Here is a 55,605-nt window from a genome sequence, read left to right on the forward strand (position 1 = left end):
ATCTCCGTGGGAGAAGGAGCGGCGTTCGGTGCGTGCGATCGGCGTGCGGGGTGGCGGGCGTCGCGACGCCGCGGAGATCCATCAGAAGGGCCCTGATCGTCAGTGGCGTTCTGACCATTGGCGGCGACGCCACCCGCCGCCCTGACCATGCATGGCGACGCGTCGACGAGGTCATCGCGATCACGGACACGCATCCGTAGGCGCGGTCGGTCGGACATCGCACCAACGATCCAAGGCCGGCGTGTTAGATGTGTTCATGTCTCATGATCCGAGTGTCGGCGTGGTAGGGGTGGACCCGGAGTTCCTGGTGCACGCCGATCCGGGTGCGGTGGTGGACGCTCTGGAGGCGGGCGCGGCGTCGAGCCCGGCGGCGCGGCTGGTGCGGGCGTTGTATCAGGAGTCGGATCATCTGCACCGGGCGGTGACGCCGGGTGTGCGGCGGCAGTTGCTCGCGCTGGATGCCGCTCGCTTCGGTGACCGGAAGCTGGCGGCGCGGATCAGTTCCGTGGCGGTGGAGGGCGAAGCCGACGCGCTGTGGACGGTGGAGTGGGCGACCAGCAGCATGATCGTCCTCACCTACCGGGACACCCTTCCCGGCCACACTGACACCGTGCACTCGGTGTCGTTGGGGACGGTGGACGGCCGGGACGTCGTGGTCACCGCCGGCTGGGACAAGACGGTGTGCGTGTGGGATCTGGCTGACGGCCGGCCGTTCGGCGAACCGAGCCTGCCCGTCGTCACCGTCGACGGCGGCCACCTGGCCGCCGATCAGTCCGTCGACGAGTCTCTCGCCGGTCCCATCGAGTCGGCGTGGACGGTGGCGAGGGGGGTGGTGGACGGCCGCCCGGTGGTGGCCGTCGCCGACGGTGAGGGGCCGGTACGGGTGTGGGACCCGGCCACGGGCAGTCCGGTCGGAGAGCCCTTCGTCGGGCACACCGCGCCGGTTCGTGTGGTGGCGACGGGAGTGGTGGACGGTCGCCCAGTCGCCGTGACCGGCAGCCTGGACAGGTCGGCGCGCGTGTGGGACCTGGCCTCGGGCCGCCCCGTCCGCGAACCGCTCATCGGCCACACCGATTCGGTGTGGACGGTGGCCACGGGCGTGGTGGACGGCCTCCCTGTCGCCGTCACCGGCAGCTCCGACAGAACGGTGCGGGTCTGGGACCTGGCGAGCGGCCGACAGGTCGGACCGGAGCTTGTGTTCCCCTCCGAGGTGGGCGCTGTGGCGGTCACCCCGGATGGCCGGCTGGTCGTGGGCTTCGGCTGGGAAATAGCCGTGCTGGCCCGCCGCTGACCGACGTGGTCAGGGCACCGGCGGTTTCGGCCCGTCGGCCCGGAGACCCGGCGCGCGCGAGCACGCGGCGATCGGCGTGCGGCGCGCAGCGGTGGCGATCGGCGTGCGCGGCGAGCGGCGTGTGGCGTGGGCGGTCGGTGCGGCCGCTGGGCTCACCCCCTCGCGCACGACGCAGGGCGGCGGTCGTCAGGACGGTTTGCGCGGTGAGGTGGGCGAGGCGCTGTCCGGATCGGGGGGCGTGGCCCACGGCATGGCGGTGGCGGGCCGGTACCGGCGCCCCTGCCGCGTCGTGGTGTCGCCGAGGCCGGTCTGCGGTCTTGGCGTTCGTTGATCGGGCTCATCTCCCGGGCTCTTCACGGGGCCCGCCCGTCCTCACCGGTCGTCGCGGCGCAGCAGTTCCGCCACGATGGCGTCCCAGTCCAGGTACGAGCCTTCCGTTCCCGCGGGCACCGCCTGGAACGTCTCGGTCAGCCAGTCTTCGAACGGGCCGGCCGGTATGTACAGCACGGCGGCCGCGCCCATGCCGCGCAGCAGGACGCGCACCGTGGTGGGTCCGTGGCAGGGGCACGGCGGCCAGACCCGCACGCTGCCCTCGCCGACCGGCGCGCCAAGGCCCGTGTACAGCAGTTCCCGGGAGAACAGCCAGGGCGCGGCGGTCTCGGGACCGCCGGGCAGGTCCAGGCGTACGGCGAACGGGTCGGCAGTGTCGTAGCTGAACCGGACCTCGAGCCCGAGTGCTTCCGCGTCGCTGATGACCAGCTCGATGGTCAGGTCGGTGTGCAGACGCCTGCTCCGGCCGGTGGAGTGCATGGCGCCTCCCGGTTGAGGTGGGTCGTGGGCTTCGCCCTGCGTGAAGCCCCGCATACCCGCTTCCGGGCGGGGGCGGCCGGTGGATGCGGCCGGCCGGCGTGTGTCGTGGGGCGCGGGAGAGTCCGCGGGCCGGTGGGGGACAGTGGGGGCCCGTGGGGTGCATCCGAGGCGCGGGCGCCGCCGGAAGAGACGGTGAGACGGGCGGGCGGATGATTTGCGCCCGCCCGGCACTGGGGGGCCTGGCACGCATCGGAAGGGATGTGTCATGAGGCTTCGCGACGAATGGCCGGTGGATCACAGGCTGGCCACGGTCTACCGGTACGGCGCCGGGCTGTGCGGCGCCGTTCTGCTGCTGTTCGGCTGTCTCGGCTTCGCCGACGAACTCAGCCCCTTCGGCACGGACGGCGCCCGTATCGCCGGCATGTCGACGAACGGACTGCTCAGTCTGATCTCCGTCCTCTTCGGGCTGCTGCTGGTGGGCGGCGCCGTGGTCGGCGGGAACTTCGCCTCCACACTGAACATGGCCGTCGGGACACTGTTCCTGCTGAGCGGGCTCGGCCACCTCTTCGTCCTGGACCGGAGCGCCAACATCCTCGACTTCGGCATGACCAACGTCCTCTTCACGTTCGTCATGGGACTGCTCATCCTCACCTTCGGGATGTACGGCCGGGTCACGGGCGGGCTCGCGCACGACAACCCGTACTGGCGGCGCCGCCACCCGCGGCAGGCGGCGCGGGAGTCCCTGGTCGCCCGGCGCCGGGAGCGGGCCCGGGCGGCCCTGACCCCGGTGCGGGACGCTGCCGGCGGGCTCCCGGCCGGCCCTCCGCGGCCGGGCGGCTGAACCCGGCCACGGAGCCGTCGCGGAGCCGTCGCGGAGCCGTCGCGGAGCCGTCGCGGAGCCGTCGCGGAGCCGTCGCGGAGCCGTCGTGAAGAGCCGCCGGAGTCCTTCGGCACCGGGACGGCGTCCTACGCCAGGGCCGCTGCCCGGCGCAGGACGCCGAGGCGGCCCCGGCTCGGGACGGTCCACAGTTCGTGGCCGCGCAGGCCCCAACGGCCCAGCAGTTCGTTGGCCGCGAGGAAGCCGCTGGTGGCGGCCCGTTCCATCAGGGCGACCGGCAGGCCGGTGCGGACCGTGTCGCCCGCGACGACCAGGCCGGGCGTGGGGGTGGCGACCGTGGGCCGGTCCGCGTGGCCGCCCACCGCGAACAGGGGGCAGTCGGCCCGCCACTCGTGACGGGCGTCCACCACCCCCGACCGGGCCGTCTCGGGGTAGAGCCGGTGCAGCTGTCCGAGCAGCTCCTTCTCGGTGGCCTCCCGGCCGGGACCGACGTCCTCGGGCACGGCGTAGGCGTGCAGCTCGACGACCGAGCCGCCGGTGCGGGCCGCCCACCGGGCCGCCTCGCCCTCCCAGGCGCTGAGCACGCTGACGTTGTCCAGCGCCCCGTAGCCGCTGGTGCCGAGGAAGCCCGGCCGGTCCGCGCGCACGGGCCGGTCCAGCCACAGACGGGACACCAGGAACGGCGGAGCGGTGCGCAGCCGCGCCACGCGCTCGCGCCACTCGGCGTCCCCCAGGTCGCCGCAACGGCCCACCAGGGCGCGCAGTCCCGCCGGGTCGAGGGCGAGCACGACCCCGTCGTACCGCTCCTCGCCGCTCGCGGTGGTCACGCCGTAGCCGCCGGACGGCAGGACGGTGACGCCCTCCACCGGCGTGTTCGTGCGTACGCGCGCGCGGAGCCGTTCCAGACGTGCGGCGATCGGGTCCCACAGTGCCTGCGGGAACGGTTCGCTGGGCACGTCGAACAGCAGTCCCTCCGCCGAGCCGAGGAAGTAGATGTGGAACATGAGCGCCATCTCCGCCGCCGACAGCGTCCGGGGATCGGCGAAGAAGCTGCGGGAGAACACCTCGAAGGCCAGGTGCCGGGCCGCCGCCGGGAAGCGGATCTCCTCCAGGAAGTCGTAGGCACTGACGTGGTCGAGCCGGTCGTACACCTCCGGCACCCGCACGTCGAGCAGCGGCAGCGCCGCACGCGGGCGCATCCGGACCAGGTCGCGCACGGCGAACGACTCGCTCAGCGCCACGAATCCGAGCGCGCTCAGCGGAGGTGTGCGCGGCACGTGCCGGAAGCTGTCCTGCCGGCCGCTGCCGTGCCGCAGCGGGTAGTCGGGCAGCCGGGTGAGGCGGTCCAGGACGGGATCGGTGCGGCGCAGCAGGGCCCGCAGGTTGTAGTACTGCCGGAAGAACGCGTGGAAGCCCCGGCTCATCGTCACCGTCGTGCCGTCGGCCAGCCGCGTGGACCATCCGGCCAGCCTGCCGCCGAGCTGCGCGTCGCGCTCCAGGACGGTGACCCGCACCCCGCGCTCGGCGAGCGCGGTGGCCGCCGTCAGCCCTGCGATGCCACCGCCCACGACCGCCACGCGCGGCGCGGTGGACTCCGGTGCTCGGGCGGCACCGGGCGGTGCGGGCAGCAGCCGGGCCAGCCGGTCCCGGCCGGGGCGGGGGCCGCGGACGGCGGCCGGGAAGGAGGGACGGCGCGGTGCGGTCATCGTGCCGTCCCCCCGTCGGTGGTGAACGGGCGGCGGGCGACGACGGTGTGGGTGATGCCGGTCTGCCAGCCGGGCAGCGGCAGCACCCGTACCCGTTCGAAGCCCGCCCGCTCCACCCGCCGGGCGAGCTGCCCTGCCGTGTCGAAGGAGACGACGCTGTGCCGCAGGTGCCGGTAGAGCGTGCCGTCGCCGAGCAGTGTGGCGACCGGCAGGACGAACCCGCCGCACACCGCGTTCCACACCGCCCGGTGCGCCGCCCGCCCGCTCAGCGCGTACTCGTGCACCGCCATCCGGCCGCCCGGCACGAGCAGCCGGTGGGCCTCGGCGAGCACCGCGTCCGGGTCGGCGGTGTTGCGCAGCAGGTAGGCGGCGAAGACCGCGTCGAACGGTCCGCGTACGCCGGCCGCGGCCAGTCGCTCCACCGGCGACTGCACGAAGCGCACCGGCGTCGGCCAGGGCCGCAGGGCCGCGCGTCGCAGCATGCCTGCCGACGCGTCGACGGCGGTGATGTCGGCGCCGGGCAGGACGGCGGCCAGGGCCGCCGTGGAGGCGCCGGTGCCGCAGCCGAGGTCGAGCACCCTGGGGGCCGGGCCGGGGCCGGCCAGTCCGAGGCGCCGCGCGGAGCGGCGCAGGTGGGCGTGGTAACCGGGATTCGCCGCCACGAGGGTGTCGTAGCTCCGGGCGGCGTGGTCGAACGCGGTCGCCAGCTCGGCGTCGCGCAACACGGGCATGCCATCTCCGTAAGAGGTCGTCGGGTGGGGAGGTCGTCGGGTGGGGAGGGGGGAAGGAGGAGGGGTGGGGAGGGGGGAAGGAGGAGGGGTGGGGACCGGGGGCCGGGTTGGGTGGCGGGCGGCTGGGGTCAGGCCCTTGAGGGCGAAGGGGTGGTGGGAGCACTGCGGCGCGAGGTGAACGGCAGGGCCAGCGCCGAGCCGAGCATCGCGGGGACGGGCACGTGCAGCCCGATGGACAGGTCTTCCGCCAGACCGGTGCGCCCGTCCAGGAAGCGCAGCAGGCGGGGTGTGGGCACGTGGGTGAACAGCCGCGTGAAGAAGGCCGGGCCGTCCACCCGGCCGTGGTCGAGGGCGTGCAGCAGCACCGCGTCCATGTATCGGGAGCGGGCCGAGTGGACGCGCGGTGGGACGGGGCGGCGCCCGGCGTGCAACGCGTCGGCCACCGCGCCCGTCTGTCGCTGCACGGCGCTGAAGGTGTAGCCGGTCGCCGGACGGGTGGCCCCGGCCGCGGCCCCGATCCGGAACACCGACGCGGCGGTCCGCCGCGGGAAGACCGCGTCCGTCATCGGGATCGCACCCTGTTCGCACTCCAGGACCTCGTGGTCGCCTGCGCCCAGGACCGCGCGAAGGTAGTGCCGCAGCGCGCGGTCGTAGGCGTCCCGGCCGAGCGGGTCGCGGGAGAACTCGGTGTACTCCACCAGTGCTTCGCGCGGGCCCGTGGGCAGGACGTAGCCGAAGGACAGACCGTGCGCGGGCTGCGGGGTGCGGAAGTCCATCAGCTCCACGGCACGGGGATCGAACACCGGGTGGCGGGTGCGTACGAACCAGCCGCGGAAGTGCTGCAGCAGCGTCGTGCGCGCCGGGGGCAACCGCTCGGGCGGCCGTGAGTCGAACACCCAGCGGGCGCGCACCGTCACCCGCTCGCCGTCGGCCCGGCGGGCGTGCACCACCGCCCCGCCGGGCGCGGACTCCACCCGATCGGCGACGGCTTCCACGGTCGTCACCCACGGGCTGGCCGCGAGCACCTGGCCGGCCAGGTCCTCCAGCGCGTCGGAGCGCAGCATCTTGTAGCGCAGCGGCTCGATCCCGGCGTCCACCGTCCGTCCGTCGCCGGAACGCACCCGCAGCCGCTGCCAGGAGGCGGTCAGGGCACTGTCGTACGGTCCCGCGTCCGCTTCCCAGAAGCACCAGGTGCGGCGCGGTGCGCGCAACGGCCCCGGCGGCGCCGCCAGCAGCACCGCCGTGACCCGGCGCGCGCCCGCGGGCGGGCGGGCCAGCCGAAGCGCGAGCGACAGGCCGGCGGCCCCGGCGCCCACGACGGCGACGTCCGACTCCACCTCCACGGCGGCTCCCTCCACGGCGGCTTCTTCCACCACGGCTCCTTCCACGACGGCTCCCTCCGCCGGACCGACGGCGCATGCGTCTCCCGGACCGACGGCGAATCCGTCTCCCGGACCGGCGGCGGCCCGAACAGTCTTCGCGCGCACCGGCCGTGGCGGATGCACCGGGGAGCGTGTCGTGCGGGTGGGTGCCCAGGGCGTCGGCATGTCCACCGAATGGTGCATCCGGCGGAGCCGTCCGCGCGGAATGTGTCTCGACGGACAGCGCGACCACTCCGGACAGCCGACAGGGGTCCGGATCACCGACCGGCGAGAGGATCCGCGATGCGTTCCACCCAGGCGATCGGCCGTCTCACGGCAGGTCCGCCGCGCAGGCCGCCCGCCGTGACCGGCCCCCACGGCACCGGGGAACCGGCCGCCTCCGGCGGCGCGCGCGCCGTGGACGAGGACGTGCCGGGCGCCGTCGGCCGGGAACTGCGCGAACTCCTCGCCGACCGCCTCGCCGGCTGCCACGGCCTGGACCCGGTGTTCGCACGGGACGTGGCCGAGCGGACCGCCGGCTTCACCCGACGCGGCGGCCGCCGCATCCGGCCCCGGCTGCTGTGGTGGTCGCTGCGGGCCTGCGGCGGCGGGGACCCGGCCCAGGTGCGCGTGGCCCTGCGGACGGCGGCGGCGCTGGAGCTGCTCCAGACCTGCGCCCTCGTCCACGACGACCTGATGGACCAGGCGGCCACCCGCCGCGGCGCGCCGGCGCTGCACGCCGACGTGACCGAGCAGTACGCCGGCACCGCCCCGGGCCCCGCCGCGCGACGGCTCGGCGCGTCCACCGCGGTGCTCGCCGGCGACCTCGCCCTGGCCTGGGCGGACGACACCGTGGCGGGACTGCTGCTGGAGCCCGGGGTGCCCCGCGACACCGCGTACCGACTGCACGAGGTGTGGCGGGCGATGCGCACCGAGATGGTGGCGGGCCAGTACCTCGACGTGCGCGGCCAGGCCGTGCCCTCCGGCGCCCCGGGCCGGTCGATCCGGGCCGCGTGCCTGAAGAGTGCCCTGTACACGGTGGAACGGCCCCTGCACCTGGGCGCGGTGCTCGCCGGGGCCGACGACGCCACCACCGGGACGCTGCGCCGCGCGGGACGCTGCGCGGGCCTCGCCTTCCAGCTCAGGGACGACCTCGACGACCTGTTCGCCGACCCCCGGGTCACCGGCAAGCCGTCGGGCGGCGACGTGCGTGAGGGCACCCCGACCTATCCGCTGGCCGTGGCCCGGACCTTCGCCACCGCCGCCGGCGACCACCACGCGCTCGGCGTGCTCGACCGCGTGATGGGCCGGCCCGACCTCACCGACGGCGAACTGGCCGAAGTGCGGGAAGTGGTGGCCGGCACCGGGGCCCGCGCCCATGTGGAGGCGCGGATCGCCCGGCTCGACCGGCGCTGCCTGCGCCACCTCGGCGAAGCCGCCCTGGAGCCGGACGCGGCCGGACGGCTGCGCGACCTGCTGGCCGAGGTCACCGGCACGGCAGGCCAGGTGCCCGAGCCGGCCGCGGGTCCGCGCGCCGCCGCTCTCGCCGTCACGGGAACGGAGGCGGGCCGGTGACCCGGACCATCGCGGGACCCACCGACCACGTGGTCGTGGTCGGCGCCGGACTGGCCGGTCTGTCCGCCGCCCTGCACCTGCTCGGCGCCGGCCGCCGGGTCACGGTCGTCGAACGCGACGCGCTGCCCGGCGGGCGGGCGGGCCGCATGGAGCTCGGCGGCTACCGGATCGACACCGGACCCACCGTGCTCACCATGCCGGAGATCGCCGACGAGGCGTTCGCCGCGGTCGGCGCCTCGCTGCGCGAGCGCGTCGAGCTGATCGAGCTGCACCCCGCCTACCGGGCGCGCTTCGCCGACGGCAGCACCCTCGACGTGCACACCGACGGCGAGGCCATGGAGGCGGAGATCGAACGGTTCGCCGGGGGCGCCGAAGCGGCCGGCTACCGCAGGCTGCGGCACTGGCTGGGACAGCTCTACCAGGCCGAGCGCGGCCGCTTCCTCGACGCCGACTTCGACTCGCCGCTGCAACTGCTCGGCCCCGACCTGGTCCGGCTCGCCGCGCTCGGCGGCTTCGGCCGCTGGGAGGCGCGGGTCGCCCGGCACCTGCGCGACGAGCGGCTGCGGCGCGTCTTCTCCTTCCAGGCCCTGTACGCCGGGGTGCCGCCCGAGCGGGCGATGGCCGCCTACGCGGTGATCGCCTACATGGACACCGTCGCCGGGGTGTACTTCCCGCGCGGCGGCATGCACGCCCTACCCCGGGCCATGGCCGACGCCGCGGCCGAGGCGGGGGCGGTGTTCCACTACGGGCAGGGGGTGACCCGTCTGGAACGCGCCGGTGAACGCGTCACCGCCGTGGTGACCGACGACCTGCGCATCCCCTGCGACGCGGTCGTCCTGACCCCCGAACTGCCGGTCGCCTACCGGCTGCTGGGTCGGGCCCCGCGCCGCCCGGCGCGGCTCAGGCACGCCCCGTCGGCGGTGGTCCTGCACGCCGGCTGCGACCGTACCTGGCCCGAACTGGCCCACCACACGCTGTCCTTCGGCGGTGCCTGGCGGCGCACCTTCCGCGAACTCACGCACACCGGCGAGCTGATGAGCGACCCCTCGCTGCTGATCACCCGGCCCACCGCGACCGATCCCGGCCTGGCCCCGCCGGGCCGCCACCTGCACTACGTCCTCGCGCCGTGCCCCAACACCGACATCGGGCCGGGCAGCGCCGACTGGACCGGGCTCGGCGCCCGCTACCGCGACGGCCTGCTGCGCGAACTCGACCGCCGCGGCCTCGCGGGCATCGCGGCCGCCATCGAGGAGGAGTGCCTGGTGACCCCCGCCGACTGGAGCGCGCAGGGTCATGCCGCGGGCACGCCCTTCTCCGCCGCGCACACCTTCGCCCAGACGGGTCCGTTCCGCCCGCGCAACCTGGTGCGCGGCACCGCCAACGCCGTCCTGGCCGGCTGCGGCACCACTCCAGGGGTGGGCGTACCGCCCGTCCTGCTGTCGGGGAAGCTGGCCGCGGCCCGCGTCACCGGCGGCACCCGCGTCCGCGCCACTGCCCGCCGGGTCGCCCGGCCGACCGTCGAAGGAGTACGACCGTGACCGCTCGCGAGCTGGACGCCGCTCGCATCACCGACCCGACACTGCGCGCCGCCTACGCCCACTGCCGAGAACTGAACGCCCGGCACGGCCGGACCTACTTCCTCGCCACCCGGCTGCTGCCGCCCGAACGGCGCCCCGCGGTGCACGCCCTGTACGGCTTCGCCCGCTGGGCCGACGACATCGTCGACTCGCTCGAGGACGGCCCCGGCGTCCCCACCGGCGGCGTGGCGGCGCGGCGGGCCGCCGCCCTCGACCGTCTGACCGACGACCTGACCCGGGGTCTGGCGGGCGGCCCGGCGGCCGACCGGACGGGCGTACGGGACGCCGCTCCGGTGGTCACCGCCCTCGCCGACACCAGCAGCCGCTATGCGATCGAGCGGAGCCACTTCACCGATTTCCTCGCCTCCATGCGCAGCGACCTGACGGTCACGGAGTACGCCGACTACGCGGCGCTGCGCGGGTACATGCACGGCTCGGCGGCGGTGATCGGCCTGCAGATGCTGCCCGTCCTCGGCACCGTGGTGCCGCGCGAGGAGGCCGCCCCGTACGCGGCCGAACTGGGCGTCGCCTTCCAGCTCACGAACTTCCTGCGGGACGTCGGCGAGGACCTCGACCGCGGCCGGGTCTACCTTCCGCAGGACCTGCTCGCCGCGCACGGCGCCGACACCGCGCTGCTGCGCCGCTGCCGGCAGGAAGGCCGCACCGACCGCAGGGTCACGGAGGCCCTGCGCGCCTTCGCCGAGCTGACCCGCGCCGCCTACCGGCGTGCGGCGCCCGGCGTGCCGCTGCTCGACCCCGTCGCCCGGCCCTGCATCCACACGGCGTTCGTGCTCTACGGCGGCATCCTGGACGCCGTCGCCGCGGACGGCTGGGCGGTACTGACCCGTCGCGCCGTGGTTCCCCGCAGACGCCGCGCGCTGGTCGCCGCCGACGGTCTGCTCCGGGTCGCCGCGGCCCGGCTGGCCGCCCGCCGCGAACCCGCCGCCGCGCCCACCCCCTGCGAGGAGGCCGCATGACGTCCGACCGTACGCCCCGGCGAGCACGCCTCCCCCTGCGACTGCGCCGAGACCCGGTCGCCTGGGAACGCCAGCGCCCGACCTGGCGCGAGGCCCGGCCCGCGCTCATCGCCGATGCCCTCAAGCGGGCACAGCAGCGGCCCAGCGGCAACTGGTACGTCGTCGGGGCCGCCCGCGACCTTTCCGGGGACCGCCCGCTGGCCCGCACCGTCGCGGGCCAGGAGGTGGTGCTGTGGCGCGACGCCGAAGGCCGTCTCGTCGCCGGACCCGGTGTCTGCCCGCACCTGGGGGCGCCGCTGCGGGACAGCCCGGTGCGGTGCGGCACACTCGTCTGCCACTGGCACGGACTGGCCCTGGACGGCGGACCGTTCGGCGGCTGGGAGCCCTGGCCCGCGTACGACGACGGGGTGCTGCTGTGGGTGCGGCTGGACAGCGCCGGGGGCGAGGAGCCCATGCCTCGGCCGCCGGTGCCCGAACGGCCCGCCGCGGCCGGCGCGCTGACCGCGGTGTACACCGGGCAGGGCGTCTGCGAACCGGCGGACGTGGTCGCGAACCGCCTCGACCCCTGGCACGGGGCCTGGTTCCACCCCTACTCGTTCGTCGACCTCAGCGTGGTGGACTCTCCTGGCCGGGACGACGGCGAGGACGCGTTCACGGTCGACGTCTCCTTCAAGGTCGCCGGCCGGCTCGTCGTGCCGGTCCGCGCGGTGTTCACCGCTCCGGGCCCGCGCACGGTCGTCATGCGGATCACCGGTGGCGAGGGTGAGGGCTCCGTCGTGGAGACCCACGCCACCCCGCTGGGCCCGGACAGTCTGGGCAGGCCGCGTACCGCGGTGGTGGAGGCGGTCGTCGCCACGTCCGAGCGCCGGGGCTTCGCCGTGGCCCGCCGGACCGCCCCGCTGCTCCGCCCCGCCATGCGCTACGCGGCGGGCCGTCTGTGGCGCGACGACCTGGCCTACGCCGAACGGCGCTGGGAGCTGCGCTCCACGGGGCGCTTCCCCGGGTGAGTTGGCGACGCGGCGCCGCCGTTTGACCTTGACACGGTGACAAGGTCTTCACTGCCGCCCCAGGAGGTGGTCCCGATGGCCATGAAGAGACAGGACACGGATGCGATACGCCTGCTCCAGGCACTGGAGGACAGTCACTCGTCCGTGCGATTGCAGGCCGCTCTGGCGGTCGGTTCGGCGCCCGACCCGTGCTTCGTCGACACGCTGGTCGAGCGCTGCGCGATCGAGCCCGACTTCTTCGTCCGTGACATGCTGACCTGGGCGCTGACTCGCCACCCGGTGTCCCTGGTGCTCCCCGCGCTGCTGCGCGAGGTCCGCTCGGAACGTGCCCAGGCGCGCAGCCAGGCGCTGCACACGCTGTCCAAGATCGGGGACCGGCAGGTGTGGCCGGCGATCACGCGGGCGCTGTTGTCGGACGCCGACGACGAGGTGGCGAGGAGCGCCTGGCGGGCCGCGGTCGTCCTCGTACCGGACGGCGAGGAACCGGGCCTGGCCACGGTGCTGGCGACGCAGCTCGGGCGCGGCGCGCAGGAGACGCAACTGAGTCTCAGTCAGGCGCTGGTCGCCCTGGGCGACGTGATCACGCCGACTCTGCGGGGCGCGACGGCGAGCCCCGACCCGCTCGTGCGCGCGCACGCCCTTGCCACGCACCGGCTGCTGCGGGACCCGGACACCGGTTTCGAGGCGGCGATCGAGGAGGCCAAGCGGACCGTGGCGCTCACCGGGGCGCCCCAGGGCGGATGATGACACCTGTGTTGATCGGTGAGGTGTCGCGACGGTCCGGCGTCAGTGCCCGCATGCTCCGGCACTACGAATCGCTGGGTCTGGTGCGGCCGTCGGGCCGTACGGGCTCTGGTTATCGGGAGTACTCCGGCGACGACATCCGGCGGATCTTCCACATCGAGAGTCTGCGGTCGCTGGGCATGTCACTGCGCGAGATCGGGCGGGCGCTCGACGAGCCCGGGTTCACGCCTTCGGCGCTCGTCGCCGACCTCGTCCGGCAGGCGCGCGACCGCATCGCGGCCGAGACCGAGCTGCTCACGCGCCTCCGCCGCATCGACGCCGCGGAGCCCGCGGGCTGGGAGGACGTCCTCCAGATCGTCGCCCTCCTCCAGGCGCTCGGGGCGCAGAGCGCGGGGGTGCGCCAGCGCGCCGCACTGTCCTCCGCCGACGAGGTCCCGGTGCCGGTGGAGGCCCTGGTCGAGGCCGCGCTCGACGAGACGGAGCCCAACGTCGCCGGAGCCCTTCGCTGGGCGCTGGTGCGATCCGGCGACGCGGCCGGTCCGGCACTGCTCGCGAAGGGCCTCGGCTCACCGGTGCCGGCGGTACGGGAACGCGCGGTCCGGTCTCTCGCCGAGATCCCCGGTGACGAGGCGACCGCCCGGCTGCGTGACGCACTCGCGGACCCCGACGTGACGGTCCGCGGACACGCCGCTCTCGCGCTCGGGACACGCGGCGTGATCGACGCGGTCCCCACACTCGTCGACATGATCGTGACGGGGCGGAACGACACGGACGCGGCCGACGCGCTGGGCATGCTCGCGACCGACGCGCTGACGGCGGAGCAGATCGCGGCCCGACTGGTGGACCGGCTCGCCCACGGAACCACTGACGCGCCTGCGCGCGGCCGGCTGACCCAGGCGCTGGCGGACATCCCCGGGAGCACGGCGTCGCGTGCCCTGGTGGAGCTGTCGCACGACGAGGACCGTGCCGTGGCACTGACCGCGGCGTACCTTCTTCAGCTCCGCGACGTGCGGTGAGTGGGCGGGTGTCCTCACGGCGACGACGGTCGGGCCGGCGTCTTCGTCTGGTTGAGGTCGCCGATCGTGTTCCACAGCAGCTGCGCCCGCCCGCGGTGCTGCTGCGCAAGGTGGTGCGCGCCCGCGGCGGCCTCGAGGTCGCCGATCAGTTGCCAGCAGGTGGCCTCGTCCTGGCGGTCGCCGTGCCGGTGGAAGAGGCCCGCCGCGCGCTCCAGCGCCGGGCTCGCCCGGTCCCGGTCGTGTCGCCCCGCGTACACGCGGCCGACTTCCAGCAGTGTGTACGCGGCGCACCGCTCGTCGGCCAGTTCCTCGAAGGTGGCCAGCGCCTGCCCCAGACAGCGCAGCGCCTCGTCGGGGTCACCGCGTCGGTCGTGCAGCCGGCTGTACCGCCGCAGCACCACGGCCACGCGGTGGTCGTCGCCCAGCGCCCGTGCCTGGCCCAGGGCCCCGTCGAACCATGACTCCGCCTCTTCGATTTTGCCCTGCATGAGCTTCATGACGCCCATGGAGCAGGACAGTTGGGCTTCGACGACCCGGTCGCCCGCACCGATCGCGATGGCCAGCGCGTGCTCGACGCGTTCGAGGGCTTCATCGTCACGGCCCTGCACCCGGCTGACCGTGGCGAGCGTGGCGACGGACAGCGCCTCGCCGCGTTTGTCCCCACCCTCCTGGCACAGTCCGAGGGACGACTCCAGGGCCCGGGTGGCCCGTTCGAACTCGTCCTGGTAGATGTACAGCTGGCCGAGACCGCGCAGCAGCACCGATGCGCCGTGCACGTTGCCCGCGGCCTCGACCGCCTCCAGCGCGAGCCGGTGCCCGTGCTGCCAGTCCTGGTACAGACACCGGTGGTCGTAGTAGGTCGCCGCGCCCGCCGCCAGCTCCCAGGCCAGCTCGTCCTGGCCCCAGTCCACGGCCAGTTTCACCGCGCCGAGGAGGTTGTCGCGTTCCGCGTCGAACCAGCCGAGCGGGTCGGCCGCGAACCGGCCTGCGACCGCGTCGGGCAGCGACCGGCGCGGTGCCGTACCGGGCGCGGCCGCCAGCAGCCCGGCCGGCGGCAGCCGGTCGGTGCCGCGCCCGACCAACTCTAGCCAGACGGACAGCACCCGGATGATCGCGTCCCGCTTCTCCTCCGTGGGCAGCGAGGCGGCGATCTCGACGGCACAGGTCCTGATCAGGTCGTGCAGCCGGTAGCGCGGCTCACCGAGGGCATCGGTGACGGTCAGCCGCACCAGGCTGGCGTCGACGAGGGTGTCCAGCACTTCTTCGCCGTCCGGGCGGTCCAGCAGCGGGCCGACCACCCAGCCGGGCAGGGTGTAGGGGCCGAGGAGGCCGAGGAGGCTCAGCGCGCGCACCGCGTCGGCCGGCAGCAGCCGTAGGCTCAGCTCGACGCTGGCGCGCACGCTGAGGTCGCCGATCCTCAGTTCGGCCAGCCGTCGTGACTCGTCCTCGATGCGTTCCCGCAGCACCCGCAGCGGCCAGGCGGGGCGGCCCGTGAGCTTGCCGCTGGCGATCCGGATGGCCAGCGGCAGATTGCCGCAGCAGTCGAGGATCGCGTCGGCCTCCCCCGGTTCCCGCCCGACCCGCCGCCGGCCGACGATTCCGGTGAACAACTCCCGTGCCTCCGCACGGCTCAACACGTCCAGGTCGATGTGACGGGCACCGGGAAGCTGGGTCAGCAGGGTGCGGCTGGTGATCAGCACGGCGCAGCCCTCGGCGCCGGGCAGCAACGGCAGCACCTGATCGGCGTGACCGGCATCGTCCAGCACCACCAGCATGCGGCGGTCCACCAGCAGCGACCGGTAGAGCGCGGCTCGCTCGGCGAGTCCGTTCGGGATCGCGCTGCCGGTGATCGAGAGCGCACGCAGTGCTTCGGCCAGCATCAGGCCCGGGTCCCGTGGCTGATCCGATGTCGCCGCGAGGTCGAGGTAGAGCTGGCCGTCCGGGAAACCGGCGCTGGCCAGCCGCGCGGCATGCGTCACCAGGCAGGACTTGCCGACACCGGGACCGCCCACGACGACGACCACCGGGGCCCGGTTCGGCGCCGATCCGTCGAGCAGCCCGGCGATCTCGGCCAGCGCCTCGGTCCGGCCCACGAAGTCGGGTACGTCGTGGGGAAGTTGCCGTACCGGCAGCGCCATCGCCGGCCCGGGGACCGGCGGGGCGGGGCTCTGCGGTGGCGTGGGCGAGGGCGAGGGCGAGGGGGCGTGCGCCGGGACGGTGGCCGCCAGGTCGGGATCAGCGGTCAGGATGCGCTGGTGCAGCGCCCGCAGCGGGGCGGCGGGGTCGACGCCGAGTTCGTCGGCCAGGGTCCGGCGTAACCGCTCGTACACCTGTAGCGCCTCGCCCTGTCGTCGGCACCGGTACAGGGCGACCATCAGGTGTTCGGCGGCCTGCTCGTCGTAGGGGTGGTCCCGGAGCAGGGTGGCCAGTTCGTCGATGACCTCTCGATGACGCCCCAGGTCGAGTTCGATGGCCAGGCACTGCCGCTGCGCGGCGGCGCGACTCTCGTTCAGCCGTGCCGCATCGATCGCCAGGGCCTGACCCGGAATGTCGACCAGGGCGTTTCCGCGCCAGCAGGCGAGCGCCCGCCGCAGCGCGGCCGCCTTCTCGACCGGGGCCGTGTGCTGTGCGCAGACGTGACGCCCGTGCTCGAACTCCAGCAGGTCGAGCTGGTCCTGGTCCAGGTGGATCTCGTAGCCGCCGCGCCGCGTGCTGATCAGGGAGGCGGGTGCTCCGCAGGCCCCGAGGTTGCGGCGCAGTCCGGAGACGGCGTCCTGGACCTGACGGACCGCGGTGGCGGGCGCGTCCGTGTCCCACATCACGGCGACGAGCCGTTCCATGGCCACGACCTTGTTGGCGTCGATCAGGAGCGCTGCCAGCATCTTTACCTGCCGTGGCCCGTTCAACGGGACCGCGCGTCCGGCGATCTGGGCGTGCAGCGGCCCCAGTAAGCCGAATCTCATGCTCCCCCTGCTGCGTGACGATGAGCGCCGCTCCCCCGGGCTGACCTCGCACCAGGACGAATCTAGGACGGCCGACGCATCTGTGTCCATAGCGTCTCCGCGGCACGGCTCCAACGGCAGGCCTGACCGGGGACACCGGGGTGCGCCGGGGCCGGCTGGATCGGGACGGTCGAGGGCCGGGGTCAGGGCTCGACGAGGCCGGCACGGATCGCGTAGCGGGTGAGTTGCAGCCGGTCGCGCAGGCCGAGCTTGCGCAGCACGTTCTCCCGGTGCCGGTGGACGGTCTTGATGCTGATGAAGAGCATCTCCGCGATCTCCTTGGAGGTGTGGCCCTCGGCGACGAGTTTGAGGACCTCCTCCTCGCGCGCGGTCAGCACCTGCTCGGGCGGCTCCTCGCCGTTGCGGAGCCGGTCCAGGTAGGTGCGGACGAGCGCCGTGACCGCGCCCGGGTACAGGAAGGGCTCGTCGCGCATGGCGGCCCGGCATGCGGCCACCAGATCGAGGTCCGCGACGGACTTGAGCACGTATCCGCCGGCGCCGGCCTTGAGCGCCTGGAAGAAGTACTGCTCGTTGTCGTGCATCGTCAGCATCAGCACGCGCACGCCGGGCTTCAGCGCGAGGAGTTCCCGGGTGGCCTGCAGGCCGGTCATCCGGGGCATGGCGATGTCCATCACGGCCAGGTCGACCTCATGGGTGCGGGCCAGTTCGACGGCCTCCGCGCCGTCTCCGGCCTCGGCGACGACCTCGAGGTCCGGCTCCCGGTCCAGAATGAGCCGCACCCCACGGCGTACGAGGGCGTGGTCGTCGGCGAGGAGGATGCGGATCACGGAGGTGTGGGGCGTGGTCATGGCTGCTTCCTGAGGTGGGGCACGGTCAGTCGGACCGTCGTACCGGCCTGCGGCCGGCAGGTGACATCCAGCGTGGCCCCGATCAGCAGGGCCCGCTCGCGCATCCCGCGGATCCCTGCCCCTTCGCGGGCGACGCCCATTCCTCGGCCGTCGTCGGTGACGGCCAGCACCACCGCTTCGTCGGTGCGCCGCAGGCTCACTTCGACCCGTTCGGCTTCGGCGTGGCGGGCGGCGTTGGTCAGGGCTTCCTGGGCGACGCGGTAGAGCACGAGTTCCGTCTGCTGGTCGAACACGGGCAGGCCGGTGTCGAAGCGGCGCACCACGCCCAGTCCGGCATGCGTAGCGAACTCACTGGTCAACGAGGTGAGGGCGCTGACCAGACCGAGGTCCTCCAGCGCGCCCGGCCGTAGTCGACGCACCAGACGGCGCACCTCGTCCAGGCTTCCCCTGGTGATCTCCTGGGCTTGCCGGAGTTCACCGCGCAGCGGCTCGTCCGCCTCGCCCGCGGCCCGCCCGAGCGCCAGCAGGATCGCGGTCATGCTCTGGCCGACCTCGTCATGCAGTTCCTGGGCGATGCGACGCCGTTCGGCTTCCTGGGCCAGCAGCGCGCGGGCACTGCTGGTGGCCCGTTCGTGCTCGAGACGCTCGAGCATGGCGTTGAAGGTGCGGATCAGCTCGGCCGTCTCGCCGCGGCCCCCTTCCGGCAGCCGCTGGCCGGGGCGCAGCAGGTCCACGGTGGCCATCAGCCGGGTGAGCCGGTCGAGCGGGGTCAGGCCGATCCGCAGCAGGGCCGCGTTGGCGACCAGCATGACGACGAGACCGGCCACGAGGACGACCGCCTCGGTCAGCACCACTGGCACGGAGACGGTCACCGGCGCCCACAGCAGCAGTGCTGTGGCGCTTCCCAGCACCAGCGCGTTGAGCGCGAAGATCCGCCAGAACAGGGACACCGGTATGACGCCTCTCCTTGGGTGACACGGTTCCGTCTCCACTGTCGGTCACCGCACACCCCGAGCGTGCACCGCGGCGCCTGGGTCCTCGACCGGTCCGGTGTCCAGACTGCCCGCTGCCCGCTCGCCCGTCGATGGGCTCCGATGCCCATGTCCGGGGCCAGGCCCGGCCGCGCCGCGCCGCGCTGCGTGCTGGGCGGCCCACAGATGGGTATCGCGCCCGATGGTTTGCGCGCGGCGCCGCGGCCAGGGTGGGAGCATGACGCCCGACACACCCCGGACCGGGACCCGCCGAGCACGGCTGAGGCCCGACGACGCCCTGGAACGCCTCGCACACGAACGTGCCTCCCGCCTCACCCAGTTGCAGGCTCTCCACGAGGCCGGGCCCGGCGCGGCGGAACCGGCGACGTCCACGCAGAAGGACACGCTCCAGCGCGTCCTCACCGAGGTCGAGGCCGCTTGCGCCCGCGTCCGGGACGGCACCTACGGCGTCTGCCTGAAGTGCTCCAGATCCATCCCCGTGGAACGCCTGGAGATCCTGCCCCACACCCCGTTCTGTGTCCCCTGCCGGCGCGGCAGCGCCTGATCCGCACCGCATCCGTCGGCTCCCCCCTCTCCCCGCCCTGTTCAGGAGGTGGCCTGGTGGACCACCAGATCATCGACGTCCGCACCTCGACCCTGTCCGTCGAGGACCTCGCCGCACTGCGTGCGAACCTGCGCGAGCAACGGCTGTTCCGCCAGGAACAGCTCCAGCAGCTGTCGTCCGCCGCACCGACCCGCGCCGACGCGTTCCTCGACCGGCGGGCCGCCGCCCAGATCGAGGTCCGCGTCAAACTCGCCGCCTCCGCCCGCATGGTCCTGGCCGATGTCGAAGCCGCTCTCACGCGGCTGGACCAGGGCTGCTACGGGAACTGTGACCTGTGCCGGAAGCCCATCACCCGTGAACGACTGATGATCGTGCCGCAGGCCCGCCACTGCACCCGCTGCCAGCAGGTCAGGGAGGCCGGCCGATGACCACCGCGGCCGGCTCCCGACGCGTGGGCACCGGCCACCGTTCGTGGCCCTGGTGCCGGCAGTGCACCGGCATCGCCCTCGATCTGGGCAGCGCCCGCACCCGCGCCTGGACGTCCGGGCGACGCACGATCCTCGACGTGCCCACGGCCACCGTCCCGGGTGACCGCGCCACCCACCCCGTCCAGCGCGGCACCATCGTGGACACCCCCGTCACCGCCCCGTCGGCACCCCCCGCCACAGCCGCCGACGTGGACGCCCATGTGCGCTCGGCCCTCCACCTGCTCAGCGCCGATCCGGCCGTGTCCCGGCTCGGGCTGCGGTCCGACTCGCTGAGACACCTCGCCGACGCCGACACTCCGACCGGCGCCGACACGGCCCGCCGGGTGCTGCGCGCCCTGCTGACCGCACGTGATCCAGGTCCGCTGCCGGAGGGAGCGGACCGGGAACTGGATGCGCTCCTCGGCGCGGAGCGGCAGCTGCGGCCCGCCGTCGTGGCACGCGAACTGCCCACGATCGCGGAGGAGTTCCCAGGAACGTCCGTCCGCGTCCCGGCCGAGGCGGTGCTGTGGCGGGGAGACATCACCACCCTGTCCGCGGATGCCGTGGTCAACGCGGCCAACAGCCGACTGCTCGGCTGCTTCCGCCCGCTGCACCCGTGCGTCGACAACGCCCTGCACAACGCCGCCGGACCGCACCTGCGCGACGACTGCCATACGATCGTCGCCGGGCAGGGAGCCGCCGAACCCACCGGCACAGCCAAGATCACCCGGGGCTACCACCTGCCGGCCCGTCACGTGCTGCACACCGTCGGACCCGTCGTCCGGGGCCGCCCGCACCCGCGCGACGCGCAGGCGCTCGCCTCCTGCTACCGGGCCTGCCTGGACCTCGCCGCCGAGGTGGAGAGCATCCGCACGCTCGCCTTCTGCTCGGTCAGCACCGGCGTCTTCGGCTACCCCAAGGAGGAAGCCGCACCGGTCGCGCTGCGCACCGTCGCCGAGTGGGTCGCAGCCCACCCTGGACGGTTCGACCGCGTGGTGTTCACCGTGTTCGGGGACGACGACGAACGGGCCTACCGGCACGCCCTCGACGCAGGCCGCGGTTGAGGCGAATTCCTGGCGCCGCCGCTCGCCGTCGGGCCAACCGAGGAGGCGGGCTCCGGTCACCGCGGTCTGCTGAACAGATCCCGGCCGTGCGGAGCAGACCGCCCGCTGGGCCGACGACGTCAAGACCGCGTACGTCCGCACCCGGGCGCTGGGCGGCCCCGAGGACGACCGGCTCACGCGCGCGATCGCGGCCCTGGGCCTGCTCGCGGACCGGATCGCCGCCGTCGGGTCCGCCGTCACCCGTGCCGCCGGCCCGAGCCGCTCCACCGCCGAACCGGCGTCCCACCACGCGGTGGACCCGCCGAAACGCGCTGCGTGAGGCGGCGGGTGAGGTGGGGGTCGGTCGCTGTGGCGACCGCAGTGTCAGCGGGAGTGATCGCCGTCCAGCGGCTCGGGTCGCCGGCCCCGTCTCCGGGCTCGCGACCTACCATGTCCGCCACCAGGACCGGCACCTGGACCAGGCCGACATCGCCGCCGTGCGGGCCAGAAGCGCCGGCTCCGGCGACGGTCCCCACGGCGAACGCCCGCCGGTCTTTGCCGCTGACGTCAATCTGGGCGCGATTCCTCATTGCCGCCCTGCGGGCGCCATTCGAAGAGCAGGATCGTCGCGTCGTCCCGGAACTGGTTGCGCTGGTAGTCGAGGATGGCGTGGATGAGCAGCCGCAGCACCTCGGCCGGTCGCTGACCGGCGGCGTTGGAGCGGATGATGAAGTCGGTGAACCGGTCGAGGCCGAACTCGGCACCGTCCGCGTCCCGCGCCTCCACGACACCGTCGGTGTACAGCAGGACGCAGTCACCCGGTTCCAGTTTCGTCTCGTGGACCCGTCGGACCGCCGGGGCGAGTGGGCCGGCGAGGCCGAGCGGCGGCTGCGGGGGGCTGTCCAGCGCTCCGGGGAGCACGCGCTCGTCACGGATCAGCAGCGGTGGGGGGTGCCCGCAGTTCACCCAGTGCAGCACTCCGGTCTTCGTGTCGAGCCGGCACAGCACACCCGTGCAGAAGTGGTCGGGCAGCCACTGGGCGACCGCCTGGTCGACGGAGCCGACGACGTCGCCCAGGTCTCCCCCGCCGCGGCGCGTGTTGCGGGCCGCGGCCATGGCGACCGACGTGGTGAGGCCGGCGGTCAGGTCGTGGCCCATGCCGTCGAGAATCATCGTGTTCAGCACGTGCTTGATCACCGAGTGGTCGAAGGCGTCGCCTGCGATGTCGTACGCCGGTTCGAGGACCGCGGTCGAGACGCACCTCGTGGTGCCGATGGTGCGTGGCGGCAGGAAGGCCCGCATCATCTCGGTGGGCAACCGCATGGGTGCGGTACGGGTGCGGGCGGCGAGCCAGTCGCTGTAGGCACGCTTGGAGGTGATCAGCATGGCCAGCAGGTGGGCCAGCATCCGGGCGCGACGCATCAGCAGTCCGTCCAGCGAAGCGGTGCGCACTCCCAGCACGCCCAGCCGCTCCGCGCCGTCGACCAGGGGTATCCAGACGACCAAGCCGTCATCCGCGTCGGACACCCGTGAGGAGATGGTCCGGTACGCCCAGCCGGCCGTCGAGCCCTCCACCGGCAGCGACACCAGGGTCTCATCGAGGGGGATGAGGAGCCGTTGCTGCAGGTCGGCGAGGTAGATGCGCGCGGTGCCCAGGCCGAGGGCCGCTGCGCACCTGTCGGCCAGGGCGGGCAGTTCGACCGGCAGGGCCGTCTGTGCCTCGGTGATCAGCCGTTCCAGCCGGCTCTCGTCCGGGGCGGGGTCGGAATCGGCCCCGGCGTGCGGTGGGTCGGGCACGGAGATCACCCCTTCCCTGCCAGTCTCACACCGACCGTCCTCTTCCACATCCGAGGAGCAGGGACGGCGCGGCGGCGGCAGACCGTGGCCGGACCGCGAGGGCCGGCGTAGATCCCGCAGGGCGGGGCACTTGATCACTTGCTCGACGTCGTCCGGTGCCGCAGGCAGCGGACGACCGTTGATCGAACCCGTTCTTCGCGGTGGCGTCCCGGTGCCTTGCGAGCTGTGCCTGTGTGAAAGGAACCCCCATGATCCTTCCGGCGGAGAAGGAACTGCGCGCCGTACTGGCCAAGTTCGCCCAGGCCCGTATCGAACACGATGTACGTCCGACCGGACGCACCAGCAGGGCACTCGAAGACGCCACCTACACCTTGTGCGCGCTGACCGGAGCCCGCACCGTCGATCAGGCGCTGCCCGCCGCGGACGCGCTCCTGCAGCGCTACCGCGCAGACCGTGACGCCACCCGGCAGAAGAGCTCGACCCTGGCGGCCTGAAACAGCCATCGGGCAAGGCCAGGCGCCGTGCCGTCGGGCGCAGCGGGCGAGGTCCCGGTCACGCACCGCGGAACGCCGTCGATTCCTTACCCTGGCGGCATGCGCATGCGTCCCACCCTGAGCTGGACCCCCGGCGCGGAACTGCCACCGGGCACCACCGATCTGCGGCCCGTCGTCGACGCGCTGAGCGCCGGCGGTGTGCTGGTGCTCAGCGGGGCGGGCATCTCCACCGAGTCGGGGATCCCCGACTACCGGGGCGAGGGCGGGAGCCTGAGCCGGCACACCCCGATGACCTACCAGGACTTCACCGGGAGCGCCCACGCCCGCCGCCGGTACTGGGCGCGCAGCCACCTGGGGTGGCGCACCTTCGGGCGGGCCCGCCCCAACGCGGGGCACCTGGCGGTGGTCGCGTTCGCCCGGGACGCCCGGATCACGGGTGTGATCACCCAGAACGTCGACGGTCTGCACCAGGCCGCCGGCAGCGAAGGCGTCGTGGAGCTGCACGGCAGCCTGGACCGGGTCGTCTGCCTGTCCTGCCGCGCCTTCAGCCCGCGCCGCGAGCTCGCCCGGCGGCTGGAGACCGAGAACCCTGGCTTCGACCCGGTGGCCGCCGGGGTCAACCCGGACGGCGACGCCGACCTCACCGACGCCCAGGTGGGAGACTTCCGCGTCGTGCCGTGCGCCGACTGCGGGGGCGTCCTCAAACCGGACGTGGTGTTCTTCGGCGAGGCGGTGCCGCCGCAGCGCGTCGAGCACTGCCGGCGCCTGGTCCGCGAGGCGACCTCGCTGCTGGTCCTCGGCTCGTCGCTGACGGTGATGTCGGGGCTGCGGTTCGTCCGTCAGGCGGCGCAGGAGGGCAAGCCGGTGCTGATCGTCAACCGCGACCCCACCCGGGGCGACCCCCACGCCCTCACCCGGGTCGCCCTTCCGCTGGGAGCGGCCCTGACCACCGTCGCCGACCGGCTCGGCATCCCGGTCGGCGGGCCGGCCGACTGAGCCCTCGTCCGGCGGGTATCCGCAGCCGTGAGCGAAGGGAGACCTGGCACATGGCAGCGGATGCGAACTCCGCCAGGATCACGGGGAAGGTCCAGGGCCGGGACATCGTCCTGTCCGGGCGCCCGTCGAAGGACGAGATCCGGGACACGGTCTGGTGGTGGCAGGGCGACGGCCACGAGTACGACGACTCCTGCACCGATGTGATCGCGACTCTCGGCGGCTACTACCAGGTCCCTAGGGACTCCCGGACCCCCGAGGCCGTCGACCTGGTGAACCTGGTGCACACCGAGCTGAGCCCGGCGGACTGACGAACGTCGAGGCCGGGTTCGGGGCGTTGTTCCCTGCTGCGTGCCGCCTGGAGTCGTGCCCTGTCCGCGACGCCGCGCCGTTGTTACGGCCACCGGGGGCAGGGCACCCGTCGGCCATGGCATTCGCACACGGCACGCACGGCTCGCGCGGGTCCGGCAGGGGAACGGCCGCGAGGCGGCCACCGTCAGCAAGATCGGCAAGGGGCACCCGCTCAAGCACCGGGCGCTCGACCTGGCGGCCGGCGCCGTACAGCGGAAGTATCCGCTGGAGGCGATGAGCACGTATCTCAACGGCTTCCACCTGTACGCCCACGACATGGGCCGTCAGGTGGAGGCCACGCACTTCTGCTTCCATCTCCGGCACGACCTGCACCAGTGCGTGATCTTCGACCGCAACGCGCCCGACGCCCGGCTGATCGGCATCGAGTACCTCATCGGTGAGGAGCGCTTCCGCGGCTTGCCCGCGGACGAGAAACGGCTGTGGCACAGCCACCACTACGAGGTGAAGTCCGGCATCCTCACCGCCCCCGGCATCCTCGACATGGCCGAACACGCCTATTTCGAGGACCTGGTGACCACGTACGGGAAGACGTTCCACACGTGGCAGTACGACCGCGACGACTTCCCCTACGGCATTCCGCAGTTGATGATGGGCTTCACCGGGGACGGACAGGCGGCGGACGAGCTGATCCAGGCGCGGGACGAAGAACTGGGCGTCTCGACGTCTCGCAAGCGGCAGAAGCGGGCGGACATTCCCACGCCGGAAGTGGCGCAGGGTGCCAACGTCTGGGAAAGCGGCCGGACGGTGCAGACACGCGTCGAGGAGCTGGATTTCAAACGCTGAGCCGCAGGCCGGCACATCGGACTGACGCGCACTCCGGCCGAAGCCCGCACGGGGCGCCACCCTCTTCGGGTCGGTGCCCCGCGGCTGTGTCCGGGCTCGGTCAGTGGGCCGGTGTGAGCGCGACCTCGTCCGAGGACAAAGACTGCGTGGCTCCCGGCTGGGGGCGGCCTCAGGCGTGGTGGTGGTGCCAGCTGTACCGACTGATGGCCCGGTGCAGTTCGGTCCGTTCGGGTGGGGGGAGGTCGCCGCCCTGGGCGAAGGCGAGGATGTGCTGGGCGATGGTGGTGAGTTTGGTGTTGGTGCGCTGGGAGACGTCCCGCAGGCCCCTCCAGGCTTCCTCCGCGGGGAGCCGGCCCAGGACCATGACGACGCCGATGGCCTGATCGATGGTGGCGTGCGAGGTGACGGCCCGCTGGAGCTGGCCGCACTCGGCTTCCAGCCGGTCGTTCTCGACGGCGAGATCGGTGGCGGACAGGAGCGTGAGCGGGCGCGTCCGGGAGAGCACGAAGAAGGCTGCCATGAGTCGTCGCCAATGGGTGTGGGGGGAAGCGTCGTACGGGCGCTTTGGGCTCTCCCTCAATTTCCCGGAGGTCCGTTCCGTATGCCCGTCGCAGCTCCGTGTGCTCCTTGCGGCGACCCCGGAGGCATGCCTCGTCACGTCAGCGGGCGTGCGCGAGATCGGCGAGGGCGTGGTCCAGCATGTCGACGAAGAAGTCGGCCGCGGCGATGTCGATGCAGAGCGGCGGCTTGATCTTGAGGATGTTGAGATGGTCCCCGGTGGGCTGGACGACCACCCCGAGGTCGAGCATGCGGTCGCACAGTTCGGCGGTCTCCTCCGTGGCGGGCTCCAGGCCGACGCGGTCCCGGACGAGTTCGAGGCCGAGGTAGAGACCCGAGCCGTGCACGGCGCCGATGACGTCATAGCGGCCGGCCAGTGCTTCCAGGCGGCGCTTCAGATGACCGCCCACGCGCACGGCGTTCCCCTGGAGGTCCTCGTCACGCAGGACGTCGAGGACGGTGAGGCCCACGACACTGGAGACCGGGCTGCCCCCGGTCGAGGAGAAGAAGTAGCCCTGGTCCCGGTACCGGTCCGCAACCGCCTTCGACGTGATGACGGCGCCGAGGGGGTGGCCGTTGCCCATCGCCTTGGCCACGCAGACGACGTCGGGGACGACCCGCTGCTGCTCGAAGCCCCAGAACCAGTGCCCCAGGCGGCCGTACCCGACCTGGACCTCGTCGGCGACGGCCAGGCCACCGTGACGGCGGACCGCCTCGTACACCTGGGCGAGATAGCCGTCGGGCAGGGCCACTCCCCCTGCGTTGCCGTAGAAGGTCTCCGCGACGAACGCTCCTGCCGGGCGGCCGGAGGCGGCCAGCGCGTCGATCACCGCGACGGCCTCGGGCCCGTAGCGCACGGCGTCCGCCCCCCGGTGCCGACCGCGGTAGGAATTGGGCGAGTCCACGGTGTGCACCCAACTCGGGCGGGTGGTGAGGGCGTTCGGGTTGTCCTGGAGAGAGGTCGAGACCGCGTCGGATGCGTACGTCCAGCCGTGGTACGCCTCGCGCAACGCGACGACGTCGTGCTGCCCCGAGGCGCCGATGGCCAGCCGCAGGCCCAGATCCACCGCCTCGGAACCGGAGTTGACCAGGAACACCGTGTCCAGGGGTGCCGGCAGCAGGGCGGCGAGGCGTTCGGTGAACTCCACCACCGAGGCGTAGTGGAAGCGCGAGTTGGTGTTGAGGCGCCGCAGTTGCCGGGAGACCGCGCGCTCGACGCGGGGGTGGGCGTGGCCCAGTGGGGTGACGTTGTTGACGATGTCGAGGTACGAACGGCCCTCGGTGGACAGGAGATGGTGCCGCCAGCCTCGCTCGATGCGGGGCGGGTCGACGTAGTAGTGCCCCTGTACGGCCGCGAACACGGCGTCGCGCCGGTCGAGCAGGTCCCCGTCCTGCGTACGGTTGGTGGCCGGGAGCCCGAGGAGCGGAGCGGGGTCGGCGGTGAGCGGCAGCCACCCGGCTGCGTACTCGGGGCGGACCAGGTCGGGGACGGCGGGACCGTCGGCGGTGCGCAGCGCGATGTGGAGCGAGGATCCGGAGGGGACACGGGCGACCTCCTCCCCCGCCTCGACCACCGCGCCGGCGGCGACAGCGGGCTTGACCGTTCGGGGAAGGGACAGCGCCAGCACGTGCGAGCCATGGGTGAGCTCCACCCGGCCGGGACCGGCGGCGAGGACCTGCCCCGCGAGGGGAGCCTGGACCACGGCGTCCCGCCCGAGCCACAGGTCGATGCCGCCGGCCACCGTGGCACGGGAGGCGGCCGAGAGGGCCGGGGTCCGGGTGAGCCGTGCCTCGGCGTACCGGGTGGTGACCGCGACCGCGCCGTCCGCCAGCGCGCGGGCGGCCAGCCGGTCCTCGACGCCGGCGTCGAGCCAGGCCCCGTGGTCCATGGAGTCGGCGCCGGTGGACAGGTCGAGGGTGGTGATGTCCGCGGCCGCGAGACCGCGCAGCAGGAAGTGCGCGGGTGCCTCGGCCCCGGCCCGTACGCCGCCGAGGCCGACCGCGTCCTTGACGAGGTGGGTCATCACCGGCAGGGGCAGACACGTGGCCTGTTCGAATATGCGCCACTCGCGCTCGATCGCCGCCTCGGCGTACGCGTTGTCCCCGTCGACAGCGGTCTGCTGGCATCCGCTGACGACCAGGCCGGCGGCGCGCAGGACGACCAGCGGCCACAGCGCCTCCGCCTCCTGCGGGGAGAGCGGCCGGACCGCGTGGAAGGCTCGGACGGCGGGCAGCACGGCATGGGGTTCGATGCCGTCGTGGTGGAGCATCGAGGAGAGTGACACGGCGAGTTCGCCGACCGCCCAGCTCGTGGTCAGGTCACCGAAGTCGATGATGCCGTCGGGCAGGGGCGGGCGGCTGTCGGGACGACGGATCAGGTTGTCGTCGGTGAGGTCCAGGTGCACCGCCTGCAACGGCAGCTCGGATGCCAGTTCCTGCACGTGTGCCCAGGCAGCGGCGGTCGCGGTCCGGACGGCGGCGCGCCGGTCGGGTTCGTCGACGTGCCCGGCGAGCCTGGCGACGACCCGGTCGGCATACCGCAGGTCCCACTGGAGAACGCGCTCCAGGCCCGGGTGCCGGAAGTCGCGCAGGACGGTGCTGGCCTTCCCGGCGATCGTGCCCATGGCCGCCACCGTGCCCGGGGACAGGTGCCGGCGTCCCGACAGCGGACCACCGGGCAGGTGACGCAGCAGTCGGGCGACCGCCGGGCCGTTGTCGGTGTCCACCACCGCACACCGCGGCGAGCCGTCGGGGCGGCGCAGGACGGTCGCGACGCGCAGTTCCGGATGGGCCGCGGCGATCAGGTCGGCCGCCATGTCCTGGGCCTCGATCTCCACGGTGCCGAAGGCCGTGTTGGCGATCTTCAGGATCGCCAGGACCGTCCCGTCCTCCGCACGCAGCAGGAAGTTGGCGTCCTGCTGGCTGCCCAGTTCCTCCGCGGCCGCGGTGACGCCGAGGTACCGGGCGGCGATGCGCTCGGCCTCGGCAGGCGTGGTCCGGGGGGCGGGCAGGGCGCCTTCGGTGAAGAAGTCGATCGTGCGGTGTTCGGCGTGCGGCATGCGGGGTCCTCGGCTTGGCGTCGGAGCGTGAGCGTGGGGTGGGCAGGTGGTCGGCGGGGCGGACGGGACGGACGCTCAGGTGCCTCAGTCGGCGTTCCACAGGAACCGGTGGGTGTGGATCGAGAAGTAGGGGAAGTTCTCCACGGCTGCGACACCCTCGACGGTCTTGACGACGTCGTTGATGAAGTCCAGGAGGTCGCGCGGCCCGCTGCAGACGACCTCCGTGAAGAGATCGAAGCTCCCGGCGGTCAGGACCGTGTACACGACTTCGTCGTGCCCGGCCAGCTCATCGGCCACCGCCCGGGGGTCGCCGTCGACGCGCAGGCCGAGGAGCGCCATCGCCTGCCGGCCCTGGGTCATGGGGTCGGTCACTCCGACGACCTGGACCGCCTTGGTGTCGATCAACCGTTGCAGCCGCAGCCTCGCGGCCGAAGGCGACAGCCCCACCTTGGGTCCCAGTTCGGCGTAAGGGACGCGGCCGTCGACCTGGAGCTCCCGCAGGATGGCCCGGTCGATCTCGTCCATGAAGTACCTCTCCCGCACGGAAACCACACATCGCTACAGCTGATACAAGCACGATGCCGGATCACGGCACTCGAATCAAGCGTGAGAACGATCGAATCAATCACGGCGGGTTCCGCCGGCGGAGGTCGCACGCCGCCGGGTCGAGCGGGGCGCAGGAGCAGCGGACACAACCTCCCCCCTGCTGACACACCGTCGAACCGTGTGCGAAGCTGCGATCACGAGGGAGGGGTGGGTCGGTGGGGCGGGAGCGTACGGTGGGCGGGCCGCGGCGGCGCGGCACGATCGGCGCCGCGCAGGCGGCGTCGGCGGTGCTGGCGGTGGGCGGAACGGCCCTCGGAGCACTGCTGCTGCGCCCCGACACGGACGTGCCGGCCGAGGGCCGCGGGCCGCTCGGCGGCAACCCCGTCCTCGTGGTCGGCCTCGCCCTGCTGTCGTTCCTCGGCGGCTTGGCGCTGCGCGCGAAGTACCGGGACCAGGTCGGCGCCGCCCAGGACCTGAACCCGGTGGAACAACGGCTGGCCGACGGCGTGGGCCGCGTCCTGTTGGCCGCGTCGCTGGTCGTGCCGCTGCTCGTCCTGGTCCTGCACCGGTTCGGCTCGTCGGGCAGCGGCCACGGCGGCGCCGTCGAGCCGTCACCCCCTCCGAGCTCGCGGCAGCAACCGTCGCCCACCGCGCCCACCGGACTGGGATCCGGACACGCGGGTCACAGCGTGCACTTCGGGCTGACGCGCATCCTGCTGGGCCTCGGCATCGCCCTGCTCGTCGTGGTCGTCCTGATCGCCGGGCTGCGGCTGTGGCGGCACCTGACCCGCCCGCCGGCGCCCGAGGTCCAGGCGACGTACGCGACGCTCGACGACGAACGGGAACGCCTGGCCCAGGCCGTGGACTCCGGGCGCCGCGCCCTGCTGGACGGAGCCGACGCCCGTGCGGCCGTCATCGCCTGCTACGCCGCCATGGAGGAGTCGCTCGCCGACTCCGGTGTGCACCGGCGCGTCTCGGACAGCCCGCAGGACCTGCTGGATCGGGCCGTCGCCGGGGGCCTGCCCAGCGGGGCGGCCGCCGCAGCGCTCACCGCGCTGTTCCGTGAGGCCCGTTACTCCACACACCCGATGGGCGGCGGCCACCGCGACCGGGCCGCGGCCGCGCTCGCCGAGATCGCCGACGGCCTGCGCTCGCCGACATCAGGCCCCGCCGCCGTGGCGGGTGCCTCGTGAAGGCGCCCACCCGGATACGGGCCGTCGTCGACTCCGCGTCGGGGACACCCGGTTCCGTACGCCACTCGCTGGTCTTCCTCGGCACCGCCGCGGTCGCGGCCGAGGTGCTGCTCGCCCTGGCCGACGGTGCCGCCGCGGCCGCCGGCGGTCTCGCCGTCATCACCGCGGTCGCACTGGCCCTGGGACGGTATGCCGCGGGCGGCGGCGCCGAGGACAGCGGCTACCGCAGGCCCGTGCGTCTGCTGGCGAGCCGGGCCCCGGCGCTCGGCGGGTGGCGGCACGTCGTGTCCAAGACCCTCGCGGACGACGGGGAGGCGCACTTCCCCACGGTCATGCGTCCGCAGTTGCAGCGGCTGTTCGCCGCCCGGCTGGCAGAACGGCACGGCGTGGCGATGTACCGGAACCCCCAGCGGGCCCGGGCGCTGGTCGGACCCGAGCTGTGGCCGTGGATCGACCCCCAGGCCGCCGCTCCCGGGCCCACTCTCCCCGAGCCCGTCCTGCGCCTGCTGCTCGACCGCCTGGAAACCCTGTGACCGGCGCTGCTGCGGTCGTCGCCGCAGCCCGCGCGTCCCGACCCCGTCTGGTGAGGAACCGACCGTGACCAGCCCGCAGCCCATCCCGGACCACGACACCCTGACTCCCCGGCAGGCGGGTGAGAGGGCGGCGGCCGTGCTCGACGAGATCGGCAGGGCCGTGGTCGGCAAGGCCGAACCACTGGCGCTGGTGATGCTCGGCATCCTGGCCGGCGGCCATGTCCTCATCGAGGACCTGCCGGGACTCGGCAAGACGCTGCTGGCCCGCTCCTTCGCCACCACGCTCGGCCTGGACTTCCGCCGCATCCAGTTCACCCCGGACCTGCTGCCCTCCGACGTCACCGGAGCTCCGTTCTACGACCAGCGCACCGCCGACATGGTCTTCCGGCCCGGCCCGGTCTTCACCCACCTGCTGCTCGCCGACGAGATCAACCGCACCCCGCCCAAGACCCAGGCCGCGCTGCTGGAGGCGATGGCCGAGTCCCAGGTGTCCGTCGACGGAAGCACCCGGCCGCTGCCGGAGCCCTTCATGGTCGTCGCCACCGCCAACCCCATCGAGTACGAGGGCACGTACACCCTGCCCGAGGCCCAGCTCGACCGGTTCCTGCTGCGGGTCCGCATGGGCTATCTGACGGCGTCCGAGGAGACGGGCATGCTGCGCGCGCGTGTCGACCGGGCGGCCTCCGAGGCCGTGCTGCGCACGCTCAGCGGTCCGGGCGAGGTGCTGGCCATGCGGGCCGCCGTCGAACGCGTCGAGGTGGCCGACGACCTGCTGGAGTACGTCGTGGCGCTGGTCCGCGCCACCCGCGCCCACCCGCATGTCCAGGTCGGCGCCTCGCCGCGCGGCGGTCTGGCCCTGGTGCAGCTCGCCCGCGCCCGTGCCGTCCTGGACCTGCGGGACTACGTGACACCGGAGGACGTCAAGTCGGTGGCGGTGCCGGCCCTCGCGCATCGCGTCACCCTGAAGCCGGAGCTGTGGGTCCGGCAGATCGACGGCGACGACGTGCTGCGCGAGGTCGTGCAGTCCGTGACCGCCCCGCAGACCTTGCCACGCACACCGGTCGCGTCATGACGGAGCACGTGCCGGCCCGACGAGCGGCCGCCGCGGTCCAACGGGCCCTGGTCGGCCGTCACGACGTGACCGCCGACCCGCCGCCACCGCCCCCGCCCGGCCTTCGTGCCGGCGAACGCGCCCTGCGACTGGGCACGTTGGCCGCCGTCGCGCTGGCCGCCGCGCTGGTCACCGGACGCCCCTGGGTACTCGCGCTGGCCGCAGCGCCCCTGGTGCTGCTCGCCCTCGCCCTGCCGAACGGGCCGCGTCCGCGGGCGGTGTCGGCCGAGCCCGAGGTGGAGCCGCGGCGGTGCTTCGAAGGCGAGCAGGTGACGGTGCGGATCACGGTGTCCTACGACGGTGAGACCGGCCGTCTGGACCCCGGCGTCACCCTCGGCCACGGGGTCCGGCTCGACCACCTGGCGGTCGGCCCGCACCAGGTGGATCTCGTTCTGACCGCGCGGCGTTGGGGTCGCTGGACGCTCGGCACGGTCGACGTCGACGTCTACGACCGCGGCGGGCTGGCCCGGCGCACCGTCCGGGCCGAACTCGGTGAGATCGCCGTCTTCCCGCTGCCCGGACACGCCGGTCTCACGCCCGTACCGGTCCGGCTGCCGCAACGGCTCGGGGAGCACACCGCCGTGCAGCGCGGCGAGGGCGTCGAGGTGACTGGTGTGCACCCGTACGTGCGCGGCGAACGGCAGCGGCGGATCCACTGGCCGGCCACCACCCGCCGCGGCACCCTTCAGGTCCACCAGTTCGCCGCGGAGCGCACCGCCGACACCGTGGTGCTGCTGGACGTGCTCACCGACGTGGTCGACCCGGTCACCGGCGCGTCCTCGCTCGACGAGACCTTCCGAGCCGCCGCCGGGCTGGTCCGCGCCTACCTGGGCACGCACGACCGGGTCGGCGTCGTGTCGGTCGGTGGCGTGACCCGCTGGCTGCAACCGGGCGGCGGCCAGGGGTACTTCTACCGCATCGTCGACAGTGTGCTGGAGGTCCGCAAGGACCGCGCGTACCGCACGGAGGGACTGAGCCTCCTGCCGCCGCCGGCGTTGCCCGCAGGAGCGCTGGTGTACGTCCTCACGCCGCTGACCGACCAGCGGATTCTCGACGTCCTGCACCAGGTGCGCGGACGGGCCAACCCGATGGTCGTGGTCGAGATCCCCACCGGCGAGCCGGTCCTGGAACCCGGCGACACCGAAGGGGAACTGGCGCTGCGGCTGTGGCGGGCGGACCGCGACGCCATGCGCTTCGCCCTCATGGAACGCGGCATCGCGGTCGTCGCCCACCGGCCGGGCGAGACCCTCGACCTCGCCCTCGCGCCGCTGCTGCGCACCCGCATCCACGGGGGCACCCGATGACCACGCCTCCTGCCCGGGCAGCCCGGCCGGCCCCGCGTCCGGCCGACAGCCGAGCGGCCCTGCTCTTCACACGCCTCACCTCCCGTATCACCGACCGCCTGCTCGGCACGGCCCTTGCCGTCGCCGCCTGCGACCCGCCGGCCGCCCTGCACGCATCAGTGCCGGTCAGGGTGCTGGTCCTGGGGGCGGCGATGGCGGCATGGTGGGCCGCTCCGATGGTCGACGCCCGCCCCGTCCTGGCCTCCGCGCGCTGGCGGACCCTGGCGGCCCGCCGCAGGACGACCCTGTTGCCGGCGGCGGCGATCGCGGTCGCCGCGGCCAGCGGTCCCCCGGTCTGGCTGGTCGTCTGCATCGCCGCCCTGCTGCCCGCCTACCTGCTCGTCACGGACCCGTGGACAGCAGGTGTCACCGCCCCGCCCGGCCACCCGAAGGCGACACCCGCGCTGGCGGCCGCCGCCGCGACCGCGGTGGTACTGCTCGCCGCCGAGGCGCCGGTCGCGGGCACCTCATGGGCACGGCTGCCCGCCTCACTCGCCATCGCCGCCACCGCTCTCTGCCTGGTACTGGCGCTGCGCGGACGCGGATTCAGACGACAGACCTCCTGAACGGATCAGTGGGGACGATCCGTGCCTCGTCGAAGAGCCGTTCCAACGCCTCGTGCCCGTGGGCCACACGGAACTCGATCTCGGCGGCGGTCACGGGCAGGGCCCGCACAACACGCGCGCGCTCCTCGGGCAGCGGGCAGTGTTCCAGGCCGGACCCGTGGAGGTAGGGCAGGCTGATCAGCAGGTGGTCGCAGGTGGAATCCGGAACCCCCGTCTCGCCGTTCCATCCCGGGGCCGTGGTCGACGACCTCTACGGAATGCCCCTCGAAGAACACCCGGACATGTGTCTCAAGGGCCTCTGCGGCCGGCAGCCTCGCGGCATCCATCGCGCGATCATGCCAGACCTTCGACGGCACAAGGCCGCACGGGCGTCGGCGCGGCCCGGATAGCCTGCGTGGATGGAGCGGATGCAGCGGGTGGCCGGCGCGGTTGTCGGCTCGGCGGCGGGTGACGCACTGGGTGGCCCCTTCGAGTTCGGTCCCCAGGGAGCGTTCTCCGCGCGGTTTCCCTCGCCCGGTGCCGGCGGCGAGATGTGCGGGGGCGGCGGCTGGGGCCCCGGCGAGGCCACTGACGACACGCAGATGGCCGTCCTGGTCGGGGAGTCCCTGCTGGAGCGAGGTGGACTGGACCTGCCGGACGTCTTCGCCCGCTTCCAGCGGTGGGCAGCAGCGGAGCCGAAGGACATCGGCCTGCAGACCGAAGACGTCCTGACCAATGGCATGTCCTGGGACCTCGCCGCCGCAGTCCATTTCCAGGTCAACCGACGTGCGGCGGGGAACGGCTCGTTGATGCGTGCCTCGACCTCGGCGGTCTATTTCGCACCCGCCGGCCGAGAAGCCACCATGGACGCGGCCCGCCGCATCGCCGCTCTCACCCACGGGGACCGTGCGGCCTGGGAAGGCACCGCGGTCCTTCACGAACTCGTCCGGGTCACGCTCGAGGAGGTCGACCCCCTCGCAGCGCTCCCGGACATCCTGGCTGTTGTCCACCCCGACCACCGCGACCGCTGGGCCACGGTCCTCGCGCCCGACTGGCGCCCCGCTCAGGCAACCGAGTTCAACGGCGCCGTCTGGCCCTGCCTGGGCTCCGCCGTCTGGGCCCTGCGCACCACCACCGGCTTCGAAGACGCGATACGGGCGGCGATCGACCTCGGCGGCGACACGGACACCGTCGCCGCGGTGACCGGAACCCTCGCGGGCGCGCGCTACGGGCTGGACGCGATCCCCGCCGTTGGACCCAGCCGCTCCATGTCCCCCTCCCGGGCTTCGGCGGGCGGGTGCTGGGCCTGGCGGATCTACTGTGGCTCGCACACCGCCTCGGGGGCTGACCCGGGCTTTGCTCGTCCGTCCCGGTGCAGGCCGCGTCGTCCGTCCGATGACGAACACGGCCGCTGGGTCCGGTTGCCGCGTCGGATATGTCGTCGTTACGATGACGCGGTCAGCACGAGTGAAGGGGTTCAGGCAGTGCACGAAGACCGTGCGCGTTCGGCGGCCGCCGGCCCTGCGTCGTTTCTCGCCGCATCCGCGGCGCTGGGCATGATGGACGCCGCCGTCCGCACCGCCCGCCACACGCCACCGGACGACACCGGTCAGAACGACCCCGGCCAAGCGCTCGCGGCTCTGATCCTGCTGCGCCACCTGCGCGAAGAGCTCGCGACCTGGGAGAGCGGTCTGATCGAGACCGCGCGCGGAGCCGGGGCCACCTGGGCCGATCTGGCGGAGCCGCTCGGGGTGGCGAGCCGCCAGGCAGCCGAGCGCCGTTATCTGCGCCTGCGCCCGGACGCCTCGGACGGCACGGCCACCGGGAGCACCAAGGAGGAGCGGGTGCGGGCGACGCGCGACCAACGCGCCGCCGACCGTGCCGTCGTCACCTGGGCCCGCCGTCACGCCACCGATCTGCGTCGCCTCGCCGGACAGATCACCGCCATGGACGATCTCGGCAGCGGCGCCGCCCCGGCCGTCGAGCACCTGCTGGACGCCCTCGGCGAGGACGACCCGGCCCGGCTCCTCGAACCGCTCGGAAGAGTCCGTCCGCACCTTGAGGCCGATCACCCGGGCATCGCCGACCGGATCGGGCGGATCGGGGCTCGCGCCGAGCAGTTGCGCGCGGACAGCGGCCACCGTCGCCGTCATGACCGTGACCGTGACCGGGAGAGCTGACGGCACGACCGGATCGCACCACCATCCCCTGTCCCCTCGTCGGATTCCCCGAAGGAGAAACCCCCAGTGAGCAGCGGTACCGAGACGCTCGAATTCCAGGCGGAGACCCGCCAGTTGCTACAGCTGGTGATCCATTCGATCTACTCGAACAAGGACATCTTCCTGCGTGAACTGATTTCGAACGCCTCTGACGCACTCGACAAGCTCCGCCTGGAATCGCTCACGGACTCCACGCTCGACGTCGACACCTCCGACCTGCACATCACCCTGGAGGCGGACCAGGAACAACGCACCCTGACGGTGCGCGACAACGGCATCGGCATGACCCGCGACGAGGTCGTGGAGCTGATCGGCACGGTCGCCAAGTCCGGTACGGCCGGGCTGCTGGAGAAGATCAAGGAATCCAAGGACGCGGCCGCGGCGCAGAGCCTGATCGGCCAGTTCGGCGTGGGCTTCTACTCGGCGTTCATGGTGGCCGACCGGGTCACCCTGCGCACCCGCCGAGCCGGCACCGAGGAAGGCACCCTGTGGGAGTCGCAGGGAGAGGGCACCTACACGGTGCAGGCGGTCGACGGTCTGCCCGTCGGGACCTCGGTCACGCTGCATCTGCGGCCGGCCGACAGCGAGGACGGCCTCGCCGACTACCTGGCAGGCTGGAAGATCCGCCAGATCGTCAAGCAGTACTCGGACTTCATCCGCTGGCCCATCCGCATGGAGCGGGAGCAGGGTGCCGGGGACGGCGAGGAGACGGCCGGCGAGCCGGAGACGCTGAACTCGATGAAGGCCCTGTGGGCACGGCCCCGCAACGAGGTGTCGGAGGCCGAGTACAGCGAGTTCTACCAGCAGATCAGCCACGACTGGCAGGCGCCGGCCGAGACCATCCACATGCGCGCCGAGGGCACGTTCGAGTACGAGGCACTGCTGTTCCTCCCCGCCCAGGCGCCGCTCGACCTGTACTCCCCCGGCGCCAAACCGGGCGTGCAGCTCTACGTGAAGCGCGTGTTCATCATGGACGACTGCGACGCGCTGATGCCGAACTACCTGCGCTTCGTCAAGGGGGTCGTCGACGCGCACGACCTGTCGCTGAACATCTCCCGCGAGATCCTGCAGCACGACCGTCAGATCCAGGGTGTGCGCCGACACCTGGTCAAGAAGGTACTGCGTGCCGTCAAGGACATGCAGACGAACAACTCCGAGGGCTACGAGGCGTTCTGGGGCCAGTTCGGCAGGGTGCTGAAGGAAGGGCTGGTCGAGGACCGCGACAACACCGACGCCCTGCTGGAGCTGGTCTCGGCGGCTTCCACCCACGACCCGGAGAAAACCACCACGCTGCGCGAGTACGTCGCCCGGATGAAGGACGGCCAGGAGGCGATCTACTATCTGACGGGCGAGAACCGCGCCGTGGTGGAGAACTCCCCCCACATGGAGGCCTTCACCGCCAAGGGGTACGAGGTCCTCATCCTCACCGACCCGGTGGACGAGATCTGGGCCGCCCAGGTCCCCGCCTTCGACGGTCACCGGTTCCAGTCCATCGCCAAGGGCCAGGTCGACCTCGACCCGACGGACGACGGCGATGCGCAGGCCCAGGCCGACAAGGCGCAGCGCGAGAAGGACTTCGCCGACCTGCTTCCGTGGCTCGAAACGACCCTGTCCGAACACGTCAAGCAGGTCCGCCTCTCCACCCGGCTGACCACCTCGGCCGCGTGCATCGTCGGCGACACCCACGACATCACACCGACCCTGGAGAAGATGTACCGGGCGATGGGCCAGGAACTGCCCCCGTTCAAACGGATCCTGGAGCTCAACCCCACGCACCCGCTCATCACCAACCTGCGTCAGGCGCACGCCGCGAACGCCGACGAACCGGCACTCGTCCAGACCGCGGAGCTCATCTACGGCAGCGCGCTGCTCGCCGAAGGCGGCGACCTGCCCGACCCCGCTCGCTTCACCCGCCTCCTGACCGAACGCCTCACCCACAGCCTCTGACATCAGGGCGTGTTGCGAAAGTCCCGTCGCCCGTCCGTCGGGTGTCGTCGGCGAGCCGGGAAGGACCAGAAGTGTGCGGGATGGGACCTGGCCCTTCCCGGCCGCCGGTACATGGTCGGCCACCAGGCACCCGGCCCCGGTAGGGCCGAACGGTCCCGTCCCGCGCCGCGGACAGGGCCGAACGGCCCTTCTTCGCTCCGCTCGGCGAACGGAAGTGAACTGACGGCACGCCATACCGCCGCCGCCCGCCGATTGCTTTACCGATCCATGACGAGCCCAAAAGGTTCTGCGGACCTTTCCCATCCGTAGGTCTGTGCGTGCGGGATCCGATGAAACGGATCAGGAGACGCGGTGCTCGTTTCACAGAAAGCGGCGGGAACTCTCTTTCTTGGCGGTGCGATCAGCATCACCCTCGGCTCTCTGCTCTACCCCTCCCTGCTGGGAGTGCAGAAGGTCAGCAGCGCACCCGCACGGATCATCGCCAAGCCGGCGACCGGCCCGCTGACGGAAGCCGACCGGGATTTCGTGGTCAAGGTCCGCTCGGCGGGGCTGTGGGAGTATCCCGTCGGCGAGAAGGCGTCGCGGAAGGGGACGACGGCGGCGGTCCGGAGCGTTGGGGAGCATCTGGTCGACGGGGACGCCGCGTTGGACGCCGCCTGTCGCACCGCAGCCGGGCAGTTGGGCATCGCACTGCCCGACCAGCCGTCACCTCAGCAGCAGGGCTTCGCGGCCCGGCTGAAGGCGGAGAGCGGAAAGCGGTTCGACTCGGACCTGGCCACCACCGTGCGCGTGACGAACGGCCAGTTCCTCACCACGATCGCCGGCGTCCGCACCACCACCAGGAACTCGCTGGTCCGCGCTCTGGCCGACCGGGCCAACGACACCGCGCTCGACCACATCGCAGCGGTCGAGAAGACCGGTCTTGTCGATTTCGGCCAGGTTCTCGTCCAGCAAACCGCCTCGCCCGACCTCGCCGCCCAGGACCTGACCCCACCACCCGCGACCCCGGGCCTGCCGCAGGTCGTCCTCACGCCGCCGGCGAACAGTACGGTCTCGCCGAGTCCGACGGTGGGGTGAAGGCAGCGCGATCCGTCGTCCGTCGCCGTCCGTCGTCACGCTCGCCATCGGTCACATCGCTCACATCGGTCACATCGGTCACATCGGCCACATCGGCCACATCGGTCAGACGCGATCGTGCGCGGGGACGGGCTCGGTGGAGGCCTCGGCCTCCCGGAGTTCGGCGAGGAGGACGTTCTGCCCGTCGAGGAGTTCGGTGAGGATGCGCCGGGCCGCGCGCAGCAGGTCGGCGACGTCGCCGCCGGCCAACGCGTAGCGGACGGTGGATCCCTCCCGGATGGACACCACGATGCCGGACCGGCGCAGGACGGCCAACTGCTGCGAGAGGCTGGACGGCTCGATCTCGATGTCGGCGAGCAGGTCCCGTACCGGAACCGGCCCGTGCTGGAGCAGTTCCAGGACCCTGATCCGGACGGGATGCCCGAGCATACGGAAGAACTCCGCTTTGGCCTGATAGAGGGGGACTTTCATGACCATTCGCTCTCTGCCGGTCGGATGACGTGGAGGGGGGTCGCCGGGCAGTGCGGCGGTGCCGTGCGGCACCGCCGCGTTGACCTCGTACGGCCGATCCTCGCCGCTCAGGGCCCTGTGCAGGCACGAATTGGGATCATGCTGATGTGGTCACTTGAAGAAGTCTTCACATCGTGGGCGCACGAGACCCCGGGCCTTGTGGCACACCTAGACCTCGAGCTGTTCCTCGACCCGCCTGAGCTGGTGACGGGCCATGGCCAGGTTCGAGCGCTCCTTGTCGAGGACCAGGTACAGGAACAAGCCGTTGCCGCTGCGGCCGGTGATGAGGCGGATGAGGTGATACTGGCTCTCCAGCGTGATCAGGATGTCCTCGATCCGGCTCTTCAGCCCCAACTCACTCATCGTGCGCACCTTGGCGCGGATCACATCCGTGTTCCCTGCCGCGGCGATGGTCAGGTCGAGGTCCTTGCCACCGCCCAGCGTCCCCAGAGCCATGCCGCTGGTGTAGTCGACGACAGCCGCTCCCAGGGCCCCCTCGGTCCCGGTCATCATTTCCTTCAGTGACACTTCCACACTCGCCATGACGGCGCCTCCCCTTTGGGTGTCGGTTCGGGAAGGGACCGTAGGCCCGGCGCTACGACGCCGGTGCACTGTTTCCGAGTCCGACGCATATTGACCGGGGGATCGCATGTTCAGTTCGTTTGAACGGTGGTGTCAGGGCTCATCCGGCGCGTACCTGCTCGCGCAGGATGTCGGCGTGCCCGCAGTGGTGGGCCAGCTCGCGCAGGACCTGCAAGTAGACCCAGCGCAGCGTGCGCGGGCCGGCCCGGTGGCCGGTCACGACGGCGTCCAGCGACAGCTCGGCGACCACCGCGCGGGCCGTCGCGCAGGCCTCACGGTGGGCTGCCGTGACGGAGGCGACGGTGTCGGCGTCGGCGAGCCGGAAGGACTCGTCCGGGGTCTGTACCAGGCCGAGCTCCCGTCGGGGCGTGCCGCCGACGCACTCCTCGAACCAGATGCGCTGCATCCAGGTGACGTGCTTGAGCAGCCCGAGCAACGTCGTCGCCGAGGAGACGAGCCGACGGCGCGCCTGCTCCTCGGTGAGACCGTCGAGGGTTGCCTCGACAGCGCTCCGGTACTCCTCGACGAACGCGTCGAGCTGAGTGCGTTCGTCGTCCAGCGGTACCTCGAACGTGCCCATCAAAGTCTCCCCTCACTGTCACTGCAACTTCTGCAGCACGCCGAACTCGTCATCGTCGTCGATGCCCCGATTCTTGAGGGCTTGAGGGCCTTGAGGGTGGTGTCCACGACTGCCGCCAGCGCGGGCAGGCCTTCCTCGCAGGGGCCGGCGGCGCTGTGCCTTGGCGGGGTCTTCGCGACCGCCGTCGGCTTGCCCCGCGCGTCCGCGCCAACGGGGCCACAGGCCATGGTCACCAGCGGTCACTCGGTGGACGGGCCAGGACGGCGGGTGAAACGCCGTAGCCCGCGGCGGGTGGGTTTGAGGGGCTTGTCCTCGGGAGCCGCCGGCCCTTCCCCTGGGGGCAGGGCTTCCCTGGCTGTGACCTCGGGCGGCAAGGACGCCGTGCCCCGTTCGAGTCGGGTCCGGACGGCCTGGGCCATGGCCTGATGGGACGGTTCCAGCAGCAGGCCGGCCGCGGACAGGTGCTCCCACATGTGCAGCAGTTCCTGTCCTCGGGTGGCGATCTGGGCTTCGTCCCACAGCCGTTGCCAGGCCGCGGTGGCGCGGGCCACCTCGGGTGCCGCCCGGCTGAGGTCGGTGCGGCAACGGATGCGCGCCACGGTCAGCGCGAGCATGGTGGAGAGCAGGTAGTCGCCGCGCAGAAAGGCGAGGTACGCCTCGATAGCCCGTGCCTCCAGGGCGAGTTCGTCCTCCGCGCCCCTGCGCAGGGTGAGGTGCTCCCGCAGCGCGCTGGCGAGGACGAACGCGGCGTGCAGTTCATCGCGTTGCGCGTGCTGGATGATGCGCTCGACACGGGCGAGCGGAGGAAACGCCGCCTCCTCGGCGGCGGTACGTTCGCGCCCGGGTGGGAGGTCCTCCTCGTCGCCGATGGTGCGGCTGGAGCCGTCGGGGTACACGCGCAGGCGGGCCACCTGCATCACCGTGCGGTCGATGACGGTGGCCGCGACCGGGGCACCCAGGGTGCGGGCGAACATGGCGACGGCGTCGAGGATCGCCTCGTTGGGCCGTCGTATGCCGCCCATCTCCAGGAGATGGCCGTTGACCACCGTCGACCCGTCCTCGGCCACATAGGCGTCGAGCCGGATCAGCGGCGGTGCGCTGAGCTCGGGCAGATTTCCCCGGTCACGGGGTGTCAGTGAGGAGGTCATCCGCTCAGACTCCGGGTCGGACCACACCGACGATGGGCATGGAGGCGGCCGGGGCGGTCGTGACCGTGCGTCCGGGCCGGGGGGCGTGGACGATCATCCCGTCCCCGATGTACATGCCCACGTGGGTGGCGTCGTAATAGATGATCAGGTCTCCCGGTCGCGCGGACGCCAGGCCGACCCGGGTCAGCCCCTGCCACTGCGCCTGCGAGGTACGGGGTATGGGGTGCCCGGCCGCCGCCCAGGCCGTGGAGGTGAGTCCCGAGCAGTCGTACGACGACGGTCCCACGGCACCCCACACGTACGGTTTTCCTATCTGCGCCATCGCGAAGGCGACGGCCTTGGCGGCTGCCCCGCTCGGCTTCGTCCCCCCGCCGCCCGACCCGGTTCCGGTCCCGGTGCCGCCGTCGGAACCGGAGCCGTGCCATCTGGACCTGGCCTCCCGTGCCTGTTCCTGCTCCAACTGGTCCAGTTGGCGGGTCTGTTCCTTCTTGAGCCCCGCCTCGATCCGCTCGGCCTCGGCGATCTTCTCCTCGATCTTCCGCTTCGACTCGGCCTTGTCCGCCCGGCTGTTCCTCAGCTCCCGCAACTTGTCCGCCGCGGCGTCGGTCCCCCGGCGAAGCTCGGCACGGGCCGTCTGCTGCGCCTCGGAGACGTTGACCAGGTTCCGCATCGCCTGGCGCGCCTGGGCCGCCTCGTTCAGGGCGTCGTCGGGGTGGTCCCCGAGCAGCAACTGGATCCCGGTGGAGTCGAGACTGCCACCGCGGTACTGCGTGCGGGCCGCCGCACCCGCCAGGTCGTGCAGGTCGGACAGCCGGTCCTCGGCACGGGCCAGACTCCGGTGCAGCGACGCCAGCCGGCGCTCCTGCCCTGTCGCCTTCTCGTTCGCCGTGTTGTACGCCTCGGTGGCCACCTCGGCCGCGCGGTAGAGGCCGTTCAGTTCGTCGTGGATCTGCTCTATCGACCTGCCGTCTCGCGGACCGGGTGCGCCCGGGGTCGCGTAACTCGGGCCGGGTAACAGGGCGATCATCCAGACGAGGGCCGTCAGGGTGGCTCGGCTCCACAGCCGTCCGCCGCCGGTCGACACGTTGATCAGCTCCATCTTCACAGGTCGCGTGCAGACGGCTCGGACGGACGACCTGCCCGCCACCGTGACCAACACGAGCCGCGCGGAGGGTCGTTCGAGCCTCCCTCACATTACCTCCCCCTCACCGGCTGCCCCTCGTACCCCACCCGTGTTCACCGACCCGACAACGTCTCGTCCACCGCAATCGGCCACAAAGGCGCGGGCGGGCACCCGTGCGGCGCCCCTGCCCGACCTGATCGACCGCGTCGACCAACGGAACGTCATGCAGGCCCGTCACGAGTGTGAGCGGGACGACGACACACCCGGTCGACGTGGTCGACGATGACCCGCATGGACGTCACCGCGCTGCTCGAATCGAGGATCACCATGCATGAGGACCGAACGGTGGCCGGCACCGCGGTCGTGCTGGATGTCCACCTTCCTCAAAGCGTCCGCGACGCCTTCCGATTCACTGGACTCGGTCCGGCCGCGTACGCCAGTGGAGGTGCGATTGCCTGCGCGTCCGCTCCCTCGCCGACCCACAGGGCGATGAACAGCGCAGCGGTCGCTTCGAGGAGTCCCGCACGTTCGAGACCGCCGCCGGCCACGGGTTCGCAGCCCATGTCCCGCACCAACTCGCGTGCCCGCACGAGGGCCGTCTCGTCGTCCCCGCAGACCGGAACGGCCAAGGGCCGCCCGTCGAAGACGGGCGGCCGCATGCGCCACACGTCCTCGTGGCAGAGGTTGAAGGCCTTGACCACGTGGGCTCCGGGGGCTGCCGCGGCAAGGTGCTGTGCTGCCGAAGGGCCTCCTGCCGTCAGCAACCGGAAGCCCGGCCCCACCGGGTTCGAGCAATCCAGCAGTACCTTGCCCTCCAGCGCCGCGCGCAGGTCCCGCGCCACGGCTGCTCCCGCCCCGAAGGGCAACGCGGCCAACACCATCTGACCCGACTCGGCCGCCCCGCGCAGACCGGCGGGCTTCGCGCCGCCTCCGATGCGCTTCGCGAGCCGCTCCGCCTGGTGTACGTCCCGTCCCCCGATGGTCACGTCGTGCCCGGCCCGCGCCCAGTGGGTGGCGAGCGCGTCGGCCATGTTGCCCGTGCCCAGTACGCCGATCCTCATCACGTCGTCCCTCTCCCTGCCGGCTTCGACCGTTCACACCGACGCTAGAAGGCCCTTCGGGCACCATTTGGTACGTGACGAACGACGCCTTCCTCGCCGACTGCCGCGCCCGCCTCGCCTTCGACCTCCTCTCCAACACCTGGAACGCCGTGGTCCTCTGGGCACTGCGCGACGGCCCCAGGCGCCCGGTCGAACTCCGTGAGCGGATCGGAGGCATCAGTGCCAAGGTCCTCACCGAGACTCTGCGCCGGCTGCAGTTCAACGGGCTGGTCGACCGGCACGCAGCCCCCGGCGCACCCTCACGGGTGGACTACCGGCTCACCGCTCTGGGACGGACCTTGCTGGCTCCCATCGACGCATTCGGCGCATGGGCCTTCGAGCACGGCGACGAGGTCATGGCCGCCCAGGAAGCAGCGTGCCCCCCTGCCCCGCGGCCCGCTACCGGCAGTGCCACCAGATCGCCAGTCTCCCCCAGGGCCCCCAGGAAACGGCTCGTTTCCTGATCGACCGGAACCGCTGGTCTTGCTGAAGCGGATGCCCGGCCGCGTCGTACAGCATGCTGACGGTGCGGCCGGGCATGGCATGGCCTGTGGCGGGGGGTGAGAGTGGTTTGTCGATTCCTCCCCGTCGGCCCCTGCGGGACGGGCGACGGGCTACCAGTAGTGGCGTCGGCCGCCGACGGCGTGTCCCACGGAGCCGAGGAGGAACAGGATGAGCCCGATGACGAGCAGGATGATCCCGATCGTCCAGAGGAATCCGATGTGCAGGAGGAATCCGACGATGAGCAGGATGATGCCGAGAGCGATCACGGTGACCTCTTCTCTCCTCGGTCGGCGTACCGGCCGCTGATGGCGGCGCCCGGGTGGGCGTCGACGGTTTCGGGTTGTGCGTGCGCGCGCCGGCGTGTTCAGGCCGGGGCGTGACGGGTCTGGCCGCCGTCGGAGAGCAGCTCGTCGAACAGCGCGCGGTAGTGCACCATGGCGCTGCGCAACTGCTCGGTGGTGGCCCGGTGACCGATGCTGAGGGTGTCGATCTCGTGTGCGGCCCGGTAGTGCCCCAGGGTGCGTCCGTGCTCGACCGACAGGTCCTTCATCTGCTGGTCGAAGCCCTCGGTCGGGTACCCGCGTGCCTGCATCAACGACGTCACCAGCCGGTCCGCGTCGTGCACCGCGTCTTCCGGGCGGTCCACGAACTCCTGTTGCACACTGTCCCAGTCCCGGCTGAAGCGGTCCCGGGCACTGTCCGGGAGCGGCTTGATGTCCAGGTCCGCATGACGCTTCGAGCGCTCACTGAGCTCACGCTCGGCCGCGAATCTGCTGTCGGCCCCTTCGACCGTCCGCTCGTACTCCGGGCCGAACCGCTCACGGAGCCTTCGGCGCCGCAAGAGGAGAGCGACGGCCAACGCGATCAGGGCCACGACCACCACGACAGGAATGACGATCGCCAGAAGAGTTCCGGTAGACATCGGACAGCCTCCGCCCGACTGATATGAATCTTCCATAAGGCGTGTACCTGGATAATCCGAAATCATGCCTGGCGGTGCCTCCACTTCCACGGCGGCCGCCTCGGAGGCGGCGGACGCGGCCGTCGGAGCGGGCGCGGGCCCTCTGGTGCGGGCCGGACCGGTGCGCCGGGCCTGTCGGCGGCCCCTGACCGGGTGGACGCAGCGCGGCCGGGGCACCGGACCTCTCGCCGTCGGCGTCGAGGTCCGGTGCCCCGTGGTTGCGGTGTCAGGCCGCCTGGGTCAGCTCGGCCTTGCCGAACAGCAGAGCGAAGCCCGAGGGGAGCTGGGCGATGACACGGGTGATGAGATCGGGTCCCGCGAGCTGGTTGACGACGGCGAGGACGGTGCCGGCGTCCCAGCGCGCGGTGGCCTGGGTGCCACCGGTGTGGGTGGCCAGGTCCTTCACGAAGCCCCAGCCGGTGAGCCGTTGAGCGGCGGGGATCTGAGCGGTGAAGATCCGGGCCGCTTCGAAGGGCAGCCGGGCGGCCAGTTCGACGCGTTCGTCGCCGGTGAGCTGTCGGCCCAGCGCGGCCAGCACGTGGCGGACGGCCTCCTCGGCCCGTTCACGGGTGGGGTACGCGCCTTCGTAGCGCACCCTTTCCAGCATCTGCTGGTACGTCATGGCCGGAACGGGCCGGGTCGGTCGGGACTCGGGGAACATCGGGGGCCGGATTGCCTTTCCTGTGGGGATGCTGATCGTGTTCCGAGGGAGCCGCGCAGGACGCGGCTTCTGCGTGTGCGGGCGATGCTGGTCAGCCGCTGATCTCGGTGCGCCCGCTGTCGGCCGAGCCGATCGCGATCTTGCGGGGCTTCGCACGCTCGGCGATCGGGATCCGCAGGGTCAGGACACCCGCGTCGTAGTCGGCCTTGATGTGGTCGACGTCGAGCGTGTCGGCCAGCACGACCTGGCGGGAGAAGACGCCCAGCGGCCGCTCGGACAGCTCCAGCTGCACGGCGTCGGCCTTCGCGACCGGGCGGCGCTCCGCCTTCACGGTCAGCATGTTCCGTTCGACGTCGATGTCGATCGCGTCCGGCGAGACACCGGGCAGGTCCAGGGCGATCACGTATTCGTCGCCCTCCCGGTAGGCGTCCATGGGCATCATGGCGGGCCGCGACCAGGTGCCGGACGTGCCGAAGAGCTGCTGGGTGAGACGGTCCAGCTCACGGAACGGGTCGGTGCGCATCAACATCGTTGAACACCTCCAAAGTGCTTGGGCAGAACTGCCAATGCGCTCTGACTCCGTTGTAACATGTCATCGAAACGATGACAAGCAAGGTGTCGTCGAAAGGGTGACACGTCCGACGGAGGAGATCTCATGTCCGCTGCTGCCGCTCAGCCCCCTCGGCCCGACCAGGGCGGCCCGACCGAGGGCCACCGGCCGGGCCCCGCCTCCTTTCTCGCCGCGGCCGCCGCCCTGCGCTCCATCGACCAGGCCCTGCACGTCGCCCACACCGCACAGGAGGACGAGCCGCCCGGCACCGGCCCCGCTCCCGAGCAGGTCCTGGCCTCCCTCCTGCTGCTGCGCGAGGTACGCGAACAGCTCGCGGGCTGGGAGACGGACCTGATCGAATCCGCCCGGGAAGCCGGTGCCAGCTGGGCCGACCTCGCGGCCCCCCTCGGGGTCGCCAGCCGTCAGGCAGCGGAGCGCCGCTATCTGCGGCTGCGTCCCGGAGCCGCGGGCACCACCGGCGAGGAGCGCGTACGGGCCACCCGCGACCGCCGCGCCGGGGACCGCTCCGTCACCGCGTGGGCCCGCGACAACGCCGCCGACCTGCGGCGGCTCGCCGGCCAGATCACGACGCTCACCGACCTTCCCGCCGCGGCCCGTCCCTTCGTCCGCCGCATCGATGCCGCTCTCGCCGCCGACGACGCCGCCCGCCTCATCCCTCCCCTCACCGAGGCCGAACCCCACCTGCGTGCCGCCCGCCCGGACCTCGCCGCCCGCATCGACAGCATCACCGGCCACACCGAGCAGCTGCGCCAGGACAGCAACAGACGGCGTCAGAGTCCCTGACCTGCGTACCGACGCAGCAGTCCGGCCACGTACGCCTCCAGCCGGTCTCGCAGCACGTCGGAGGTCAGATCGTGCCGCCCCAGGTCACGCCACGGACCGGCCAGCTTCGCCGCGTCGGGGCAGTAGTGCAGGGCGTCGAGCAGCCGCCAGTACAGGTGGTCGGGATCGGCGGCGAGGCCGCGGCCGCCGTGGGCCTCGTAGCGCTCGCGGAAGGCCAGTCCGTACTCCGGCCCGTGCAGCAGCGCGAGCGCGGTCGAGCAGTGCGCCACGTCCAGGTCGGCGGGTCCCCACGAGGTCTCGACCCAGTCCACGACCCCGGTGATCCGCAGCTCGGGGCCGGCCCCCGCGAAGAGCACGTTCCCCGGGTGGAAGTCGCGGTGCAGAAAGCGGCCTTCGTACGGCGGCGGGTCCCGGCGGATCGCTTCCAACGCCCGCTCCCACAGGGCGCCGTCCGGGGTGCGGACGCGCTCCGGGGGCGTCCATGCCTGGTACGTACGCGGCCTCTCGGACGGTACGACGTCGTGGACGCGGACCAGTTGGGCCGCGAGCAGATCCAGGCGCCGGTCGAGGTCGTCCTCGTCCACGCGGACACGGCCCGGCAGAGCGGACATCAACAGGGTCGGGTGATCGCAGTGTTCGGCCGTGGCGTCCACGGCGACGAGACCGGGCGCCGGGACGCCTTCGTGTCCGGCGAGCAGGGTCAGGACGGATGCCTCGCGGGCCAGCAGCCCGGGTGCCGCCCGCCGGAAGAACGGCTTCACGAAGGCCCGTTGCACCAGCTCCGTACCGTCGTCGAGCGTGAGCCGGCCCATCTGGGAGCTCCAGCCACCGGACAGCAGGCGGGAGTCGGTGACCGAGCGGCCCTGACCGAGCTGCTTGGCCACCCACGCGCGCGTGGCCGTCCAGCCACGGTCGCCGAGGCCGGTGAGCATCGCCGCCACGAACTCCCGCCGGTCCTCGGCGTGCTCGCGGAACCACATCCCCACCTGGTGCGGTGCGCCCGGAAGGTCGAGCCGCGTGTACTGGGCGCGGGCGGCCAGCGCGTCCTGTACGGCCTCGGTCACCGCGGGCGGGATCACCGCGTCCGTGCCGGGAACGGCGAGCACCGCCCGCCCCTCGTACGCCCGCAGGATCTCGAGCGCGGGCGCTGTGCGCCAGCTGTCCGGCTGCCGGATGAGGCCGCTGAACCGGCCGTTGCCGTCCCCGAAGGGCACGTCCCACGCCTCGGCGGTGTACACGGCGGGCGCGCACAGGCCGAGTGCCGCCACCCGGTCCCCGTAGTGCCGGACGAGATCCGCCACCGTCTGCCCGCTCATGCTGAATCCCACCAGGACCAGCGGCCCATCCGCCCCCGCGTACGCGTCGATCACCGCCACGGCCTGCTCGAACCGCCGCCGGAGGCTCAACTCGCCGAGCCGGCCCGTGCTCTGCCCGTGACCGGAGAAGTCGAAGGCGACCCCCCGACAGCCGTGGGCCACGAACTCCCGTACCAGCGGCAGCAGTCGTTCCCTGCTGCTGGTGCCCGCGCCGTGCAGCACCACGGCGGTGGCTCCGGACGGTGCACCCCCGTACACACCGCTGAGCCGTTCGCCGTCGTGGTCGTGCGTGAAGTCGAGGAGCATGCCGACAGTATCCGACCCGGCGCGCGTCACACGCCCTTGAGGACACGATCGAGTGCCGCCCGGCCGGCGGGTCCCCAGTGCGGCTTGCCGCCGGGCAGGCCCCGGTCCCCGTTCCGCCCCATGAGCATCAGGAAGAGGCTCTTCATCGCGGCCAGCCCGCGGGCCCGCCGGATCGCCGCCTCGTCCGCCTGCGCGTACCGGGCGAAGAACCGCGCGGCCGCGCCCGCCGGTAGCAGCACCCACGCGGCGGCGAGGTCCCATGCCGGGTCGCCTGCGAACAGGTCGCCGAAGTCGACGATCCCCGAGAGCGTTCCGTCCGAGACGACGACGTTCGCGGGATGGAGGTCGCCGTGCACCCACATCCGCGGGCCCTCCCACGCCCCGGCCGCCACGGCGTCGTCCCAGACGGCGCGCACGTCGGCCGCGACGTCGTCGGGGGCGACGGCCTTGAGCATGTTCTCGAAGCGGTCGGTGCAGTCCCCGGGATGGCCGCCGCGGTCCGTGGCGATCGGCGCCTCGGCGGGCGCCTCCGCGTGGAGCGCCCGCAGGAAGCCCGCCAGTGTGTCGGCCGCGTGGTCGCCGCGGCTGATCGAGCCGTGGTCCAGCGGCTCGCCGGGAACCCACGTCATCACGGTCCAGTGCTTGGGGAAACGCTCGGACGGTTCGCCGAACCGCACCGGAGTCGGCACCGGGAGCGGAAGGCGCGGGGCGAGCACGGGCAGCCACCGCCGCTCCTTGATCTGTGCGTCCGGGGAGGAGTCCATGCGCTGCATACGCACGGCCAACTCGTCCCCGAGACGCCACATTTGGTTGCCCCAGCCGCCCACCACCTCACGGATGGCCAGCCCGGCCAGATCCGGATGTTGCTCCCGCAGCAGGTCGCGAACAAGGTCCGCGGTGATCTCGGTGCCGGTGCCGATGTTGGTGTTGGTGCCGGTGTCGATGTTGGTGCCGGTGCCGATGTTGGTGCCGGTGCCGATGTTGGTGCCGGTGCCGATGTTGGTGCCGGTGCCGATGTCGGTGTCGGTGTCGGTGTCGGTGTCGGTCATGCGAAGGCACAGTACTTCGATGGGGGGCGGTCGGAGCTACGGATCGTTCGTCTGCCGTTCGGTGAGCTTGCGTACCCGTGCGGTGGCGTCCTTGGCCCGGCGCCGGGCTTCGCGCACCGCCCGCTCCGCGTCCCCGGTGCGGTCGTGGGCCTCCCGGGCGGCGTCCCGGGCCCGTCGCTGATCACGTCGAGCGTCCTGAAGCCGCCGGGAGAGCTCACCGACGCGCTGCTCGGCCTGCTGCTCCCCCGCCTCCGCCCGTCGTCCCTCCTCTTCGACGGCGGCCAGCTCGCCCTCCCGCGCATGGAGCTCCCGCTCGGCGTCCGCGGCCTGCTGCCGGGCCCGGTCGAGACGCGCCTGCCGCTCCTGGCGACGGGCGCGCGCGGCGTCCAGGTCGGCCACCTCCTTGGCCGGCCGGGTGCGACGGCGGGGAGCCGACGTCTGTTCGGGCCCGGGCACGGGCGTGGGGAAGCCGGCGGGAAGGCGCAGCGGCTTCGTCAGCTGTCCCTCGGCCCACTGTGCGGCTGTCTCGGGGTCGGCGAGCACCGCGTGCAAGGTGTCCTGGACCTCCTGGCGGATCTCGTCGCTGATGCGCTGCCCGGCCTCGGCTGCCAGCCGGGCGGCCTGCCCGGACAGGGCGAAGGTCAGCTGGTGCTGCCGCGCCGACAGCTCCCGAAGCTGTTCGCCGTCCAGATCCCGGTGGGCCTGCCGCAGCGCCGCACCGAGCCGGAGCAGCCGTTCGGCCTCCTCGGGCTGCTCCCGCACCAGCAGATTGCTCGCCCACGCCGCCAGGGTCGGGCGGCGCAGCCGGCGGATCCGCTCGGCCAGCTGCCGGTCGCCGTCCGCCCGCGCGGCCCTCGCCCGTTCGTCCCGGACGGCTGTGAAGTCACCCGGGGCCAGGCGGTACAGCTCATCGACGACAGCGTCCAGATCCACCCGCGCCTCCCAGCACCGCCGCCCCCTCCCGCAAGGCGATTTTGTCACCGTTCGGACTCGCGGGTACGGACGCCGCGCCCCATGGTCATGTCACTGCTCAGGGAGGCAGGCGGGCTCTGATGCCGCTCAGCGTTGGCTGGCGGGCCTGCCGGGGAGTGCGGTGCGGCTGCCCTGGCAGGAGTAGACGATCTCCACGGAGCCGCCGGGGAGGGCCCGCTCGTGCCGGAGGGTCAGTGCGGTGTCGGGGCTGAGCAGGGGTGTCAGGTGCATCCCGCCGCCGAACAGCATCGGAAGGACGACCAGTTCGAGGGTGTCGAGTGCGCCGAGGGCGTGGAACGTCCCGATCGTCCGCGGGCCACCGATGAGGTGGACGTCGCCACCCCGGTTGGCCGAGCGGAGCTTCTCCAGGAGCCGTACCGGGTCGCTGTCGGTGGTGACGTGGTCGGGGGTGCCGTCAGGACGGTGTGAGCCGAGTACGAACACGTCGAGGTTCGGCCAGGGCCATCGGTTGTTGGTCAGCGCGGGTTCGAAGGTGGTACGGCCCATCAGCGCCGCCTCGCAACCGTCGAGGAACTCCCGGATACCGTGGCTTTCGCCGGAGACGAACGAGGGGTCGGCGGTCAGGGCGGGCCACCCGCTCGGCGTGGTCACGTAGCCATCGGCACTCATGCTCATACGGGCGCGGATCTGCATGTTTTCTCCCTGGGGCGGCCGGCGGCCGGCTTCGTGGTCGGCGACCCGAACCACCCGCTTCGGAGGTCGGGCCTCTGCCCAAGCGTCGAACGGGAACCCCACCGATCGACACGCTCCCGAGAAATCCTCTCCCTGAGATCCCCTCCCTGAGGTTCCTTCCTTGAGATCCCCTCTCCGACGAGATCAGGTGCCCACGGCCCCGGCACTCGGCCGCGTGTCTCACCCGGCAGCGCCGGAAGACGGCGCGGCCGAGTGGCCCGGGACGCCCAACAGGTGGTTCGCTCGCTCCGTGCGCAGGTGGAGCGCCGTACGGCCGGTGCGCTGCGTCCACACCAGGTCCGCCCCGCGCAGCGCGCCCAGGTGCTGGGAGACCGCGCTGGGGGTGATGCCCAGCCGGCCGGCGAGGGCCGCCGTCGGCATGGGTTCCGCCAGAGCGGCGAGCAGCGCCGCCCTGGTGTGGCCCAGGACCGGGGCAAGACCGGTGAGCGTCTGAGGTGGAGGCTCCCAGAGCGAGCCGACGCCCACTGCCGGATAGCGGATCGACGCGGCGGTGACGGGCGACTTGTCGACGCCCACGTTCGGCCAGTTGAAGACGCTGGGCAGCAGGACCAGACCATGCCCGCCGGCGTCCACGGTATGGACCGCCTGCGGGCCGCGCCGGCCGTGCACCACCAGCTGTCCCCCCTCCCACGCGACGTCCCCGTGCAGCTCGGCGAAGAGCGCCTGGACTCCGCCGTCGACCAGGGTGAGCGCCCGCCTGCCGAGGTCGGCTTCCAGGACCGCGCGCATCCGGCCCCACTGCGGAGCGATCAGCACCTCGTGGCAGCGGTGGAGCGCCTCGGCGAGCCGCGGCAGCACCCGTGCCGGTCCGGGTACCTCCTCGGCCGGTACGCCCGCGACGGCGCCGTACTCCCGCCGGAAGAACGCCTCCTCCGTGCCCCGCAGCAGGTCCAGCTCCGCCGCCATGGAAGGCAGCCGCTCCTGGGGCGCCGGGAACAGGAACGACGGCAGCGGCCCGGCGATCAGCGTCCGCAGCAACGGCACCTCGCGCTCACCTGCCAGGAGCGGCCGTGCCCTGCGCACCCACGGCCGATGCACCGCGTGCCCGCCCGTACCCAGCAGGACCCGCAGCGCCAGCACCGTCTCGCCCAGCGGCGAGACGGCGAACCGCACCTTCGCGACCGACGCCGCGGTGAACCTGATCTCGACCGCCATCCGAGCCGCCCCATCATGTAGCCGTGGCTGAACGATAGGCCGCCACCCGTCGTCACCCCCACGCTGTCCGGCATGGAAACCTTCACCTCGTACGACGGAACCCAGCTCGCCTACCGGGTGGTCGGGGACGGCCTGCCCCTGGTCTGCCTACCGGGCGGACCACAGGCGTCGGCCTATCTGGGCGAGCTCGGCGGCCTGTCCGCGCACCGGCAGTTGATCATGCTGGACCTTCGTGGCACCGGGCGGTCCGCGATGCCTGCGGACATCACCTCCTGTCGCTGCGACCGGCTCGTCGGAGACTTGGAGGCGTTCCGCGAGCATCTGGGCCTGGACCGGATGGACCTGCTCGCCCATTCCGCGGGCGCGAACCTGGCCGTGCAGTACGCCGGCCGCTCTCCGGAACGCGTGGGAAGGATCGCGCTGATCACACCGAGCGTCCGCGCCGTCGGGATCGCGATCACCGGAGAACTGCGGCGCGAGACCGTCCGGGTGCGCCGGGACGAGCCGTGGTTCCCGGCGGCGTTCGCGGCCCTGGAAGCGATCGGGGCGGGCCGGGCCTCCGCCGACTCGTGGCGGGCCGTCGCGCCGTTCTCCTACGGCCGGTGGGACGAGGCCGCCCAGGCCCACAAGGCGGCCGAGGACGAGCAGCTGAACCCGGACGTCGTGGCCGCCTTCAACGCCGAGGGCGCGTTCGACCCGGACGCCACCCGCCCGGCGCTCGCCCATGTCGGGTCACCGGTGCTGGTGCTCGCCGGACAGGTCGATCCGGGCGCCCCTCCGCCCGCGGCGGCCGAGCTCGCGCGGCTGTTCCCGAACGCCGAGTTCACCGTCCAACCCGGAGCCGGGCACTTCCCCTGGCTCGACGACGCGAACCGGTTCGTCGCGGCGACCGCGGCGTTCCTGCGGTGAGAGCCGCCGCCACCGGGTGGTGTCACCCCGGTAATTCGATGGCGCGCGCGAAACGTTGTACCCACTCTGGTCCCCGTGGCAGAACCCAAGTACCAGATCCGAGCCCGGCACACGGACTCCACCATCACCGTCTATCAGGCGTACGCACCGGAGATAGGCCTGCCGACCGCCCGGCACGGCCGTTTCCCGGCTACGTGGCGACGGGAGCGGATGACCTGGATCAAGCCGTCGTTCCTGTGGATGATGTACCGCTGCGGGTGGGGCACGAAAGAAGGACAGGAGACCGTCCTCGCCGTCGAGATCTCCCGTGAGGGCTTCGAGTGGGCGCTGCGGAACGCCTGCCTGTCCCACTACGAACACGGACTTCACGCCGACCGTGCCGAGTGGAAGCGCCGCTTGAAGCAGGCTCCGGCCCGGGTGCAATGGGACCCCGAACGCGACCTGCGCCTTCGGCCGCTCGCCCACAGGTCGCTCCAGCTCGGGCTGGCCGGCGAAGCCGCACGTCTCTACGCCGATGAGTGGATCGTCTCCATCACCGACATCACTTCGCTCGCCCGCACCGTCCATGCGCAGGTGCGGGGCGGCGACCTGGACGCCGCACAACAGCTCCTGCCGCGTGAACGTGTCTACCCGGTGGGAGAAGAGACCTTGGCTCACCTCCTCCGGTGAACCGGTCTGCCGGTCGTCCGGGCGGAGGCAGAGCTCAGGGAGTGGCTCCTCTGCCTGTCTCCTGTGGCCGCATGAACTCCAGGTCGTCGCCCCAGGCGTCCAGGACCCCGTCATGTCCTGCCTCGCGGGCCGCTTTCTCGACGAGGGTGAACAGGTGCCGTTGCAGGGACACGTCGCCTGTTGCCGAGATTCCGTCCACGGCACGGAGCAGCGCGTCGGTGTCCCAGCCCGGCAGCGGGTACCGGGCCAGCTCCCACTCCAGGTACTTGTTGTAGGGGCGGGGGCGACGGTTGAGGGCGAACAGCAGCTCGAGCAGGAGGCGCATGCCGTCGGCCGCGTCGAGGCGGGCGGCCAGAGCCCGGCCGTCCCGGTGGTTCTTCAGGGAGCGGTAGAGGGAGTTGGCGTAGGCGTCGAGCCGGTCGGCGGAGTCCCGGAAGGCCTCGTCGGCATCGAGCGTGGCCCGGTCGGCGAGGATGCGGGCGATGCCCCCGTCGAGCCGGTCGAGTACGATCCGGGCCCGGGCGAGGGCGTAGCGTTCCCACGCGGGTGTCCCGGCCCCACGGAACTCAGCGAGGGTGACGACGACGAGGTCGAGTTCGGCGCTGCGGTGACCCGCGAACCGGGTCAGGTCTGTCTCGGCCTCATCGGCCACGACCACGTACAGGTCATGGTCGGAGTGCGGGGTGACCATGCCGTCATGGGCCTGGGAACCCTTGAGGACGAGGCCGACGACGGCTGAGTCGGCGACGGCGCTTTCGACGAACGCGCCGTAGGTGAGCGGCTGCTGAGCAGTCATGGCGTGGATCTCCGGGATGTGGTGACGACGGGTGTGCCTGCTGGGGCGACCCCGTCACGAGGCGCCCCGCACCGTCCGCGGCTGCACATGGCTGCCGCCCGGAAGATCAACGCACGTCTGCACCTTCGCATGCCGG

55 protein-coding genes and 1 pseudogene are annotated in these 55,605 nt (G+C 72.6%); 28 read left to right on the plus strand and 28 right to left on the minus strand.

All coding sequences use genetic code 11. The features are described from left to right. Nucleotides 1-256: 256 nt before the first annotated feature. Nucleotides 257-1,291: a hypothetical protein gene (locus AB0958_RS24600; protein ID WP_366892619.1), complete on the plus strand. Its 1,035-nt coding sequence runs from the start codon at nt 257-259 to the stop codon at nt 1,289-1,291. 372 nt (nt 1,292-1,663) lie between these two features. Here the strand turns inward: AB0958_RS24600 and AB0958_RS24605 are convergent, their stop codons facing one another. Then, entirely contained in the window at nt 1,664-2,101 is a 438-nt protein-coding gene (locus AB0958_RS24605) for an SsgA family sporulation/cell division regulator (protein ID WP_366892620.1), read from the minus strand. A 265-nt stretch (nt 2,102-2,366) separates the two neighbouring features. Here AB0958_RS24605 and AB0958_RS24610 point away from each other — a divergent pair, with 265 nt between their 5' ends. After that, nucleotides 2,367-2,942 (plus strand): DUF4383 domain-containing protein, encoded by a 576-nt coding sequence (locus tag AB0958_RS24610; protein ID WP_366892621.1) that lies wholly within the window; start codon nt 2,367-2,369, stop codon nt 2,940-2,942. A gap of 125 nt (nt 2,943-3,067) precedes the next feature. On the opposite strand, the gene AB0958_RS24615 is transcribed toward AB0958_RS24610, so the two are convergent. The 3 genes from AB0958_RS24615 to AB0958_RS24625 form a co-directional block, all read right to left on the minus strand. Further along, a complete protein-coding gene (locus AB0958_RS24615; RefSeq protein WP_366892622.1) occupies nt 3,068-4,645 on the minus strand; it encodes an FAD-dependent oxidoreductase in 1,578 nt (525 codons plus the stop codon). After that, complete coding sequence (locus AB0958_RS24620) at nt 4,642-5,376, minus strand: methyltransferase domain-containing protein (RefSeq protein WP_366892623.1); 735 nt, start codon at nt 5,374-5,376, stop codon at nt 4,642-4,644. The genes AB0958_RS24615 and AB0958_RS24620 overlap by 4 nt, the downstream gene beginning before the upstream one ends. A gap of 128 nt (nt 5,377-5,504) precedes the next feature. Then, on the minus strand, nt 5,505-6,719 hold the full coding sequence (locus AB0958_RS24625) for a lycopene cyclase family protein (protein ID WP_366892686.1): 1,215 nt from the start codon (nt 6,717-6,719) through the stop codon (nt 5,505-5,507). A gap of 321 nt (nt 6,720-7,040) precedes the next feature. Here AB0958_RS24625 and AB0958_RS24630 point away from each other — a divergent pair, with 321 nt between their 5' ends. The 6 genes from AB0958_RS24630 to AB0958_RS24655 all read left to right on the plus strand — a co-directional run bounded on the left by AB0958_RS24630 (nt 7,041) and on the right by AB0958_RS24655 (nt 13,633). After that, entirely contained in the window at nt 7,041-8,312 is a 1,272-nt protein-coding gene (locus AB0958_RS24630) for a polyprenyl synthetase family protein (protein WP_366892624.1), read from the plus strand. After that, complete coding sequence (gene crtI / locus AB0958_RS24635; RefSeq protein ID WP_366892625.1) at nt 8,309-9,850, plus strand: phytoene desaturase family protein; 1,542 nt, start codon at nt 8,309-8,311, stop codon at nt 9,848-9,850. The genes AB0958_RS24630 and crtI overlap by 4 nt, the downstream gene beginning before the upstream one ends. Continuing rightward, nucleotides 9,847-10,866 (plus strand): phytoene/squalene synthase family protein, encoded by a 1,020-nt coding sequence (locus tag AB0958_RS24640; RefSeq protein WP_366892626.1) that lies wholly within the window; start codon nt 9,847-9,849, stop codon nt 10,864-10,866. Before crtI ends, AB0958_RS24640 begins: the two co-directional genes overlap by 4 nt. After that, on the plus strand, nt 10,863-11,873 hold the full coding sequence (locus AB0958_RS24645; protein WP_366892627.1) for a DUF5914 domain-containing protein: 1,011 nt from the start codon (nt 10,863-10,865) through the stop codon (nt 11,871-11,873). The genes AB0958_RS24640 and AB0958_RS24645 overlap by 4 nt, the downstream gene beginning before the upstream one ends. Nucleotides 11,874-11,948: 75 nt before the next feature. Then, nucleotides 11,949-12,617: a HEAT repeat domain-containing protein gene (locus tag AB0958_RS24650; RefSeq protein WP_366892628.1), complete on the plus strand. Its 669-nt coding sequence runs from the start codon at nt 11,949-11,951 to the stop codon at nt 12,615-12,617. Between the two features lie 8 nt (nt 12,618-12,625). Further along, on the plus strand, nt 12,626-13,633 hold the full coding sequence (locus tag AB0958_RS24655; protein ID WP_366892629.1) for a MerR family transcriptional regulator: 1,008 nt from the start codon (nt 12,626-12,628) through the stop codon (nt 13,631-13,633). A gap of 14 nt (nt 13,634-13,647) precedes the next feature. Here AB0958_RS24655 and AB0958_RS24660 read toward each other — a convergent pair whose 3' ends face one another. The 3 genes from AB0958_RS24660 to AB0958_RS24670 all read right to left on the minus strand — a co-directional run bounded on the left by AB0958_RS24660 (nt 13,648) and on the right by AB0958_RS24670 (nt 18,394). Further along, nucleotides 13,648-16,596 carry a BTAD domain-containing putative transcriptional regulator gene (locus AB0958_RS24660; protein ID WP_366892630.1) on the minus strand — a complete coding sequence of 983 codons (2,949 nt, stop codon included), beginning with the start codon at nt 16,594-16,596 and terminating at the stop codon, nt 13,648-13,650. 182 nt (nt 16,597-16,778) lie between these two features. Beyond that, the gene (locus AB0958_RS24665) at nt 16,779-17,444 is read right to left on the minus strand and encodes a response regulator transcription factor (RefSeq protein WP_366892631.1); all 666 of its coding nucleotides are present in this window, start codon (nt 17,442-17,444) and stop codon (nt 16,779-16,781) included. After that, the gene (locus AB0958_RS24670) at nt 17,441-18,394 is read right to left on the minus strand and encodes a HAMP domain-containing sensor histidine kinase (RefSeq protein WP_366892632.1); all 954 of its coding nucleotides are present in this window, start codon (nt 18,392-18,394) and stop codon (nt 17,441-17,443) included. The genes AB0958_RS24665 and AB0958_RS24670 overlap by 4 nt, the downstream gene beginning before the upstream one ends. A 259-nt stretch (nt 18,395-18,653) precedes the next feature. Here AB0958_RS24670 and AB0958_RS24675 point away from each other — a divergent pair, with 259 nt between their 5' ends. Genes AB0958_RS24675 through AB0958_RS24685 form a run of 3 tightly spaced genes read left to right on the plus strand, consistent with a single transcriptional unit; the run spans nt 18,654 to nt 20,511 of the window. Beyond that, on the plus strand, nt 18,654-18,980 hold the full coding sequence (locus AB0958_RS24675; protein ID WP_366892633.1) for a TraR/DksA C4-type zinc finger protein: 327 nt from the start codon (nt 18,654-18,656) through the stop codon (nt 18,978-18,980). A gap of 53 nt (nt 18,981-19,033) precedes the next feature. After that, nucleotides 19,034-19,408: a TraR/DksA C4-type zinc finger protein gene (locus AB0958_RS24680; RefSeq protein WP_366892687.1), complete on the plus strand. Its 375-nt coding sequence runs from the start codon at nt 19,034-19,036 to the stop codon at nt 19,406-19,408. Beyond that, complete coding sequence (locus AB0958_RS24685) at nt 19,405-20,511, plus strand: macro domain-containing protein (RefSeq protein ID WP_366892634.1); 1,107 nt, start codon at nt 19,405-19,407, stop codon at nt 20,509-20,511. Before AB0958_RS24680 ends, AB0958_RS24685 begins: the two co-directional genes overlap by 4 nt. A gap of 546 nt (nt 20,512-21,057) precedes the next feature. On the opposite strand, the gene AB0958_RS24690 is transcribed toward AB0958_RS24685, so the two are convergent. After that, entirely contained in the window at nt 21,058-22,287 is a 1,230-nt protein-coding gene (locus AB0958_RS24690; protein WP_366892635.1) for a PP2C family protein-serine/threonine phosphatase, read from the minus strand. Between the two features lie 248 nt (nt 22,288-22,535). Here AB0958_RS24690 and AB0958_RS24695 point away from each other — a divergent pair, with 248 nt between their 5' ends. The 4 genes from AB0958_RS24695 (at nt 22,536) to AB0958_RS24710 (ending at nt 24,929) form a co-directional block, all read left to right on the plus strand. Then, on the plus strand, nt 22,536-22,781 hold the full coding sequence (locus AB0958_RS24695; protein WP_366892636.1) for a DUF5133 domain-containing protein: 246 nt from the start codon (nt 22,536-22,538) through the stop codon (nt 22,779-22,781). A 99-nt stretch (nt 22,782-22,880) separates the two neighbouring features. Further along, a complete protein-coding gene (locus AB0958_RS24700) occupies nt 22,881-23,777 on the plus strand; it encodes an NAD-dependent protein deacetylase (protein WP_366892637.1) in 897 nt (298 codons plus the stop codon). Between the two features lie 50 nt (nt 23,778-23,827). After that, entirely contained in the window at nt 23,828-24,085 is a 258-nt protein-coding gene (locus tag AB0958_RS24705; RefSeq protein ID WP_366892638.1) for a hypothetical protein, read from the plus strand. A 55-nt stretch (nt 24,086-24,140) separates the two neighbouring features. After that, nucleotides 24,141-24,929 carry an OBAP family protein gene (locus AB0958_RS24710; RefSeq protein WP_366892639.1) on the plus strand — a complete coding sequence of 263 codons (789 nt, stop codon included), beginning with the start codon at nt 24,141-24,143 and terminating at the stop codon, nt 24,927-24,929. 169 nt (nt 24,930-25,098) lie between these two features. Here the strand turns inward: AB0958_RS24710 and AB0958_RS24715 are convergent, their stop codons facing one another. From AB0958_RS24715 to AB0958_RS24725, 3 genes are all read right to left on the minus strand, one after another. Further along, nucleotides 25,099-25,449: an ANTAR domain-containing protein gene (locus AB0958_RS24715; protein ID WP_366892640.1), complete on the minus strand. Its 351-nt coding sequence runs from the start codon at nt 25,447-25,449 to the stop codon at nt 25,099-25,101. A gap of 139 nt (nt 25,450-25,588) precedes the next feature. After that, nucleotides 25,589-28,546 carry an aminotransferase gene (locus AB0958_RS24720; protein ID WP_366892641.1) on the minus strand — a complete coding sequence of 986 codons (2,958 nt, stop codon included), beginning with the start codon at nt 28,544-28,546 and terminating at the stop codon, nt 25,589-25,591. Nucleotides 28,547-28,630: 84 nt separating this feature from the next. Next, a complete protein-coding gene (locus AB0958_RS24725) occupies nt 28,631-29,071 on the minus strand; it encodes an Lrp/AsnC family transcriptional regulator (RefSeq protein WP_366892642.1) in 441 nt (146 codons plus the stop codon). Nucleotides 29,072-29,307: 236 nt separating this feature from the next. On the opposite strand from AB0958_RS24725, the gene AB0958_RS24730 reads away from it, so the two are divergent. From AB0958_RS24730 to AB0958_RS24750, 5 genes are all read left to right on the plus strand, one after another. After that, nucleotides 29,308-30,285 carry a DUF4129 domain-containing protein gene (locus AB0958_RS24730; RefSeq protein ID WP_366892643.1) on the plus strand — a complete coding sequence of 326 codons (978 nt, stop codon included), beginning with the start codon at nt 29,308-29,310 and terminating at the stop codon, nt 30,283-30,285. Then, complete coding sequence (locus AB0958_RS24735) at nt 30,282-30,818, plus strand: hypothetical protein (protein WP_366892644.1); 537 nt, start codon at nt 30,282-30,284, stop codon at nt 30,816-30,818. The genes AB0958_RS24730 and AB0958_RS24735 overlap by 4 nt, the downstream gene beginning before the upstream one ends. Nucleotides 30,819-30,882: 64 nt before the next feature. Continuing rightward, nucleotides 30,883-31,890 (plus strand): MoxR family ATPase, encoded by a 1,008-nt coding sequence (locus AB0958_RS24740; protein ID WP_366892645.1) that lies wholly within the window; start codon nt 30,883-30,885, stop codon nt 31,888-31,890. Then, nucleotides 31,887-33,233, plus strand: a complete 1,347-nt coding sequence (locus tag AB0958_RS24745) for a DUF58 domain-containing protein (protein WP_366892646.1) — start codon at nt 31,887-31,889, stop codon at nt 33,231-33,233. Before AB0958_RS24740 ends, AB0958_RS24745 begins: the two co-directional genes overlap by 4 nt. Continuing rightward, nucleotides 33,230-33,838, plus strand: a complete 609-nt coding sequence (locus AB0958_RS24750) for a hypothetical protein (protein WP_366892647.1) — start codon at nt 33,230-33,232, stop codon at nt 33,836-33,838. The genes AB0958_RS24745 and AB0958_RS24750 overlap by 4 nt, the downstream gene beginning before the upstream one ends. On the opposite strand, the gene AB0958_RS24755 is transcribed toward AB0958_RS24750, so the two are convergent. Continuing rightward, entirely contained in the window at nt 33,819-34,022 is a 204-nt protein-coding gene (locus AB0958_RS24755; protein ID WP_366892688.1) for a suppressor of fused domain protein, read from the minus strand. The two genes, AB0958_RS24750 and AB0958_RS24755, sit on opposite strands and share 20 nt — an antisense overlap. A gap of 214 nt (nt 34,023-34,236) precedes the next feature. Between AB0958_RS24755 and AB0958_RS24760 the strand changes: the two are divergent. The 4 genes and pseudogenes from AB0958_RS24760 (at nt 34,237) to AB0958_RS24775 (ending at nt 39,060) form a co-directional block, all read left to right on the plus strand. Continuing rightward, nucleotides 34,237-35,165, plus strand: a pseudogene (locus tag AB0958_RS24760) (ADP-ribosylglycohydrolase family protein). 136 nt (nt 35,166-35,301) lie between these two features. Then, nucleotides 35,302-35,997, plus strand: a complete 696-nt coding sequence (locus tag AB0958_RS24765) for a type III effector protein (protein ID WP_366892648.1) — start codon at nt 35,302-35,304, stop codon at nt 35,995-35,997. Between the two features lie 66 nt (nt 35,998-36,063). Beyond that, on the plus strand, nt 36,064-37,983 hold the full coding sequence (gene htpG / locus AB0958_RS24770; RefSeq protein WP_366892649.1) for a molecular chaperone HtpG: 1,920 nt from the start codon (nt 36,064-36,066) through the stop codon (nt 37,981-37,983). Between the two features lie 351 nt (nt 37,984-38,334). Beyond that, complete coding sequence (locus tag AB0958_RS24775) at nt 38,335-39,060, plus strand: DUF4142 domain-containing protein (protein WP_366892650.1); 726 nt, start codon at nt 38,335-38,337, stop codon at nt 39,058-39,060. 105 nt (nt 39,061-39,165) lie between these two features. Here the strand turns inward: AB0958_RS24775 and AB0958_RS24780 are convergent, their stop codons facing one another. The 6 genes from AB0958_RS24780 to AB0958_RS24805 all read right to left on the minus strand — a co-directional run bounded on the left by AB0958_RS24780 (nt 39,166) and on the right by AB0958_RS24805 (nt 44,064). Continuing rightward, nucleotides 39,166-39,531: a metalloregulator ArsR/SmtB family transcription factor gene (locus tag AB0958_RS24780; RefSeq protein WP_366892651.1), complete on the minus strand. Its 366-nt coding sequence runs from the start codon at nt 39,529-39,531 to the stop codon at nt 39,166-39,168. 207 nt (nt 39,532-39,738) lie between these two features. Next, nucleotides 39,739-40,113, minus strand: coding sequence for a hypothetical protein (locus AB0958_RS24785; protein ID WP_358982003.1), 375 nt, complete (start codon nt 40,111-40,113; stop codon nt 39,739-39,741). A 139-nt stretch (nt 40,114-40,252) separates the two neighbouring features. After that, nucleotides 40,253-40,732, minus strand: coding sequence for a DinB family protein (locus AB0958_RS24790; protein ID WP_366892652.1), 480 nt, complete (start codon nt 40,730-40,732; stop codon nt 40,253-40,255). Nucleotides 40,733-40,971: 239 nt separating this feature from the next. Continuing rightward, entirely contained in the window at nt 40,972-41,880 is a 909-nt protein-coding gene (locus tag AB0958_RS24795; protein ID WP_366892653.1) for a hypothetical protein, read from the minus strand. Between the two features lie 4 nt (nt 41,881-41,884). Beyond that, nucleotides 41,885-42,979, minus strand: a complete 1,095-nt coding sequence (locus tag AB0958_RS24800; RefSeq protein ID WP_366892655.1) for an NlpC/P60 family protein — start codon at nt 42,977-42,979, stop codon at nt 41,885-41,887. Between the two features lie 407 nt (nt 42,980-43,386). After that, the gene (locus AB0958_RS24805; protein WP_366892656.1) at nt 43,387-44,064 is read right to left on the minus strand and encodes an NAD(P)-binding domain-containing protein; all 678 of its coding nucleotides are present in this window, start codon (nt 44,062-44,064) and stop codon (nt 43,387-43,389) included. A 74-nt stretch (nt 44,065-44,138) separates the two neighbouring features. Between AB0958_RS24805 and AB0958_RS24810 the strand changes: the two genes are divergently transcribed. Then, nucleotides 44,139-44,567, plus strand: a complete 429-nt coding sequence (locus AB0958_RS24810; protein WP_366892657.1) for a helix-turn-helix domain-containing protein — start codon at nt 44,139-44,141, stop codon at nt 44,565-44,567. 150 nt (nt 44,568-44,717) lie between these two features. On the opposite strand, the gene AB0958_RS24815 is transcribed toward AB0958_RS24810, so the two are convergent. From AB0958_RS24815 to AB0958_RS24830, 4 genes are all read right to left on the minus strand, one after another. Next, nucleotides 44,718-44,873 (minus strand): DUF6131 family protein, encoded by a 156-nt coding sequence (locus tag AB0958_RS24815; protein WP_360528736.1) that lies wholly within the window; start codon nt 44,871-44,873, stop codon nt 44,718-44,720. A gap of 98 nt (nt 44,874-44,971) precedes the next feature. Then, nucleotides 44,972-45,529: a hypothetical protein gene (locus AB0958_RS24820; RefSeq protein ID WP_366892659.1), complete on the minus strand. Its 558-nt coding sequence runs from the start codon at nt 45,527-45,529 to the stop codon at nt 44,972-44,974. Between the two features lie 265 nt (nt 45,530-45,794). Beyond that, nucleotides 45,795-46,190 (minus strand): DUF2267 domain-containing protein, encoded by a 396-nt coding sequence (locus AB0958_RS24825; protein WP_358981998.1) that lies wholly within the window; start codon nt 46,188-46,190, stop codon nt 45,795-45,797. A 130-nt stretch (nt 46,191-46,320) separates the two neighbouring features. Next, complete coding sequence (locus tag AB0958_RS24830) at nt 46,321-46,758, minus strand: Hsp20/alpha crystallin family protein (RefSeq protein ID WP_366892660.1); 438 nt, start codon at nt 46,756-46,758, stop codon at nt 46,321-46,323. A 126-nt stretch (nt 46,759-46,884) separates the two neighbouring features. On the opposite strand from AB0958_RS24830, the gene AB0958_RS24835 reads away from it, so the two are divergent. Then, nucleotides 46,885-47,583, plus strand: coding sequence for a type III effector protein (locus AB0958_RS24835; RefSeq protein ID WP_366892661.1), 699 nt, complete (start codon nt 46,885-46,887; stop codon nt 47,581-47,583). On the opposite strand, the gene AB0958_RS24840 is transcribed toward AB0958_RS24835, so the two are convergent. The 5 genes from AB0958_RS24840 to AB0958_RS24860 form a co-directional block, all read right to left on the minus strand. Continuing rightward, nucleotides 47,571-49,205, minus strand: a complete 1,635-nt coding sequence (locus AB0958_RS24840; RefSeq protein ID WP_366892662.1) for an alpha/beta fold hydrolase — start codon at nt 49,203-49,205, stop codon at nt 47,571-47,573. The genes AB0958_RS24835 and AB0958_RS24840 overlap by 13 nt on opposite strands. A 26-nt stretch (nt 49,206-49,231) precedes the next feature. Next, nucleotides 49,232-50,254: an aminoglycoside phosphotransferase family protein gene (locus tag AB0958_RS24845; protein WP_366892663.1), complete on the minus strand. Its 1,023-nt coding sequence runs from the start codon at nt 50,252-50,254 to the stop codon at nt 49,232-49,234. 36 nt (nt 50,255-50,290) lie between these two features. After that, nucleotides 50,291-51,187, minus strand: a complete 897-nt coding sequence (locus AB0958_RS24850; RefSeq protein ID WP_366892665.1) for a hypothetical protein — start codon at nt 51,185-51,187, stop codon at nt 50,291-50,293. Between the two features lie 126 nt (nt 51,188-51,313). Further along, nucleotides 51,314-51,880: a dihydrofolate reductase family protein gene (locus AB0958_RS24855; RefSeq protein ID WP_366892666.1), complete on the minus strand. Its 567-nt coding sequence runs from the start codon at nt 51,878-51,880 to the stop codon at nt 51,314-51,316. 219 nt (nt 51,881-52,099) lie between these two features. Further along, on the minus strand, nt 52,100-53,095 hold the full coding sequence (locus AB0958_RS24860) for a DUF5937 family protein (RefSeq protein WP_366892667.1): 996 nt from the start codon (nt 53,093-53,095) through the stop codon (nt 52,100-52,102). Nucleotides 53,096-53,167: 72 nt separating this feature from the next. Here AB0958_RS24860 and AB0958_RS24865 point away from each other — a divergent pair, with 72 nt between their 5' ends. Both AB0958_RS24865 and AB0958_RS24870 read left to right on the plus strand, forming a co-directional pair. Then, nucleotides 53,168-54,004, plus strand: a complete 837-nt coding sequence (locus AB0958_RS24865; RefSeq protein WP_366892668.1) for an alpha/beta hydrolase — start codon at nt 53,168-53,170, stop codon at nt 54,002-54,004. Between the two features lie 75 nt (nt 54,005-54,079). Beyond that, complete coding sequence (locus AB0958_RS24870) at nt 54,080-54,673, plus strand: DUF4291 domain-containing protein (protein WP_366892669.1); 594 nt, start codon at nt 54,080-54,082, stop codon at nt 54,671-54,673. 34 nt (nt 54,674-54,707) lie between these two features. On the opposite strand, the gene AB0958_RS24875 is transcribed toward AB0958_RS24870, so the two are convergent. Then, on the minus strand, nt 54,708-55,469 hold the full coding sequence (locus AB0958_RS24875) for a hypothetical protein (protein WP_366892670.1): 762 nt from the start codon (nt 55,467-55,469) through the stop codon (nt 54,708-54,710). Nucleotides 55,470-55,605 lie beyond the last annotated feature (136 nt).

The organism is Streptomyces sp. NPDC006655 (assembly GCF_040703965.1).
Taxonomy (GTDB): Bacteria; Actinomycetota; Actinomycetes; order Streptomycetales; family Streptomycetaceae; genus Streptomyces.

Bases quoted from the DNA above. Each gene is read 5' to 3' on its own strand.
- AB0958_RS24600 (WP_366892619.1), top strand. From the start codon at position 257: ATGTCTCATGATCCGAGTGTCGGCGTGGTAGGGGTGGACCCGGAGTTC.
- AB0958_RS24605 (WP_366892620.1), bottom strand. From the start codon at position 2,101: ATGCACTCCACCGGCCGGAGCAGGCGTCTGCACACCGACCTGACCATC.
- AB0958_RS24610 (WP_366892621.1), top strand. From the start codon at position 2,367: ATGAGGCTTCGCGACGAATGGCCGGTGGATCACAGGCTGGCCACGGTC.
- AB0958_RS24615 (WP_366892622.1), bottom strand. From the start codon at position 4,645: ATGACCGCACCGCGCCGTCCCTCCTTCCCGGCCGCCGTCCGCGGCCCC.
- AB0958_RS24620 (WP_366892623.1), bottom strand. From the start codon at position 5,376: ATGCCCGTGTTGCGCGACGCCGAGCTGGCGACCGCGTTCGACCACGCC.
- AB0958_RS24630 (WP_366892624.1), top strand. From the start codon at position 7,041: ATGCGTTCCACCCAGGCGATCGGCCGTCTCACGGCAGGTCCGCCGCGC.
- AB0958_RS24645 (WP_366892627.1), top strand. From the start codon at position 10,863: ATGACGTCCGACCGTACGCCCCGGCGAGCACGCCTCCCCCTGCGACTG.
- AB0958_RS24650 (WP_366892628.1), top strand. From the start codon at position 11,949: ATGGCCATGAAGAGACAGGACACGGATGCGATACGCCTGCTCCAGGCA.
- AB0958_RS24660 (WP_366892630.1), bottom strand. From the start codon at position 16,596: ATGAGATTCGGCTTACTGGGGCCGCTGCACGCCCAGATCGCCGGACGC.
- AB0958_RS24665 (WP_366892631.1), bottom strand. From the start codon at position 17,444: ATGACCACGCCCCACACCTCCGTGATCCGCATCCTCCTCGCCGACGAC.
- AB0958_RS24675 (WP_366892633.1), top strand. From the start codon at position 18,654: ATGACGCCCGACACACCCCGGACCGGGACCCGCCGAGCACGGCTGAGG.
- AB0958_RS24685 (WP_366892634.1), top strand. From the start codon at position 19,405: ATGACCACCGCGGCCGGCTCCCGACGCGTGGGCACCGGCCACCGTTCG.
- AB0958_RS24695 (WP_366892636.1), top strand. From the start codon at position 22,536: ATGATCCTTCCGGCGGAGAAGGAACTGCGCGCCGTACTGGCCAAGTTC.
- AB0958_RS24700 (WP_366892637.1), top strand. From the start codon at position 22,881: ATGCGCATGCGTCCCACCCTGAGCTGGACCCCCGGCGCGGAACTGCCA.
- AB0958_RS24705 (WP_366892638.1), top strand. From the start codon at position 23,828: ATGGCAGCGGATGCGAACTCCGCCAGGATCACGGGGAAGGTCCAGGGC.
- AB0958_RS24715 (WP_366892640.1), bottom strand. From the start codon at position 25,449: ATGGCAGCCTTCTTCGTGCTCTCCCGGACGCGCCCGCTCACGCTCCTG.
- AB0958_RS24720 (WP_366892641.1), bottom strand. From the start codon at position 28,546: ATGCCGCACGCCGAACACCGCACGATCGACTTCTTCACCGAAGGCGCC.
- AB0958_RS24725 (WP_366892642.1), bottom strand. From the start codon at position 29,071: ATGGACGAGATCGACCGGGCCATCCTGCGGGAGCTCCAGGTCGACGGC.
- AB0958_RS24745 (WP_366892646.1), top strand. From the start codon at position 31,887: ATGACGGAGCACGTGCCGGCCCGACGAGCGGCCGCCGCGGTCCAACGG.
- AB0958_RS24750 (WP_366892647.1), top strand. From the start codon at position 33,230: ATGACCACGCCTCCTGCCCGGGCAGCCCGGCCGGCCCCGCGTCCGGCC.
- AB0958_RS24780 (WP_366892651.1), bottom strand. From the start codon at position 39,531: ATGAAAGTCCCCCTCTATCAGGCCAAAGCGGAGTTCTTCCGTATGCTC.
- AB0958_RS24785 (WP_358982003.1), bottom strand. From the start codon at position 40,113: ATGGCGAGTGTGGAAGTGTCACTGAAGGAAATGATGACCGGGACCGAG.
- AB0958_RS24790 (WP_366892652.1), bottom strand. From the start codon at position 40,732: ATGGGCACGTTCGAGGTACCGCTGGACGACGAACGCACTCAGCTCGAC.
- AB0958_RS24795 (WP_366892653.1), bottom strand. From the start codon at position 41,880: ATGACCTCCTCACTGACACCCCGTGACCGGGGAAATCTGCCCGAGCTC.
- AB0958_RS24800 (WP_366892655.1), bottom strand. From the start codon at position 42,979: ATGGAGCTGATCAACGTGTCGACCGGCGGCGGACGGCTGTGGAGCCGA.
- AB0958_RS24805 (WP_366892656.1), bottom strand. From the start codon at position 44,064: ATGAGGATCGGCGTACTGGGCACGGGCAACATGGCCGACGCGCTCGCC.
- AB0958_RS24820 (WP_366892659.1), bottom strand. From the start codon at position 45,529: ATGTCTACCGGAACTCTTCTGGCGATCGTCATTCCTGTCGTGGTGGTC.
- AB0958_RS24825 (WP_358981998.1), bottom strand. From the start codon at position 46,190: ATGACGTACCAGCAGATGCTGGAAAGGGTGCGCTACGAAGGCGCGTAC.
- AB0958_RS24830 (WP_366892660.1), bottom strand. From the start codon at position 46,758: ATGTTGATGCGCACCGACCCGTTCCGTGAGCTGGACCGTCTCACCCAG.
- AB0958_RS24835 (WP_366892661.1), top strand. From the start codon at position 46,885: ATGTCCGCTGCTGCCGCTCAGCCCCCTCGGCCCGACCAGGGCGGCCCG.
- AB0958_RS24840 (WP_366892662.1), bottom strand. From the start codon at position 49,205: ATGCTCCTCGACTTCACGCACGACCACGACGGCGAACGGCTCAGCGGT.
- AB0958_RS24845 (WP_366892663.1), bottom strand. From the start codon at position 50,254: ATGACCGACACCGACACCGACACCGACACCGACATCGGCACCGGCACC.
- AB0958_RS24855 (WP_366892666.1), bottom strand. From the start codon at position 51,880: ATGCAGATCCGCGCCCGTATGAGCATGAGTGCCGATGGCTACGTGACC.
- AB0958_RS24860 (WP_366892667.1), bottom strand. From the start codon at position 53,095: ATGGCGGTCGAGATCAGGTTCACCGCGGCGTCGGTCGCGAAGGTGCGG.
- AB0958_RS24865 (WP_366892668.1), top strand. From the start codon at position 53,168: ATGGAAACCTTCACCTCGTACGACGGAACCCAGCTCGCCTACCGGGTG.
- AB0958_RS24875 (WP_366892670.1), bottom strand. From the start codon at position 55,469: ATGACTGCTCAGCAGCCGCTCACCTACGGCGCGTTCGTCGAAAGCGCC.